The 57,671-nt window shown below is 40.6% G+C and carries 52 protein-coding genes and 1 pseudogene (2 of these 53 cut by a window edge); 11 read left to right on the forward strand and 42 right to left on the reverse strand.

The genetic code is table 11. The features are described from left to right. From B5Y67_RS16170 to B5Y67_RS16225, 10 genes are all read right to left on the reverse strand, one after another. Positions 1 to 530 carry the 5' end (the start) of a 4Fe-4S binding protein gene (locus B5Y67_RS16170; RefSeq protein ID WP_088227453.1) on the reverse strand. The gene continues 580 nt to the left of window position 1, outside the view, so the window shows 530 of its 1,110 coding nt (coding positions 1-530); its start codon is at positions 528 to 530; the stop codon falls past the left edge of the window. A 109-nt stretch (positions 531 to 639) separates the two neighbouring features. Beyond that, on the reverse strand, positions 640 to 1,062 hold the full coding sequence (locus B5Y67_RS16175) for a MarR family transcriptional regulator (RefSeq protein WP_088227454.1): 423 nt from the start codon (positions 1,060 to 1,062) through the stop codon (positions 640 to 642). A gap of 267 nt (positions 1,063 to 1,329) precedes the next feature. Further along, the gene (locus B5Y67_RS16180; RefSeq protein WP_088227455.1) at positions 1,330 to 2,565 is read right to left on the reverse strand and encodes an MFS transporter; all 1,236 of its coding nucleotides are present in this window, start codon (positions 2,563 to 2,565) and stop codon (positions 1,330 to 1,332) included. A gap of 157 nt (positions 2,566 to 2,722) precedes the next feature. Beyond that, positions 2,723 to 3,325, reverse strand: a complete 603-nt coding sequence (locus B5Y67_RS16185; RefSeq protein ID WP_242976012.1) for a hypothetical protein — start codon at positions 3,323 to 3,325, stop codon at positions 2,723 to 2,725. Between the two features lie 547 nt (positions 3,326 to 3,872). Then, a complete protein-coding gene (locus B5Y67_RS16195) occupies positions 3,873 to 4,175 on the reverse strand; it encodes a PH domain-containing protein (protein WP_088227458.1) in 303 nt (100 codons plus the stop codon). A gap of 576 nt (positions 4,176 to 4,751) precedes the next feature. Next, the gene (locus B5Y67_RS16205; protein ID WP_088227460.1) at positions 4,752 to 6,587 is read right to left on the reverse strand and encodes an acyl-CoA dehydrogenase; all 1,836 of its coding nucleotides are present in this window, start codon (positions 6,585 to 6,587) and stop codon (positions 4,752 to 4,754) included. 133 nt (positions 6,588 to 6,720) lie between these two features. Continuing rightward, complete coding sequence (locus B5Y67_RS16210) at positions 6,721 to 7,950, reverse strand: thiolase family protein (protein WP_088227461.1); 1,230 nt, start codon at positions 7,948 to 7,950, stop codon at positions 6,721 to 6,723. A 48-nt stretch (positions 7,951 to 7,998) separates the two neighbouring features. Continuing rightward, complete coding sequence (locus B5Y67_RS16215; RefSeq protein WP_088227462.1) at positions 7,999 to 9,342, reverse strand: acetyl-CoA hydrolase/transferase C-terminal domain-containing protein; 1,344 nt, start codon at positions 9,340 to 9,342, stop codon at positions 7,999 to 8,001. Between the two features lie 34 nt (positions 9,343 to 9,376). Continuing rightward, complete coding sequence (locus B5Y67_RS16220) at positions 9,377 to 10,237, reverse strand: 3-hydroxyacyl-CoA dehydrogenase NAD-binding domain-containing protein (RefSeq protein WP_088227463.1); 861 nt, start codon at positions 10,235 to 10,237, stop codon at positions 9,377 to 9,379. A gap of 397 nt (positions 10,238 to 10,634) precedes the next feature. Beyond that, the gene (locus B5Y67_RS16225) at positions 10,635 to 12,461 is read right to left on the reverse strand and encodes a sigma 54-interacting transcriptional regulator (RefSeq protein WP_088227464.1); all 1,827 of its coding nucleotides are present in this window, start codon (positions 12,459 to 12,461) and stop codon (positions 10,635 to 10,637) included. A gap of 333 nt (positions 12,462 to 12,794) precedes the next feature. Between B5Y67_RS16225 and B5Y67_RS16230 the strand changes: the two genes are divergently transcribed. Next, positions 12,795 to 13,295, forward strand: a complete 501-nt coding sequence (locus B5Y67_RS16230; protein ID WP_282432787.1) for a glycosyl hydrolase family 18 protein — start codon at positions 12,795 to 12,797, stop codon at positions 13,293 to 13,295. Positions 13,296 to 13,365: 70 nt separating this feature from the next. Here B5Y67_RS16230 and B5Y67_RS16235 read toward each other — a convergent pair whose 3' ends face one another. After that, positions 13,366 to 13,875, reverse strand: coding sequence for an Rrf2 family transcriptional regulator (locus B5Y67_RS16235; protein ID WP_088227465.1), 510 nt, complete (start codon positions 13,873 to 13,875; stop codon positions 13,366 to 13,368). 209 nt (positions 13,876 to 14,084) lie between these two features. Here B5Y67_RS16235 and B5Y67_RS16240 point away from each other — a divergent pair, with 209 nt between their 5' ends. The 5 genes from B5Y67_RS16240 (at position 14,085) to B5Y67_RS16260 (ending at position 17,758) form a co-directional block, all read left to right on the forward strand. Continuing rightward, the gene (locus B5Y67_RS16240; protein WP_088227466.1) at positions 14,085 to 14,456 is read left to right on the forward strand and encodes a pyridoxamine 5'-phosphate oxidase family protein; all 372 of its coding nucleotides are present in this window, start codon (positions 14,085 to 14,087) and stop codon (positions 14,454 to 14,456) included. Between the two features lie 18 nt (positions 14,457 to 14,474). Further along, positions 14,475 to 14,651 carry a 4Fe-4S binding protein gene (locus B5Y67_RS16245; RefSeq protein ID WP_088227467.1) on the forward strand — a complete coding sequence of 59 codons (177 nt, stop codon included), beginning with the start codon at positions 14,475 to 14,477 and terminating at the stop codon, positions 14,649 to 14,651. Between the two features lie 349 nt (positions 14,652 to 15,000). Next, on the forward strand, positions 15,001 to 15,918 hold the full coding sequence (locus B5Y67_RS16250) for an ABC transporter ATP-binding protein (protein WP_088227468.1): 918 nt from the start codon (positions 15,001 to 15,003) through the stop codon (positions 15,916 to 15,918). After that, positions 15,902 to 16,915, forward strand: a complete 1,014-nt coding sequence (locus tag B5Y67_RS16255) for an ABC transporter permease (RefSeq protein WP_242976003.1) — start codon at positions 15,902 to 15,904, stop codon at positions 16,913 to 16,915. Before B5Y67_RS16250 ends, B5Y67_RS16255 begins: the two co-directional genes overlap by 17 nt. A gap of 30 nt (positions 16,916 to 16,945) precedes the next feature. Continuing rightward, positions 16,946 to 17,758 carry a GDSL-type esterase/lipase family protein gene (locus B5Y67_RS16260; protein WP_088227470.1) on the forward strand — a complete coding sequence of 271 codons (813 nt, stop codon included), beginning with the start codon at positions 16,946 to 16,948 and terminating at the stop codon, positions 17,756 to 17,758. Between the two features lie 41 nt (positions 17,759 to 17,799). Here B5Y67_RS16260 and B5Y67_RS16265 read toward each other — a convergent pair whose 3' ends face one another. The 8 genes and pseudogenes from B5Y67_RS16265 to B5Y67_RS16295 all read right to left on the reverse strand — a co-directional run bounded on the left by B5Y67_RS16265 (position 17,800) and on the right by B5Y67_RS16295 (position 25,179). Beyond that, entirely contained in the window at positions 17,800 to 18,702 is a 903-nt protein-coding gene (locus tag B5Y67_RS16265) for a GGDEF domain-containing protein (protein WP_140419116.1), read from the reverse strand. Positions 18,703 to 19,195: 493 nt separating this feature from the next. Next, on the reverse strand, positions 19,196 to 19,555 hold the full coding sequence (locus B5Y67_RS16270) for a response regulator (RefSeq protein WP_088227472.1): 360 nt from the start codon (positions 19,553 to 19,555) through the stop codon (positions 19,196 to 19,198). A gap of 137 nt (positions 19,556 to 19,692) precedes the next feature. Then, positions 19,693 to 20,757, reverse strand: coding sequence for a response regulator (locus tag B5Y67_RS16275; protein ID WP_088227473.1), 1,065 nt, complete (start codon positions 20,755 to 20,757; stop codon positions 19,693 to 19,695). 12 nt (positions 20,758 to 20,769) lie between these two features. Continuing rightward, positions 20,770 to 21,390 (reverse strand): CheR family methyltransferase, encoded by a 621-nt coding sequence (locus B5Y67_RS16280; protein ID WP_348982308.1) that lies wholly within the window; start codon positions 21,388 to 21,390, stop codon positions 20,770 to 20,772. A 33-nt stretch (positions 21,391 to 21,423) separates the two neighbouring features. Next, positions 21,424 to 21,642: pseudogene (locus B5Y67_RS26375) on the reverse strand (protein-glutamate O-methyltransferase CheR); the annotation flags it as partial. After that, positions 21,624 to 24,389, reverse strand: a complete 2,766-nt coding sequence (locus B5Y67_RS16285) for a response regulator (RefSeq protein ID WP_088227475.1) — start codon at positions 24,387 to 24,389, stop codon at positions 21,624 to 21,626. The gene B5Y67_RS16285 and the pseudogene B5Y67_RS26375, both read right to left, overlap by 19 nt. A gap of 146 nt (positions 24,390 to 24,535) precedes the next feature. After that, positions 24,536 to 24,706 carry a hypothetical protein gene (locus B5Y67_RS25405; protein ID WP_170932716.1) on the reverse strand — a complete coding sequence of 57 codons (171 nt, stop codon included), beginning with the start codon at positions 24,704 to 24,706 and terminating at the stop codon, positions 24,536 to 24,538. Positions 24,707 to 24,855: 149 nt separating this feature from the next. Further along, the gene (locus B5Y67_RS16295; protein WP_088227477.1) at positions 24,856 to 25,179 is read right to left on the reverse strand and encodes a heavy metal-binding domain-containing protein; all 324 of its coding nucleotides are present in this window, start codon (positions 25,177 to 25,179) and stop codon (positions 24,856 to 24,858) included. 560 nt (positions 25,180 to 25,739) lie between these two features. Here B5Y67_RS16295 and B5Y67_RS16300 point away from each other — a divergent pair. The 3 genes from B5Y67_RS16300 to B5Y67_RS16310 all read left to right on the forward strand — a co-directional run bounded on the left by B5Y67_RS16300 (position 25,740) and on the right by B5Y67_RS16310 (position 28,514). Further along, positions 25,740 to 26,735 (forward strand): ABC transporter substrate-binding protein, encoded by a 996-nt coding sequence (locus B5Y67_RS16300; protein ID WP_170932717.1) that lies wholly within the window; start codon positions 25,740 to 25,742, stop codon positions 26,733 to 26,735. Between the two features lie 83 nt (positions 26,736 to 26,818). Beyond that, positions 26,819 to 27,727 (forward strand): ABC transporter permease, encoded by a 909-nt coding sequence (locus B5Y67_RS16305; RefSeq protein ID WP_088227479.1) that lies wholly within the window; start codon positions 26,819 to 26,821, stop codon positions 27,725 to 27,727. Next, positions 27,720 to 28,514, forward strand: a complete 795-nt coding sequence (locus tag B5Y67_RS16310) for an ABC transporter ATP-binding protein (protein ID WP_088227480.1) — start codon at positions 27,720 to 27,722, stop codon at positions 28,512 to 28,514. Before B5Y67_RS16305 ends, B5Y67_RS16310 begins: the two co-directional genes overlap by 8 nt. A 171-nt stretch (positions 28,515 to 28,685) precedes the next feature. Here B5Y67_RS16310 and B5Y67_RS16315 read toward each other — a convergent pair whose 3' ends face one another. The 9 genes from B5Y67_RS16315 to B5Y67_RS16355 all read right to left on the reverse strand — a co-directional run bounded on the left by B5Y67_RS16315 (position 28,686) and on the right by B5Y67_RS16355 (position 38,366). Further along, a complete protein-coding gene (locus B5Y67_RS16315; protein WP_088227481.1) occupies positions 28,686 to 29,210 on the reverse strand; it encodes a hypothetical protein in 525 nt (174 codons plus the stop codon). 277 nt (positions 29,211 to 29,487) lie between these two features. Then, positions 29,488 to 29,856, reverse strand: coding sequence for a NifB/NifX family molybdenum-iron cluster-binding protein (locus B5Y67_RS16320; protein ID WP_088227482.1), 369 nt, complete (start codon positions 29,854 to 29,856; stop codon positions 29,488 to 29,490). 293 nt (positions 29,857 to 30,149) lie between these two features. Continuing rightward, positions 30,150 to 30,554 (reverse strand): cobalamin-dependent protein, encoded by a 405-nt coding sequence (locus tag B5Y67_RS16325; protein WP_242976004.1) that lies wholly within the window; start codon positions 30,552 to 30,554, stop codon positions 30,150 to 30,152. A gap of 20 nt (positions 30,555 to 30,574) precedes the next feature. Continuing rightward, positions 30,575 to 32,335 carry an acyl-CoA mutase large subunit family protein gene (locus B5Y67_RS16330; RefSeq protein WP_088227483.1) on the reverse strand — a complete coding sequence of 587 codons (1,761 nt, stop codon included), beginning with the start codon at positions 32,333 to 32,335 and terminating at the stop codon, positions 30,575 to 30,577. 3 nt (positions 32,336 to 32,338) lie between these two features. Continuing rightward, on the reverse strand, positions 32,339 to 33,298 hold the full coding sequence (gene meaB, locus B5Y67_RS16335; protein WP_088227538.1) for a methylmalonyl Co-A mutase-associated GTPase MeaB: 960 nt from the start codon (positions 33,296 to 33,298) through the stop codon (positions 32,339 to 32,341). Positions 33,299 to 33,350: 52 nt separating this feature from the next. After that, positions 33,351 to 34,097: a 3-oxoacyl-ACP reductase FabG gene (gene fabG / locus B5Y67_RS16340; RefSeq protein ID WP_088227484.1), complete on the reverse strand. Its 747-nt coding sequence runs from the start codon at positions 34,095 to 34,097 to the stop codon at positions 33,351 to 33,353. A gap of 50 nt (positions 34,098 to 34,147) precedes the next feature. Further along, positions 34,148 to 35,458 carry an MFS transporter gene (locus B5Y67_RS16345; protein WP_088227485.1) on the reverse strand — a complete coding sequence of 437 codons (1,311 nt, stop codon included), beginning with the start codon at positions 35,456 to 35,458 and terminating at the stop codon, positions 34,148 to 34,150. 197 nt (positions 35,459 to 35,655) lie between these two features. After that, positions 35,656 to 37,419 (reverse strand): sigma 54-interacting transcriptional regulator, encoded by a 1,764-nt coding sequence (locus tag B5Y67_RS16350; RefSeq protein WP_088227486.1) that lies wholly within the window; start codon positions 37,417 to 37,419, stop codon positions 35,656 to 35,658. Between the two features lie 482 nt (positions 37,420 to 37,901). Further along, the gene (locus tag B5Y67_RS16355) at positions 37,902 to 38,366 is read right to left on the reverse strand and encodes a (2Fe-2S)-binding protein (RefSeq protein WP_242072674.1); all 465 of its coding nucleotides are present in this window, start codon (positions 38,364 to 38,366) and stop codon (positions 37,902 to 37,904) included. 289 nt (positions 38,367 to 38,655) lie between these two features. On the opposite strand from B5Y67_RS16355, the gene galU reads away from it, so the two are divergent. Continuing rightward, on the forward strand, positions 38,656 to 39,561 hold the full coding sequence (galU, locus tag B5Y67_RS16360) for a UTP--glucose-1-phosphate uridylyltransferase GalU (protein ID WP_088227488.1): 906 nt from the start codon (positions 38,656 to 38,658) through the stop codon (positions 39,559 to 39,561). Positions 39,562 to 39,662: 101 nt separating this feature from the next. Here the strand turns inward: galU and B5Y67_RS25410 are convergent, their stop codons facing one another. The 3 genes from B5Y67_RS25410 to B5Y67_RS16370 all read right to left on the reverse strand — a co-directional run bounded on the left by B5Y67_RS25410 (position 39,663) and on the right by B5Y67_RS16370 (position 42,320). After that, positions 39,663 to 39,989, reverse strand: a complete 327-nt coding sequence (locus tag B5Y67_RS25410; protein ID WP_170932718.1) for a hypothetical protein — start codon at positions 39,987 to 39,989, stop codon at positions 39,663 to 39,665. A gap of 112 nt (positions 39,990 to 40,101) precedes the next feature. Next, positions 40,102 to 41,040 (reverse strand): NAD-dependent epimerase/dehydratase family protein, encoded by a 939-nt coding sequence (locus tag B5Y67_RS16365; RefSeq protein ID WP_088227489.1) that lies wholly within the window; start codon positions 41,038 to 41,040, stop codon positions 40,102 to 40,104. Continuing rightward, positions 41,037 to 42,320, reverse strand: coding sequence for a UDP-glucose/GDP-mannose dehydrogenase family protein (locus tag B5Y67_RS16370; RefSeq protein WP_242976005.1), 1,284 nt, complete (start codon positions 42,318 to 42,320; stop codon positions 41,037 to 41,039). Before B5Y67_RS16370 ends, B5Y67_RS16365 begins: the two co-directional genes overlap by 4 nt. Positions 42,321 to 42,471: 151 nt before the next feature. On the opposite strand from B5Y67_RS16370, the gene B5Y67_RS16375 reads away from it, so the two are divergent. Then, complete coding sequence (locus B5Y67_RS16375) at positions 42,472 to 45,135, forward strand: CotS family spore coat protein (RefSeq protein ID WP_088227490.1); 2,664 nt, start codon at positions 42,472 to 42,474, stop codon at positions 45,133 to 45,135. Between the two features lie 244 nt (positions 45,136 to 45,379). Here B5Y67_RS16375 and B5Y67_RS16380 read toward each other — a convergent pair whose 3' ends face one another. From B5Y67_RS16380 to B5Y67_RS16430, 11 genes are all read right to left on the reverse strand, one after another. Then, positions 45,380 to 46,672, reverse strand: a complete 1,293-nt coding sequence (locus B5Y67_RS16380; RefSeq protein ID WP_088227491.1) for an iron-containing alcohol dehydrogenase — start codon at positions 46,670 to 46,672, stop codon at positions 45,380 to 45,382. A 284-nt stretch (positions 46,673 to 46,956) separates the two neighbouring features. Beyond that, a complete protein-coding gene (gene ppsA / locus B5Y67_RS16385) occupies positions 46,957 to 49,569 on the reverse strand; it encodes a phosphoenolpyruvate synthase (RefSeq protein WP_088227492.1) in 2,613 nt (870 codons plus the stop codon). Between the two features lie 416 nt (positions 49,570 to 49,985). Continuing rightward, complete coding sequence (locus B5Y67_RS16390; protein ID WP_088227493.1) at positions 49,986 to 50,441, reverse strand: threonine/serine exporter family protein; 456 nt, start codon at positions 50,439 to 50,441, stop codon at positions 49,986 to 49,988. Continuing rightward, on the reverse strand, positions 50,438 to 51,199 hold the full coding sequence (locus B5Y67_RS16395) for a threonine/serine exporter family protein (protein WP_088227494.1): 762 nt from the start codon (positions 51,197 to 51,199) through the stop codon (positions 50,438 to 50,440). The genes B5Y67_RS16390 and B5Y67_RS16395 overlap by 4 nt, the downstream gene beginning before the upstream one ends. Positions 51,200 to 51,204: 5 nt before the next feature. Beyond that, positions 51,205 to 52,185 (reverse strand): AraC family transcriptional regulator, encoded by a 981-nt coding sequence (locus tag B5Y67_RS16400; protein WP_088227495.1) that lies wholly within the window; start codon positions 52,183 to 52,185, stop codon positions 51,205 to 51,207. 231 nt (positions 52,186 to 52,416) lie between these two features. Beyond that, positions 52,417 to 53,403 (reverse strand): radical SAM protein, encoded by a 987-nt coding sequence (locus tag B5Y67_RS16405; RefSeq protein ID WP_088227496.1) that lies wholly within the window; start codon positions 53,401 to 53,403, stop codon positions 52,417 to 52,419. Beyond that, positions 53,397 to 54,440: a radical SAM protein gene (locus B5Y67_RS16410; RefSeq protein ID WP_088227497.1), complete on the reverse strand. Its 1,044-nt coding sequence runs from the start codon at positions 54,438 to 54,440 to the stop codon at positions 53,397 to 53,399. The genes B5Y67_RS16405 and B5Y67_RS16410 overlap by 7 nt, the downstream gene beginning before the upstream one ends. 65 nt (positions 54,441 to 54,505) lie before the next feature. Continuing rightward, the gene (locus B5Y67_RS16415; protein WP_088227498.1) at positions 54,506 to 55,561 is read right to left on the reverse strand and encodes a geranylgeranyl reductase family protein; all 1,056 of its coding nucleotides are present in this window, start codon (positions 55,559 to 55,561) and stop codon (positions 54,506 to 54,508) included. Then, a complete protein-coding gene (locus B5Y67_RS16420) occupies positions 55,542 to 56,648 on the reverse strand; it encodes a lipoate--protein ligase family protein (protein ID WP_088227499.1) in 1,107 nt (368 codons plus the stop codon). The genes B5Y67_RS16415 and B5Y67_RS16420 overlap by 20 nt, the downstream gene beginning before the upstream one ends. A gap of 4 nt (positions 56,649 to 56,652) precedes the next feature. Beyond that, positions 56,653 to 57,072, reverse strand: coding sequence for a glycine cleavage system protein GcvH (gene gcvH, locus B5Y67_RS16425; protein ID WP_088227500.1), 420 nt, complete (start codon positions 57,070 to 57,072; stop codon positions 56,653 to 56,655). Between the two features lie 41 nt (positions 57,073 to 57,113). Next, positions 57,114 to 57,671: the 3' portion of a biotin/lipoate A/B protein ligase family protein gene (locus B5Y67_RS16430; RefSeq protein ID WP_088227501.1), read on the reverse strand. It continues 384 nt past the right edge of the window; only the last 558 of its 942 coding nucleotides appear in the window; the start codon falls outside the window, past its right edge; the stop codon is at positions 57,114 to 57,116.

The following is a 57,671-nucleotide window of genomic DNA, read 5'->3' on the forward strand; positions in this document are numbered from 1 at the left end:
GACTGCCGGATAATTTCTCCGGCCCTTTCGTAGGTTAATACCTCGGTTTCCACAGCTAACGGTATAAGGCGCTCATATACTACTGTCCTCATCATCTTGGTGTCAGACCTAGAGATTTCATCCCTGACTTCCTTGTCATGAAAGTAAGATTGAAAAAGTTCCGCTAAATCCTTCATATTTACATTATTCCGCACCCGCATGAAGGTATATTCAAAGAATCCAATGACCACCGGAGCCAACATATAATACACGGTGTCCTTCCGTGGGATGTCCAGCACCAATCCTTTATCGGCCATACCGCCCAGTACAGTCTTCAATTGCTCTCCCTTAATCCCAGTAATGCCTGTAATTTGTTCCAGAGTCATGGGAAGCAAAGGAAATTTACTGCCAACCTGGGCTTCGCTCTCGGTAAAGAGACGATGCAGAATTTCCATCAGGGTTTCGTTTATCGACGCCCCTTCTGGACTCCTGCTAATACGCTCCGCCAGTAACCTGTAAACCTCGTCTTTGTCATGAGTTAAGTGTCCCATAAAATATCCTCCTTTAAAATATTTTAGCTCCCGTCATTAACTGTCATTGACGAAAAATTAAGACGACCACTCAATAATTGACACATAAACTATATAGCCAAACAAAAAACTACTTACAGTATTCCTGTATTTTCTTCACAAAGGACATGACTCCATTCCATTCCGCATCATTTAAGGTTAATTTCAAGCTATCATTGAGATCTTGAGAAATGGGAAGTATTTGTTCGGCAAGATTTCTGCCTTTTAGAGTAAGGTTTATCTGAAAAGCCCGCCGATCCTCGGGATCAGTTCTTCTTTCGAGAAGACCTTCCTTCTCCATTCTATCGATTAATCCAGTGATAGCTGAGCTATCCAGAAACAGGCGTTCGGCCAACCCTTTTACACCTAAACCATCTTGTTCATAAAGAGCCAAAAGAATAAATGATTGAGCCAAAGTAAGTCCATAATCGGAATATTTGGCGTTATAATATTTTTGCAATGTCCTAGCAGCAATTCCCATTTGAAAGCAAACATAATCCTCAAATATAGGCACGGCAATAATCTCCTTATAATAGTTTATATGTTAATAGTCTATTATTCATTTATTAACATGTCAATAATCCTAAGAAAATATATTGTCTATTTTCTGAATATACCAAAGCATACAAAGTGATACATGCATCTTCCGAAGTCCTCTGCCGTTCCAGGGTTCTTTTTCAAAAACTTGAAATCGCCCAGGCATTTGGGCATTGGAGATGTGTTATTTACTTTTTGTGCGTGAATCGTGCAAAAACTATCAAATAATCGATATGGGATGTCGCTATCGACAGGTATTAATAGATAAAGTAAACATAAGAATTGCCGCAAGACACGATATCACAAAAATAATTTGCCATACTGAATTTACTCCCTTTGTACCAATGTATACACCCATCAGTGATGTTCCAAGGGATCCACCTATTGCATTGCTTATGTTACTTAAAGCACTAAATCTGGCCCTATAATTTCTCGGACTATTATTGGCAATGTAGGTGCCAAAATTTGTTGCCATAAGAATTTCTCCAAATGTCCATAAAATAGTAGATATGATGAAGAGGAAAAACGTATGGATTTCTCCTATCATGCCAAAGCCTATGGCATATAGAACGCCAGCTAAACCAAGATTTTTTATAGGCTTAACCCTTTTTGTAATATTTGTAATCCACATCGTTGAGGTGATAACTGTTAAAGCATTGATACTCATAAGCCAGCCGAATTTTTCCGGGCCTTGAGCTAAGAATGTGTTATCTAACATTATTGGCAGAGAAAATCTATGCTGCGTATAAACGGCACTATAGATTATATAGATCATTAAGAGAATTATAATATGCGGCCTCTTATAAAGAGCCTTAAAAATATTCTCGGACTCATCCTTTTCTTCTTCAGTTACAGCTGCTTCGGCGGAAATTGAGTTGACTTCGCTGACATACCTTAAAACAAGGGTAACCGCAATAAATGACGTTAGAGCATCGCCTAAAAAAAGTAAGGGCAGAGAATGGTTAAATAGAAATCCTGCCACAATCGGACCTAAAGCCACTCCAACATTAATCCCTAAATAGTTTAAGGAATAACCTAACTGTCTCTTATGAGGCGGTAATATATCTGCAATGATCGAATTAATCGAAGGCCTTACCGCTCCGTTAAAAAAAGTAGCTAATAGAATACATATTATATTAATAGAAGAATTATTTTGAAGAGCACAAGGTACGAGTAAAACACCGGCAATTGTTTGAGCTAATACATAAACTTTTTTTCTGCCCAGAAGATCTGCAAATTTACCGCCAAAAAGAGAACCCGGAATTCTTACTAAAGATGCAACCATAACTATTACACCGGTAGCTTCAAATGACAAACCCAGCTTTTGGGTTAAGTACAAGGTTAAAAACGGAACTACAAAATCTCCAAATCTGTTTACTATTTGAACTATAAAAAAAATATATATACTTTTAGGTAACCCTCGATAATCGTTTATCAAATTCTTACTGACACCTCTTTTAAGTAACGCTTCTTTAAGCATGAAAAAGGCCCCGTCAGTTTTACAACTGTTACGGCGCCATTGCCTTATAATGCAATGTTAATTATGTATTTTCCATTTGTCAATTGATGTAGTGTTCGAAATTGTCACTCTATTAAATAAGACATGTTAAATATAAGGAGAACTTACTTTCTTCTCGTTATTTGAACGAAATAGTTGTTTTCGCGAAAGGTACCTCCGGAAATTCTGATCTTTCAATTGGTTTAATATTTAAACGAAATTCAAATCCTGTAAGATCATCAGGTAATGCTGGAGTGACAACGAAAGCACGCTGCATACCTTTTCCATGACCACATCCATTGCTTGGTCTACACTGATAATCCGGCGAAATAAATAATTCAAAATCAACATGTCCAAGTCTGACAATTGGTTCAGGAGTATTTACTTCTGCTTCTATATACACCACGCTGGCATTGCTGTATTGTTTCATATATGTTACAGCATAAGTTATTTTATCGATTTCCACGGATTTTAAGATTGGAATGAACTTCAAAAAATCAGTCGGCTCTACTGGCATTAACATATAAATTTCTTCATGCATCATTTTAGCAAAGAGTCCTTGCAGCCAATCTTGATTAAATCCGAATTTTTGACTCCATGATGAAATAAGTTCAAGATTCGGGAACCCAGGATTGTTATTAGAAAGCTCTTTACGTTTTGCAAGTAATGAACAAATTTGCTCATCTATCTGGGCTAACTCTTCACAATAATAATCAGTGGGTGGGCGAAATGGCATTCTCATCAAATTAATAACCTTCTCTCCGCTTAATTTTTTGAATATTCCCTGTCTCTACTATCTCCCGACGTGGCGGTTATACGAAAATTGGATCATCTTACATAATTCCACAATTACCCTCTGTTTCCTGCAATATGAATGAACTAAAAAGAGCGTCCTATTTTACAGTTGCGATTAACGGGACGCGGTGGGCAGCGGGTATTATAGTATAAATGGAGCGATTGGAATAAGAGTCAGAATACGAATTCAGGGATGTTATTATTGAAAATGGTTGTTTGACTGCCGATGTAACTTAATCAGTTCATCCATCTTCTGTATCATCAACTTATCATTTTCACCTTTGCGTTTTATATATCGTACAATATTTACTATTAAATAAGTAATAAGTGCAAAAAACAGAATTGGAAATATTACAATAAAGAGAGCAGTATAATCAAATTGAATCGGGTTACCACCCATATAACGGTTCCTCCCATCTAAATTTAATTTAATTTAATTTCACTTCACTTTATTTGTCTAAGAGCCACTTCCCTGCTTGCTTTATAATATCTCATTAATATCTTATTAAGATTTCATTCCGTTGATTTTTCCCGTTCTCATTAAACCCTAAAGCTTTATAAACTGACATAATACCAGTAAAGCCTTCAAATCCGACAAGCTTATCCTTTGGTTCGATTGGATAGCCTTCAATGATCTCACCATCTCCTTTTGTGTTATTACCGTTTATTATCACCGTTGGGTACTTGCTAACTATTAAGTTTATAAATCCTTCTTTATCTTGTGGCGAAATTATTACTATTTTGCCCGCCCCGTGTTTAATCTCCAACCTGTCTAGTGAAAGGGCTGGTGACGATATTGGATTTCTTGTACCTTTTCATTTAAAGCAATCGTCTGACGAATAGGACCGCATCTAATCTTTAACTCATCGTCCGTCACTCGATATCCTGTTCCAAACCAAAGCCATGCGATAAATGCTACAATTGGTATATAGATAAATTGAAAAGTACATCTTTGATCTCCCTCTACTATTTCTCCTTACTTTTCCAACCGGAGAGTCGTCAATATGAGGTGTCCGTGTGTATTCGGATTATTCTATCCCAAAGACCTTAAGTCTTCGGGTAATTGCCACTTCCGGTGACCTTTCACGCAAGACTTAGGACTAAATCGCCAGCTTGCCTTTGTTTGACGCCTTGATACATTTTTTCCTTATTCTACCTCCAAAAACATTCAAAAGGCAAGACCTTGATATTACCTATTGTCTTTTACTATTCCACAGTTCAAGACACTTTCCAGCCACATAGAATGCTTTAATTATACAGAAAAAAAGTACAATCTCTCATTTTTCTTGAGAAATTGTACCTTTATAAATCAAAGTTACTTTTTCAGTTGCCTCCGTCTTTGATGAAGGCTATTTTTCAGCTCCCATATTGATTTAATATTCAAAAACCTCAACCGCAGCATCGAGTACCGAGGTATCGCCGTCAATTACAATCTCTGAAACAGTCCAAACATTAGGAACCACATTATGCAAGTAGTATTTTGCTGACGCAACTTTACCCGTGTAGAAGTTATAATCAAAGTGACTTGGTCCCACTTCCTTAGCCTTCTTGTCTGCTAAGATTGCCTGATCAAGAATTTGACGACCACAAAATAGTTGCGCAGAGGCCGTAAGAATACGACGGGAATAAAGAGGAATCATGTTTATAGTTGTCTTTGAGTATTCGGCAACAGCCTTAAGCATAGCTTGATAAGAGTTTAGCGCCTTGCCAAGAATGGCAAATTCTTTACTTAAGGCTTCGTTATCTTTGTTGGCTGCATAGAAATCGAACATTTCCTTGAGCCAAGAGCCAAAGAGAGAACCGCCCTTCATGTTCATCTTGCGGCCAAGCAAATCCATAGACTGGATATAGTTGGTTCCTTCCCAAATGGAGTAGATCTTTACGTCACGAGCAATTTGGGATAAAGGATATTCTTCACAGTAACCATACCCGCCATAGGATTGAAGCGCCTCTCCAATAAGCCACCAGGCTTCATCCGAAGGATAAGCCTTGCAAAGCGGAGTGCATATTTCGATCAGGTCACTGGCAGCTTTTCTTACTTCCGGATCTGGATCGCGGTGTCTCTCGTCAAAAGCGAGATAAACCCTATACATCATGGCACGCATTGCTTCAATATGAGCTTTCCCCATCATTAGAGTACGTTTAATATCTTCATGATTAATAATCGCTACCCGTCCTGCCTTGGGATTTGTCATGAGGCGTCCTTGAACTCTCTCTTTAGCATTATCACGGGCGTTTGCAAATGCGTTACTAATGCAAGAAAGGGCCATATGTCCGGTTTCCATTCGAGCCATGTTCATCATTTGAAACATTTGAGCCATACCTTCGCCCTTGCCATCATTTTCACGCGGGTCAACACCCAGCAGCCAACCGCGGCAATTCCCATTTTCGCCAGCTGATAAAGCTGCCGTTACAGAACCGTGCAGACCCATCTTGTGTTCTACGCCAGTGTTAACAAAATCATTGTCTTCCAGGCTGCCATCTTCGTTGACCCAATACTTGGGCACTACAAATAGAGAGATGCCGCTTGTGCCCGGCTTAGCACCCTCAATGCGAGCTAAATAAAGGTGAATAATATTTTCAGTAAAATCATTGTTTCCGCCGGTGATAAATATCTTATTGCCCTGGATCTTAAAAATTCTTGGGTTTTCAGTCGGGTATGCCTTGGAAGTAATATCCCCTACATCAGAACCGGCACCAGGCTCGGTTAGACACATTGTTCCCGCCCAAGTTCCATCCATCATCTTAGGAAGGAACACTGCCTTTAATTTTTCATCACCAAACGTCTGGATTAAGTTAGCTGCTCCGCTTGTCAATAGAATATAAGGCATAAGGGAAGGATTGGCAGCACAAATCAATTCCCAGGCGGCGGCATGCAGCATTTCCGGCAAAACCATGGCATCAAATGATTCATCAATATTACTAGTCCCCCACCCCTCTTCCTGCAGCTTATGAAAAAGAGGTCCTAAGCCTGGTGGAGTCGTTACCTTACCGTCAGCAAAGGTAACGGGATGGGTCTCGCATTCGCCGTTGGTCGGCTCTATGACTGCTTTACACATTTTTAAAACTGGCTCAAGAACTGATTTAATATCATCTTTGGAATAGTAGTCGGCAAACTGAGGGTAATTAAATATTTTTTCTGTTGGAAGCCATTCTTGGATTATAAATTCAAAATCTCTAATACTATTCACTGCAAAATTTGAAGACATTATATTCCCTCCAACTCTAATTATTTTTTCTCTAACTTTAAACAATTCGATGTTTTACCGCTCCGACTAACTCGTCTACGCTGTAAAAACATCAAATTTTCTATCTAACCTATTGGTAAATGACGGGAAAATTCTATATATCTCTTGTCCACAGGGAAGCCATCGATGCTCCTCCACCTACACAAAGAGAAGCGCCGCCGCTTGTTTTCCCAAGTCTCTCTAATTCATAATAGAGGCTAACAATGATGCGCAATCCAGTAGCGCCAACCGGATGTCCCAAACCAATTCCAGAACCATTATTGTTAACGTTACCATCATGTTCAAACGTACCTATGTTCACAGTGATGCCGGTATCTTCTTTGAGCTTCTTTTTAACGCCGATGACTTGAGCCGCAAAGGCCTCGTTGATTTCCCAGTAATCGACATCTTCATATTTCATTCCGGCCTCTTTCAGGCATTTTGGTATTGCAACGGCTGGGCCTAACCCCATTACACGAGCTTCCACCCCTTCATCGCAGATATTAATCAACTTCATGAGAGGTTTAATCCCCAGTTCTTGAGCCTTTTTCTTGGTCATCAAAACCGCAGCGGCGGCAGCATCATTAAGCCCCGAAGAGTTACCTGCTGTGACAACTCCGTCTTTTACAAATGCTGGCTTTAGCTTTGCCAAGCTTTCCAGGCTTGCTCCCCGAATTGGATGCTCGTCCTGCGCAAACACATATTCTTTTTTTCCTTTTTTGACGGGTACCGGAACAATCTCTCTCTCAAAACGGCCTTCGTCAATAGCCCTTACTGCCCTCTTATGGCTGAGAAGTGCCAGCGTATCGCATTCCTCCCGTGTTATGCCATACAATTCAGCAACATTTTCGGCTGTTCCGCCCATGTGGGACCCAGCCAGTTGACATACCAACGCATCAGCAAGTAAGGCATCCTGTAATTTGACATCACCCATTCTGGCTCCCCATCTGGTTGTCGTTGAGATGTAGGGAATATTACTCATACTTTCTGTACCGGTTACCAGAGCAATATCGTATTTCCCCAGCTGCAGTTTCATGGCGGCAATTTCCACGGCCCGCATTCCTGACGCGCAGTTCTGGTTGACCATAGTGGCACTTGATTTTGGATCCATGCCTATTTGCATCGCCACAATTCGTGGTGGACATGAACCATTACCATGCCCTAAGCACATTCCTGCCACAATTTCATCAACTTGTTTAGGGCCAATTCCCGCACGTTTTATAGCCTCAGCAGCAGCAATCTTCGTCAACTCATTAGCCGCCACCGGTTGGAGAGAACCTCCATAATCACCAATAGGCGTTCGGCAGGCACTCACCATTACAACATCATTAAGTTCAATTGCCATCATAAATTCCCCCTCTATTATGTTAATGGTATTCGATAATCGTTTCTTTTAAGATATCTTGCTCGATCTAACCCATATTTTTTGGGCATCGGCTTCTTTGATGAGTTCTTCACGCAAATCAGGATGGGCAATATTAATTAAGGCTTCAGCCCTTTGCCATGTACTTTTACCCTTAAGCATTGCCATACCGTATTCAGTAATCACGTAATAATTAATACTTCTTGGTACAGTTACAGTTGATCCAGGCGTTAAAAAAGGTTTTATACGCGATTTCAGCTTGCCTTCTTTATCAACGTAGGTCGAGGTAAGACAGATCAGGCCCTTACCACCTTTAGACTTATAGGACCCATAAATAAAATCCAACTGTCCCCCCGTTCCAGAAATCTGTCTCATGCCTGATGATTCTGAGGCAACTTGTCCATAGAGATCTACTTCCAGCGCATTATTAACACCAATCACCTTATCATTTTGACAAATTATATCAGGATCGTTTGTATAATCGACCGGATAACTTGCACAAATTGGATTGTTATTCAAGAAATCATAGAGCTTATTAGTTCCCATTGCAAAAGTATAGACAATCTTACCTTTGTCGATCTGTTTTCGCACTCCCGTAATTCTTCCGGCATCGTACATATCCACAAAGGAGTCAACCATCATTTCAGTATGAACACCAAGGTTTTTTAAATCCGATTGAGCGATCATTTCCCCAACTGCATTAGGCATAGCACCGATCCCTAACTGCAAACAGGCACCATCTTCAATTTGTTCCAGAACAATTTTGGCAATTGTTCTGTCAATATCGGATATAGGGGCTTTGGGCAGTTGAAGAAGGGGTCGATTATCGCCCTTAACAAAATAATCAATTTCGGATACATGTAAGGCTTCTCTAGAGCCACCAAGACATCTCGGTACAGAATCATTTACTTCAGCGATAACTATTCTAGCTGCATCACACATGGCATGAGTTATGGAATTTGATGTTCCTAAATTTACATAGCCATGCTTATCGGGAGGAGTGACCTTGATCATAGCTACGTCAACAGGTACGTAACCGCGGTCAAAAAAACTTGGTGCCTCGTGATACGTTAGAGAAATATAATTACACAAGTTTTTGTCATGAAGCTTTCTGCTAGCCCCACTGAAGTGCCAATCATTATAGATAAAATGTTTTCTTTCAGGATCATTGATAACGGTTTGGGGTGTAAAAGGGCAGCAAACAGTATTAATAACAACTCCGTTTAATTCATCTTTCCTCTTAGCTAAAGCTTCATCCAAAACATGCGACGCCATCATAAATTCACCGTAATGAACGACATCATCGGACCTAACAACCTTAACTGCTTCATCTACAGAGACAAATTTGCTCTCGTACTCGCTCCTAAAATCCAAGTCAATCCCTCCTTGTTATTTTCGAAGGTTTTGGCTATATCATATTTGTGTAATCATAAAAGCCTTTGCCCGTCTTCTTGCCAAGGTGACCGGCACGTACTTTTTGTCTGAATGACAGTGAAGGACGGTATTTGGAATCAGCAAATTCTTTAAAGAAAAATTCACAGACTGCCAAGACGATATCGATTCCTACCATATCAGCCAGTGCTAAAGGACCCATAGGCATTCCCGCGCCCAGTTTCATAGCCTTATCGATTTCCTCTGCTGAAGCAATGCCTTCATAGAAAACGTTAGCAGCTTCATTCATATATGGAACTAAGATGCGGTTAACGATGAAACCGGGACTTTCTTTAGCCAGTACAGGCTCCTTGCCCATTTTTTCAGCCAATTCTATGACTGTCTGAGCAGTATCATCGCTTGTAACAACTCCAGGAATTACTTCAACTAATTTCATAACGGGTACAGGGTTAAAGAAATGCATTCCCAACACTTTGTCGGAGCGATTAGTAGCCGCAGCGATCTCAGTAATACTCAACGCTGAGGTATTGGTTGCTAAAATCGTATCCGCTTTACATAGTTCTCCGAGTTGTTTATGAACTTTTTTCTTAAAATCAATGTTTTCAACAATTGCTTCGATTACAATATCAACATCTCGAAACTCATTAATATCAGTGCCGAAGATTAGTCTGGCATTATAATCAGCCACATTTTCTGCTGACACTTTTCCTTTTTCCAGTGCTTTAGCCCAGGCCTTGTTTAAAGTCTTGCTTGCCTTATTCGCTATTTCTGGAACGACATCTATCAAAACTACGCTATATCCCGCTTCAACACTGACTTGAGCAATCCCAGCACCCATGATGCCAGCTCCTAATACTCCAACTTTCTTTATTTCCACGATTATTCTCCTTTTTATCAAACTTATAGCAAGTTACTAAATTAGAGCGACCTTTGCCATAGTTCTGTCGGTAATAAATTTTATCGATCTCCATCTTCCTTAAACCAAACATAATTCATCGAAACTCCTTAAAATTTCCTCCTTTCAATAGACTTAACATGCAAAAACAAATCCAACTTTTTCGACTTTTACAGTAAAATATTAGCAATAAAAAAATGACCAGGAAAATCCTAGTCAGAACAACACTTTAAGGTCGCAAAAAGTACCATAATATTATCAATTTTGAAAATATTAAGAAGTGAATTTCTCTTATTTTAAAGATATTATGTCTCAAATTGAAGACATCATCTTCCAATTAATAGACACAATGTCTCAGTTACAGGACATAGTATCTTTGTTATAATTCCCGTGACAAAGTCTCACTATCAAGCCCGTGCTTAATTAGTTTCTTATACAGAACTGATCTATGAATCCCAAGGATTTTGGCTGCTTTTACTTTATTCCCCTTTGCCCGCCGCAGAGCGTCAAGCACCAAATCTTTTTCAGCCGAATTTAAGAACACATCCATCCTTTTTTGCCTTCTAACTTGATTTTCAACCGAACCCACAATAGACTGCCTTAACTGGACAGGTAAATGTTCCGAATAAATGAACGGCTCGTCAACCACGTTCATCGTTCGTTCCAAGACACTTTCCAATTCTCGAACATTACCCGGCCAAGAATAGCTTTGAAGTATCTGTATAGCTTCACGAGAAATGCCTTCAACATTTGTCTCCAGTTTTTGGTTTAATTTGGTTACCATGAAATTAGCCAGTAATTCTATGTCATCCGGTCTTTCCCGTAAGCTCGGCAACTCAATGGCCATAACATTTAACCGATAGAAAAGGTCGTCACGAAACGTTCTTTCTTGTACCATATCATATAATTTGCGGTTAGTTGCTGTGATAATACGCACATCAATTTTGCGAGGCTGTGTTCCGCCGACCCTTTCAATTTCAAGTTCTTGGATAACTCGCAGAAGCTTAGCCTGCATGGGCAGACTCATGTCACCGATTTCGTCCAAAAAAATAGTACCATGATTGGCCAGTTCGAATTTACCAGGTTTGCCGCCTTTGCGAGCACCGGTGAAAGCTCCTTCGGCATAGCCAAATAATTCTGATTCTAATAGTTGTTCGGGAATTGCAGCACAATTAACCTTTATAAATGGGCCATGACATCGCGAACTACCGTTATGAATGGCATGGGCAAACAACTCTTTTCCGGTGCCGCTTTCCCCTGTTAACAGTACATTTGAGGTAGTACGAGCAGCTCGTTGGGCTAAATTAACGGTTGCAATAATTTTAGGACCTTCACCTATAATATCTTCAAAATCATAGGAAGCCCTGTGAATTTTACGTAACTCTTCCTTATAAAACTTCAGGTCATCTTCTAATTGGGTTAATTTTCTCGCAAAGACATGCGCCAAACCCATATCCTTGAATAGGGTTTTGCCAAGCGCACCGATGATTTTGCCATCTTTTTTAATAGGTGCCCGGATAATCATGAATTCGCGGTCCCGTACTTTCCAGTGCTCTGCGAATTGGGCCTTTCCTGTGCGAACGATCTCCGGAAGTTCAGAATGTGGGGTGAGTTCATGAATATGCCGTCCTAAAGCTTCTTCTCTGGTGATCCCTAAAGCCTCCAAATAGAAATTATTAATCATAACAACATGGCTGTTTTCGTCAACGGCTACAAGGCCTTCATATGGATTTTCCACGACCGTCTCTAAAGCAGCAATAAGCTTCTTAGCTTCGTTAAGTTCTTGATGAGACTCCCCCAGCATTCTTATCAGATAATCAAGCAGAGGCCACAGCTTTAGTACCCCAAGCATTCGTCCTTCCTCATCTTTGACTGGAACTTCATATGCTCCCTGTTTTAGAAAGAGGGAAAGCGCTTCTGCGATAGAACTATGTAAGGCTAGGCACATAGGTACTTCGCCTATTAGTTCACCTGCGTGTTTTTGTAATGAATTGTGAACTTCTACTTGCATCATTGTTGCTTGATCTAAAATACCTAATAATTTACCATCGGAGCTTAAAACATATATATAGTTATGCGCTTGACCGAATTCCAAATAAACCTCAGAGATTTTTTGATCCTTATAAACCTTTGGAAAATTGAGTGCAACGATACTTTCTACTGTGTCTATCTCAGACCTGCTGATAATATTTGAGAAACTACCCAACCCACATCCTCCTTTTTGTCTTCAAGTTGGTAAGAAGTCATACTGATCATTGATTTTGTCTATGATTTTCTACTTTTTATAATTATAATCCTCTTTAGCACAAAAGGTCAGTATTAAAGATAATCAGATTCTAACTAAAAATTAAGCAAATGTACGTTTCTCCCAGATCGTTCGATCTGAAGCACAGTTAACTTTTTAACCAGTTTGTTGTCTTCACCTTTCACCATATTCCAGAAAAAGAATCCCCCCTATGATTAATCAGAGCATAATCACAGGAGGGGATTTATACTTTATTGTATTGACCAGGTTTTCTTGGATAGTCTAATCTAATCTATTTTAGTCTCCACAGCTTTAGCCCCCAAAACTAGTGCAGCGCAATCAGGACTGTTGTATGAAGCACATGATTATGCTGCCCATGGCCGAATAGCAGATTTTGTCGTGCTTATGACTTATGAATGGGGTTATAGGTTAGGGCCACCACAGGCTATTTCTCCCCTGAATCAAATTAAACATGTTCTTGACTATGCTGTTAGCGTTAATCCCCGTAATAAAATCTTTATGGGCTTCGAAACTTATGCCCGTGATTGGACACTTCCTCATGCTCAGGGCCAGGATGCAGAAACGTTTAGCCCGCAGGCCGCTGCCCTCCGGACCATTCAATATGGAGCAACGATTCAATACGATCAAACCGCAGAATCTCCTTTTTATAATTATACCGATGCCCAGGGAGTCAGCCATCGAGTTTGGTTTGAAGATACCCGCAGTGCCCAGACCAAATTCAATACCGTTAAAGCCTACAATTTAAGAGGAATAAGCTACTGGGTATATAGTTAAACTATCCCGCTGACTTCCATTTCCTGGTTCAAATCTTAAAGCAACTGCAGATTTGCCATACCATTTGGGCTCATGAAAGTTTTCTTATATTACTAAACCATTCAATGGTTGCATTTTTCATTTCCTTCGAAAGTTTTTTATTATAGACCTCATCATATAGCCACGCCAATGACTTATTACTTAAATATTTTCTCATTTCATCTTCTGCTTCTGACATTACAACTTTTATTAAACAAGGACACTTGGTATACGTATCTGGTAAATTATCTTTGTCCAATAATATAGTATTTTGTCTTATTTCTGCACATTGAAAAAATGGTTCACTACCTTCCACTGCTTCAACAACATCCCAAAAAGTTATTTTCTCCGCACTACGAGCCAGCATATAACCACCTTTTACACCTGGTATTGAATTTATAATCCCTGACTTACTTAATTTTGCAAATACTTTTGATAAATAAGTTTCCGAGATGCCTTGAAATGTCGCTAAATCCCTAATTCCCATAGATTTACCTTCTTCTGAGTTTACCATGTATAATAAGCAATGTATTGCATATTCCACTCCCACTGAAAATTTCATTTTTCGGCACTCCTTTGATATTGTCATTCATTTATTAAAAATAACCGATTATTTATACTTATTCAAGTTTTTCATAAAGCATAAAACTATATTTCTTTAAGGTAAAACATTTCTATTGACAAAAAGGGCAAAAAATCGTACCATCAATGCGGATAGTATTTATCGACGATAATATTTATCCATTATCTTATGAAAGAAGGAATATAAAAATGTTTACAGAAAAATTCTTTGAAGTACTAAATCATGAAGGAGTAGTTTCTATTGTAACCTGTTCAAATAATGAAGCGCATGTCTGTAACACATGGAACAGTTATCTAATTGTTACAGAAGGAAATAAAATCTTAATTCCCGCTGCTGCCATGATTAAAACAGAGGAAAATATTAACGCTAACCCTAAAGTTAAATTAACTCTTGGCAGTAAGGAAGTAATGGGCTACAACTATATGGGAACAGGATTTTTAATCGAAGGAACTGCCAAATTTATCAAAGATGGAGACAACTTTGAGATGATGAAAAAAAAGTGTCCATTCCTTACAAGAACATTAGAAGTTGCAGTTACCTCATGTAAGCAAACACTATAAATGATGTGAGAGAATATTATGCCTAGAAAAATTACTAAATCAGATTGTTCAGGGTGCGGATCTTGCCAACGAGTCTGTATCATTGGGTGTATCACAGAAGAGAATGATAGAAAAAGAGTAATCAATGAATTGGGCTGTGTTGACTGCGGTGCATGTCAACTTGCATGTCCTAAAAAATGCATTACAAGAAATTAACTATAAAGAAGGTACTAAATTATAACTTCCTGATTAGTTTTTAGAAGGTCTAGGATTATTCTAGACCTTATTTTTTTAAACATGAACCACGCAAACACTTCCTCAATCAACCACCAGCTAGCTTTTATACCGACGACTATTTCTTCTTGAGATTAGAAAGGCGCTAGGGACATCGATAATCGGATATTGCATGGCCTTCTGCATAAAGATTTCTTCTTTATTATTTCCATAATTAGTTGCTTATTGATACCATAAGAATTAGTATATAAGAGTATTCTCCGCCCCAGTTGCACGAATTAGTCCAAAAATGCATATTTACTTTAAGTAAAAACGTAAAAAGGTGAAAAGAATGCAACAAACTCCAGTGCTGCAATTGAAAAACATAAAAAAAACTATCAAGGGAAAGGAGATCATAAAACATATTGATCTCACCCTTTACCCATCTCAGATCTTTGGTTTTCTCGGTCCGAACGGTGCCGGGAAGACGACGACAATCCGCATGATTGTCGGCTTGATCCGGCCAACGGAGGGTTCTGTGACGATCTGCGGCCATTCTGTCTCCCGGGATTTTGTTAAGGCAATGTCCAACGTCGGATGTATCATTGAAAGTCCTGATATGTACAAATACTTGACCGGGATGGAAAACCTGCTTCAATATGCCGCCATGAATAAAACAATAGGCAGGCAGCGTGTCCACGATGTGGTGGAGATGGTTGGACTCCAACATCGGATCAATGACAAAATCAGCACCTATTCTCTAGGGATGCGCCAACGTTTGGGCATTGCCCAGGCCCTTCTTTCCCGACCCAAACTCTTAATTCTTGACGAACCAACAAACGGGTTGGATCCGGCCGGCATCACGGAGTTCAGAAATCTGATCCGCAGACTCGCCTATGAAGAAGGCATGACGGTCTTTGTCTCCAGCCATCTGCTCTTGGAAATAGAGGAAATATGCGATACTGTCTCGATTATCAAGCAAGGAACAGTCATCAAAACTGGCGCAGTCCAAGAACTTCTTCACGAGGACAAGATAGAGTGGCAGTTGAATGATCCCCAAAAAGCGATCGCACTCCTTGATGAGCATTGGAACATCAAGGCAGTTCAACTGAAAAAGAACACCGTCAGCGCCCGTCTCGGCGAACCGTCCCTTGCCGAGATTAATGAACTCTTAATAAAAGAAGGCCTGGAACTTACATACTGCTCGTCAAAACAGAACACCCTCGAAGATCTGTTCCTCGGCCTTACAGAAGGTGATCAAATTGTATAGTCTGATTGAAAACGAAGTCACAAAAATGATTGCTAAGAAGCGGCTTATGTTTGTCTTGGCCATTTTGGTTATCTTGATCTCCGTCTTCGCTTATGGGCAAAACCGAACTTTAGCAAGGACCAAGGCGCAGCTCACACAGCGCATGGGGATTACGGCAACGACTGACTGGCACAAACTGGCAGAACAGCAGTTGATTGACATGAAAGGCAGGCTGGACAGCCCCTACATGGATGCTAAAAGCCAATCTTCTCTGACTGTCAAAATGCAGCAGCTGCAATATGATCTTGACAACAATATCAACCCATTGGATCAGTCAGCAGCAAAATTTACAGCCACTTTCATGGAACAGTCTATCTTCTTGTTTCTACCCTTGCTTATTGTCATATTGGCCGCAGATATGGTGTCTGGAGAATCCTCCAGCGGGACGATCAAACTTCTCCTTGTCCGAAACATCCCCAGGTGGAAAATCCTCCTAAGCAAATATCTGGCTTTAATTATTCTGGAAGTGGTAGTGATCTTCTGTGCCTTTCTGCTCTCCGCCCTCATCTCCGGCTTCTTCTTCGGCTTTGGAGGCTGGATGGCGCCGGTCGCGACCGGGTTTAGGGTCCTGGCAGGGAAATTGGACGCTTCCGGCGTTTTCAATGTTCCGGAGTGGCAGTTCTCGCTCATGGTCTACTCTCTGGCTTTCTTTGTAGCAGTCGTTGTGGGCAGTATCTCCTTTATGATTTCCGTCCTTGTCAAGAGCACGGCTGCTTCAATAGGGATTATCTTAGCCACCCTTATCGCTGGGAATTTCATTAGTTTTTTCCTGTCCGACTGGACGCTCACACATTACCTGTTCATGGTCAATCTGCGCCTCACCGATTATTTGTCAGGAGCAGTCCAGCCAGTTGACGGCATGAACATGCTCTTCTCGGTTACGGTACTCATCGTCTGGGCGCTGGTTTCTACTATCGTGAGTTTTGTTTACTTTACCAAAAAAGACATCCTTGTCTAGTCTAAATCGCAGATGCTGGGAGAAATTAGCATGCTTAAGAAGACTATCTGGTACTCCGTTTTCACAGTAGCCATCGCCGGAATTGTCGTATTGGCTGGAGGCTTCTATCAAGCACTCAAGGTCACGACGGAAAGTAGCCCCTACCAGCCAGCAAAAGTCATCATGGCCCAAACTTCTGGAAGCTCAACCGAAGCGGAGCTTAAGAACACCAATTCACTCCAGCTCCTCATTCTTGGTGACTCTATTGCCAAAGGAACCGGTGATGAAAAAGGCAAGGGCTTCTCCACCGACCTGCCACAAGCAATTAAGACTGACACTCCCAAAGATATCTTAGTTACTGATGCAGGAATAAACGGGTTGGAAAGCCAGGGTCTGCTGGCACAGCTTCAGAACGGGAGCCTGAACAAACCCTTGGCAGGAGCGAATTTCATCTTGATCTCCATCGGCGGCAATGATCTAAGAACGATTCTCTCCTTAAATCCCCAGGCCCAAGAAGATGAATTCAAAATCAAACAGGACAGTTACCTAAGCAATTTAAAACAAGTGCTCACGATTCTCCGAAGTTCAAATCCTAACGCCTATATCGTTTTTCTCGGTCTTTACAATCCGTATGAAAAAACGACCACCGAGGAAGAGGTCAGCCTATGGCAGGAGTGGAATTACAACACAGAGCAACTCATCGAAAGCAACCCCAAAGCCATTTGCATTCCAAGCGACGACTTGATGAAATTCAACCTCGGTAAATATCTCGCTCCGGACGGCCTCCATCCCAATTCCGCCGGATATCTGGCCCTTTCCGACAGAATCCGCAAGTCACTCGGAGGCGTCATCGCGGGAATGTAAACAAGGCGTAATTTTTTGCTAACGATTGAGGTATCCTGCTTTTAGGCTACAACTACACAGTTTCTTCCACGGCCTTTTCCTTCATATAGCGCATTGTCGGCTTTCTTTATGATATCATCAATTATTTGATAATCTTGACTATCAGTAATCCCAAATGTCATAGTAATAGAAACTTCACTCCCATTATATTCGATAATTTGTTCTCCAATTATTTTCTTGATTCGATTCATCAATGTATATGCGCCATCGACGTCGGTTTCTGGAAGTAAGAGTAAAAATTCCTCTCCACCCCACCGGGATACAAAATCTTGTTCTCGCACACTATCCATAAGGCTTTTTGATATCATTTGAAGAACATAATCTCCGCAGTCATGTCCATAGGTGTCATTAATCTTCTTAAAATAATCGACGTCCGCAATAACAAGTGAAAATTTCTTTTTTTTAGGTCTTTTGAACTCGCTTTCTATTTTCTCCATAATGTATCTTCTGTTATATAGCCCAGTTAAGGGATCTGAACTGGATGTCCACTCCAATCTCTCCATCTTATATTGCATTGATATTATTCGAGATGCTGATGATATCCCGCTAAATACAAACACATATCCCAAGATAATAAATACTAAAAGCAAAAGCATGTTCAATGTATAGTCTAGGCTTTTTAAACCTTTAATCGATGTCGTATAATTGTTAATTAACAATAAAAACGCAAAGAGTGGGTAAAGAGACATAAAACCTATAGTTTTATTAGATACTTTATCAAAAATCTCTTTGTATGGACTGCTTATAAAATAATAAGTGGTTAATAACAGCATTACTTGCAAACATTCTCGAAGGAAATATATAAGAGCAAGATTATATTTAATTTCGTTAATACCCGTAAACATTTCTGCGATTTTAACAGAGACAACCAAGCAAATTGTCGAGAACATCCAAATACTAAACATCGCAAATATCTTTTTTGATATTGATTCATTAAATACGATACAAATATATACTAAATACAAACAGGAAATTAAATATAATACATATTCTAGTAGCACTGAATTGTGAATATATTTTTCCGCAAGAATATTAGTTATGTACGCACAAATAGTAGTTATGATAAAAGCATTTATGCAGAATATTATTGACTTTTTCCTAGAAAGCAAGATATGTGTTGTTAAAGTGTTAAATACCGCAATAAAAAACAAGTATAATGCTGAAGAGAATATCAACTCAATCCCCCTCTAGTATTCTTAGTATTGCAAACAATACTGCATTCTACATATTTCTTCCATATCCTCTTTCAATGAAAAAATAATCTGTTTTAAAAAAAGCTAGCCCGCTTAAATAACGATCTAGCCGCGATTATATTCCTCAACCACTCTGTGTAATTTGTCAAATACTATGTGTTGAACCAGTATATCTTTGAACGTGTGGAATTGATCTACATATCAATTAAGAAATACAGCATTTAACGGTTGACTTTAACTGTTCTAATTCAAACGGCTTAGATATCAACCCCTGATACAATGATTCCTCAGGAAAAATTCTATTATCCGGTAAGGAAGCCGTCATAATTATTGCCGGAACCTTTATTAAGTGATTTTCGGATCGCATCTTTTCGATGATTTCTTTTCCACTCTTACCGGGTAGCTGTATATCAGTCATAACAAGATCAGGTGTCTGTTTACTTAATAAGTCAATTGCTTCATTTCCGGATTTGCACAATTGTACAAAATGCCCGTTTTCTTCTAATGCCAATTGTATTACCCGGCCTATAGCGGCATTGTCTTCAACGACCAGTATATTCGCCAAGATTTCACTCCCCAACCTAAAATTAACGGCAAATATACTATACATTAAATACGCCAAAAATTTTGTTAAAGCATGTCCATAATATATAGAATACTTTGTTAAATAATGTTGAAAAAGAATTATTATTATTGTGTTATTTATAACTTAAACCTAACCATAATCGTAGTACCATGAGAACCCGTATCAATCTCTATCGCAGCTTTATGACGAGCAGCAATAGTGTAACAAATGCTTAGTCCTAATCCATTCCCATTCTCTTTGTCTGATAGAAAAGGCGTCCCTAACCTTGTTAGAATTTCTGGATTAATTCCCTTACCATGATCCCTAATGGACAACACAACCTCATCGTTTTCGACATAGGTTTTTATAATTAGGGAACCTTCTGGTTTCATGGACTCTAATCCATTTCGGCACAAGTTTAAGAGCAGTTGTCGTATCTCTTTACTCATTAAGCTGAAATCGGGAAGAGTTTCGGTTTCAATATCTACAAACTTGCCCTGTTGCAGGGCATCAGCTCGAATTAATGGTAAAACCCCATCAACAATTGCATTGAGGTTCTGTATTTGAAATTCTGACGTATCATTGCGTCCCATCACCAGGAATTCAGAAGTTAATGAATTGGCCCTGTCAAGTTCTTCGATCATTATATCAATATCTTCCTTGAATTTTAGGAGTTCATTTTTTCCTTGCAATAATTGCAAATAGGCTTTGACACCTGTGATAGGATTTCTAATCTCATGGCTGACCCCAACAGCCATCTCACCAATAAGTCTTAGTTGATCCAATCGAAGTACTTCTTTTTCCATTAATGCTTCTTGATGTTTGACTAAATCAACAAAACGCGCTACTTTGTATCTCAAATTTGCCGGGTTAACAGGTTTTAAAATATAATCGATTGCACCAAGTTCATAACCTTTATTTATTTGTTCTTGAGCTTGATAATTAGCAGTAATGAAAATAATCGGAATATCTTTTGTTCTATCCCTCGATCGGATTAGCCTAGCAGTCTCAAACCCATCCAGTTCAGGCATTTGAACATCTAATAATATTAGGGCAAAGTCATATTTTAACAATTGCCTAAGGGCCTCATGGCCAGATTCTGCCCTTACCAATTCATAAGAGCTAGAATCTAAAATAGCCTCTAAAGCAATAAGATTCTCAATCCGGTCATCAACCATCAAAATTTTGATATTGTCTGTCATAGTAAGACTCCCTTATGTAATCTTTATGTATATTTTTTCCTCTTTATCTAACTCAGTATATTTTTGTTTATATGGGCCAAAATCAATACTCTCTTTTTTTCCGATTATTAAATAACCTGATGAACTGAGACTATCAAAAAATAAACTATGCGCTTTATTCTGCAAGTCCTTATTAAAATATATTAATACATTTCGACAAACGATTACGTTAAATTCATTGAATGAACTATCTGTGACTAAATTGTGTTGAGCAAAAACCATGTTTTTCCGGAGGGATTTATCAAAAATAACCTCTTCTCCAACCACTGAATAATATTGGGAGAAAGATTGCTTTCCTCCAGCACGAAGGTAATTGCATGTATAGTCTTTCATCTTTTCCAGAGAGACAATGCCCTTTTTGGCCTTTACAATAGCCTCTTCATTTAAATCGGTGGCATAAAGACGAGTTTTATCATATAATCCCTCTTCGCGGAGAAGGATCGCCATTGAATAAACCTCTTCGCCAGTAGAGCAGCCAGCGTGCCAGATTCTAACAAAAGAGAGTTCCCTAAGACAGGGAACAACCTTGGTGCGAAAAGATTTAAAGAATTCCGGATCTCTGAACATTTCCGTAACTTGGATGGAAAAATCCATGATTAACCTGCGCATGCAAGCAGGATCGTGAAAAACCTTTTCTTGTAATCCCGAAATAGTAGTGAGTCTCTCTGCTTGAACACGATGCCAGACACGCCTGCGGATGGAGGGAAAGGTATACTCTCTAAAATCATAACCACAAGCCCTATAAATTCCTTCCAATAAAAACTCAATTTCCATTTTCTCTAACTTACTTATTACCTTGTCATCACTTTCTGTTTGATTTATCGTCCTCACCTCCTGTACAGCCATATTCTGATCAGAGAAATTAACTTATCAATAACTATTGGTTTACTTATATAATCCGATGCGCCCGCTTCTAAACACTTCTCACGGTCACCCATCATTGCCTTCGCGGTTAACGCGATGATGGGGATGCCTGAATATTCCGGAATTTCCCGGATTAATTTCATTGTCTGATAACCGTCTAGTTCCGGCATCATAATATCCATAAGAATAAGCTCAATGTCTTTATTCTCATTCAATATTATCAAGGCTTCCTGCCCATTTTCAGCAAATAATACCTTGATATTTTGCGTTTCAAGAGCAGCGGAGACCGCATATATGTTACGCATATCATCATCCACAACTAGTACAACCCGATCTGTTAGATCCCCGGAAACCTGAGGATTTTGGGTAATTTTTTCTACGTCTGCTATTTTAGCAGCTGAAACTTGATTGGTAATCTTATCAAGAACAGCGGCAACTTCACTTAATTCTCGTTTACTGCCAGAGGATGCCAAAGCTTTTTCCGTACTGTTAGTTGGCAGAATAAGGGTAAATGTGCTCCCTTTTCCCTCAATACTCTCAAGTTCGATAAAACCGCCTAAGAGAGTTACAAGTTCCCGGCAAATAGATAAGCCCAAGCCGGTGCCACCGTATTTACGGCTGGTAGTTCCATCCGCCTGCTGAAACGCTTCGAAAATTAATTCCTGTTTATCCTTGGCAATACCAATGCCACTATCCATTACAGAAAATGCAATCAAGTTATTATCGTTCGACAGGATGAAATTGCCGGGAGCATAATCTCCAGATACTCTTTTGATGTTCATTTTTACAAATCCTTGGTGGGTAAACTTGAGCGCATTACTCAAAAGGTTTATCAAAATCTGTTTCAAATAATGTTTATCAGAAATTAGCTTGTCGGACATTCCACTTTCTACTTCAATGCTGAAATCAAGTTCCTTCTCAAGGGCAATCGGATTAAATTGTTTTTCCAAGTCTTCTTTAATCTCCACGAAAGAGATTTCTTCGGGATTAAAAAGTACTTTTCCAGCCTCAATCTTTGACAAATCCAGAATACCATTAATTAAATTTAATAACTCATTTCCTGAGGACCAAATCGTTTTAGCATAGTCAACTTGTTTGACACTTAAGTTCCCATCATTATTTTCCCATAGCATCCTGGCTAAGATTAACAGACTATTCAAGGGGGTCCGCAGTTCATGGGACATATTGGAGAGAAACTCCGACTTATACCGGGAACTGGTTTCCAGTTGGCTGGCTTGTTCTTCAAGGCTAACTTTAGACTGCAGCAATTGAAGATTCTTTTGCTCTACTTCTTTATATTGTTCCTCAAGCTTTTCATGGAAAGTTTTTAATTCTTCTTGTTGGGTTTGCAACTCTTCAGATTGAGTTTGCAATTCTTCCGTAAGAGTTTGTGATTCTATTAGGAGCTTTTGGACTTGGGCATGAGCTTCGATACGGTTTAGGATTATACCAATATTTTTGCGAACATGTTCTAGAAATTCTTTTTCCAGAGCAGTAAACTCTTGAAGCGAAGCTAATTCAATTATCGCAATGACTTTTTTCTCAAATCCAACAGGAAGCAGCTTTATGTGCTTGGGAGTTATTTTTCCAAATCCCGTGTTAATCTCAATGTATTGATCCGGCGCTTCGGTTAAGTTAATGATTCTATCTGTTAAAAAACACTGACCTACTAAGCCCTCCCCAGGACTGTATTCTAATTTGCTAAACTCCTCATTGCCAGCGGCGTAGGAAGCCATATTAATTAATTTAACCGCCCCTTTTTCAGTAGTACAGACATAAAAAATACCATACCCGGCCCCGACAATTTCACATAACCAGCTGATTAATATGTTGGAAAAACCTTCTACATTCACAACCCCTTCAAATAACGTGACCATCTCCGCCGCTTTTGATTGCAGCCAGTGCTTCGCCTGGAGGGCCTGGGTCGATTCCCTTTCTTGCCGGGCATGTTGTTCGAGGGACACGGCCATTTCATTAAATGCTATCGATAACTCTCCTAACTCGCTTTTATTTATGACTTCTAGACGAGGTAAGGAGGTTTTATCCTCGAAAGAAGAAATTCTTTTCATAGCATTTGCCAACTGAACAATACTACCCCAAATAGACCTTATTAGCCACAATGAGGCAATAATTCCGATAAGCAGACCAAAAATACAAATAATTACGAATAGAATAATACCCCTGAAGAAAGTATTCTGTGACTGAAGTAAAGCGGAATTCATATTTTGCTTTTCCAGGCTGACTAAATTATTTACTGTTTGTAAAAGATTATCCGTTGTTGGTTTGGGTTTTAAATCATTAAGAATTAGATTTGTCGCCTCCGCTATTCGGTCAGCTTGCACAAGATTGATTACTTGGTTCTCATAAGTAAGGTAGTTTTCAAAGGCTCCATTTAACTGTGCAACTTTATCTATTTCTTCTTTTTGCGATACCCCTTCCAGATTCGAAATGACTCGGATGATATCCGCATTCGAGTTCTGAATATTGTTGACATATGTGCTTGGATCTGCATTTTTATCAATTAAGACAAGTTCTCTAAGGTTCCGGCGTATATTATTAAAATCCTCCGGAATATTATTGACTAATTCAACCTTTTTATAGTTATCATTGACAACTAGAACAATATTGTCATTAAGTCTTTTCATTTGAAAAAAACCAATTCCGGCGACTATAATTAACAAAGTTAATAGACTTCCCATGCCAATTATCATAAGACTTTTAATCTTCATTAAGGCCACCCTCTCAACTTTTCGTCTAATATAAATTTCTGTAAAATTTTCAAAAAACCTTCTATTTTTTGTCTTTAGGAAAATTTCGTTATATCCATTGTTATTTGGAAAATTGCGACGTCATTGTCCGCGGCGGAGTCAGCTTCTCATAGATCTCGTGTTTCTGTAACTCCAGAGTTTAGCGAAAAACAGACAGAATCCCAGACCGGAAGGGCCTGGGATTCTGTTATATTATTCATCGTTAACATTGTGATAAAACCTGTTGCCAGTCCGAGGATCATAATAGACTCTAAATTTATGACCGTTAACAGGGTCAATAAACACCTCCTCAGTGGCTTCATAACCTTTGGGAATGTTAGTTTCATGATTCCTTCGGTAGCGTTTGTCCCAAATAAACCAGGAAAGGAAAGCAATGATAAGTAATACACCATAGATTAATAAATTGAGTGTTATAGCTATTCTCATCTTAGGCTTCTTTCTCTACCACTACCGCAGTACCATAGGCCACAATCTCACTCATAGTCTGTCCAATTTCGCTGGAATCGAATCTCATCATCACAACTGCGTTGGCTCCCATAGCTTGAGCATTCTTAACCAGACGGTCAACAGCCTGTTTGCGAGTGTCTTCCAACAGGGCAGTGTATTCATGGATTTCCCCACCGACAAGACTGCGCAGCCCAGCCACTATATTCCCGCCTAAACCCCGGCTGCGAACAACAACACCAAACACTTGACCTTTAACATCTGTAACTTTATAACCTTTGATATTTTCAGTGGTAACTACCAACATAGCTAGCCCCCCTTTTTTGTATCCAGATAAATGAGTTATGTTTATTATTCATCATGACAATCACAGCATTTGACAACAGTAAATATCTATGTCTTGTTATCAATTGTTAACGTATCAATCCAGCAGACTCTTAGCAATTTTTACTAATTCCCCTGGCAGATGCAAACACGTCAATAACGACAGTGTATCCTTTAGTTGCTCGACTAATCTGGGAACTAATGGTTATGTTAAAAAACCCTTCCAGCTGATCTAAACAGTTTATACCTTACATCATCAATAACGATAACATTAACCAATGATCAAAACAATGAACTTTCCACCGATATAAATATCACAATTCATAGTCATTTTTGAGATTTACTCGTGCCGATGATTTGGTGATCCTCTGGTCAAGACAGAGATTATTTCGAAGATTAAGATTATCTCTATTGACAAGAACACACTCCAACTTTAATATAAGTATAAATAAATATAGGTAGTGTGGTAGGACAGTAGGGAATGGGCAAAGGCACTTCCTGCGGAAGTGTTTTTTATTGTCCAAAATAGGGAGGATGAAATTTATGAAAAGGTTTATGGCATTACTCAGTATTATTTCCCTCTTAACAGTGGTGCTGGCAGGCTGTGGAAGTACTGCGGCCACAACGGCCTCCAACAGTAATGAAAAGACGGTCAAAGTTGGAATTATACAAATTGTCGAGCACCCTGCTCTTGACGCCGCGCGCAAAGGATTCCTGGAAACGTTGGCGGCAAACGGTTACACAGAAGGTAAAAATCTGACTGTCGATTACAAGAATGCCCAAGGCGATCAGTCATCTCTCAATACCATTGCCCAACAATTTGCCTCAGAGAAGCCTAATTTAGTTTTGGCGATTGCTACCCCTTCGGCACAAGCTATTGCAGCTGCCAGCAGCACCATCCCGATTTTAATTACTGCAGTAACTGATCCTGTTGCTGCTAAATTAGTGAATAGCAACGAGAAACCAGGGACCAATATCACGGGTACTACGGACATGAACCCACTCAAACAACAGTTCGAACTTCTCAAGAAACTGGTGCCACAGGCGAAAAAAATTGGCGTCATTTACAACGCCGGCGAAGTTAATTCGCAGGTACAGGTTAAAATGGCCAAGGATGTTGCTGCTGCGATGGGACTCCAGATAGTTGAGGCAACCATTGCTAGCACCGCTGACGTACAACAGGCCACAGAATCATTAGTCGGTAAGGTAGACGTTGTGTACGTTCCAACAGACAACATGGTTGTTTCTGCTGCTCCAACTGTTCTTCAAGTTACTAATAAGGCTAAGATACCGGTAATTTCCGGTGAAAGCAGTGTAGTTGACAAGGGGGCACTTGGCACTATCGGAATAAACTATGAGAACTTAGGCAAACAAACTGGTGAGATGGCTCTTAAAGTTCTTAAGGGGGCAAAACCTCAAGATATGGCTATAGAGAGCCAGAAGGATTTTGATACAGTAATTAATAAAACCAGTGCCGCTCTCCTCGGTATAACTATTCCAGATGACTTAAAGAATGCTAAGTTTGTCGAGACTAAATAACATTCAAGCCTAACAAACGACATAAGAGTCGTCAGGAAAAGCCATGCAGAACAGCAGAAATACAGACCGATGAGGTGTTATTTATGTCCTGGCAAGTATTTTCAGGAACATTCGAACAAGGTTTAATGTACGCGATCATGGTTCTTGGGGTTTACCTGACCTTTCGTGTGCTTGATTATGCGGATTTGACGGTTGATGGCAGCTTCACTCTTGGAGCTGCCATTGCCGCCCGTTTAATTTTCGCTGGCCAAAATCCTTGGCTGGCCTCAGGACTAGCCTTCGTTGGAGGATTGGTGGCTGGGGCTTTTACAGGTCTGTTACACACGAAATTTAAGATTACGCCTTTGCTCTCCGGTATCTTGACCATGACTGCCCTTTACTCTGTTAACTTAAGGATTATGGGCAGACCTAATATTCCTCTTTTGCGCATGCGAACTATTTTCACGGACTTTGGTAAACTCCCCTTTATGGATCAATATGGAGTGTTGGTCCTGAGTTTGATCAGCGTATTGATCCTAGGACATCTCCTGTATCTTTTTATGGAAACAGAGATTGGTGTTGCCTTACGTGCTACTGGTGATAATGAAATGATGATTCGGAGCCAAGGCGTTAATACGGATCTGATGAAGATTCTTGGTCTCTCAATATCCAACGGGCTGGTCGCCTTTTCCGGCAGCTATGTCGCTCAAAACAATCAGTTTGCCGATGCCAGCATGGGTATTGGAATGATCATCGCCGGCCTTGCCTCAGTTATCATTGGGGAGGTATTGGTGGGAACATCCTCGGTAAGGCGAACGATTCTGGCCGTGATTGTCGGGGCCATAGTTTATCGAGTTATAATTGCTTTGGTTTTACAGTTAGGACTGGCTGCGACCGACTTAAAGTTAGTAACCGCTATCATTGTCATTATCGCCCTAACAACACCCGACATCAAAAAGAAGATTGATCCGCGTTCTGGCACTCGTGACAAAAAGGGGGTAACTCATGCTTAGAGTCCAAAATATCCTCAAGACATTTAATAAAGGGACTGTCAACGAAAAGCTGGCAATTAAAGGCATCACTTTAAACCTTGCTGCCGGGGATTTTGTCACAGTTATCGGCAGCAATGGCGCAGGCAAGTCGACTTTACTCAACTCTGTAGCAGGAGACTTTCCTGTAGATAATGGTGAAATCTACATTGGAGATCGTAAAATCACAGGATGGCCGCAGTATAGACGAGCGAGTCTTGTCAGCCGCGTCTTCCAAGACCCGATGCGGGGTACAGCTTCATCCATGACGATCGAAGAAAATATGGTTATGGCTTTGCGCCGCGGACAATCTTGTCGCTTACGTCGGGCTATATCAGCCAAGGAGCGGGTATATTTTAGAGAAGAGCTTGCTAAGCTCAGTTTGGGTTTGGAGAATCGCCTCACCAATAAGGTTAGCCTTTTGTCAGGCGGTCAGCGCCAGGCATTAACTTTGCTTATGGCTACTATACAAAAGCCCCAGCTCCTTCTGCTTGATGAGCACACTGCAGCTTTAGACCCAAAAACAGCTGAAAAGGTCCTGGATTTAACCTGCCGGGTCGCAGCAGAAAATAACCTTACAACTCTTATGATCACACATAATCTCGATCATGCGTTAAGTGTCGGCAACCGCACTATCATGATGCATGAGGGCCAGATCATCCTCGATCTCCGTGAAGGGGAACGGGAAAATATGACAATAAATCATTTACTGGAAATGTTTGAAAAGGCAAGCGGCTCCCATATTCACAATGACCGCATGATCTTAGCTTAAGACTAAAGAGAGGCCTTACACTGATGTGTTGACCTCTCTTGCACTATAATTTAACATCGTTATTGCTCGCCCCGTTCGATCCTTTACTATGCAGGGTATGCTATCAACTACACATTAATATTTGGGCTAGAAAGCGCCAGCTAAAAGTTATCAAAGTACGTTTCAATGAACTTATGCAGCTTCTTTATAACTCAAGGATAACCTTTTAGGCTCAGAGTGAAGTTTCTTTTGCTTTATATCAGATCGACCCTTAAATAAGACAATTTTACTATCGGTAACCTTAGGTTGGTCTGCTAATAATATGTACTTTTTAGTTATGAAAATAATTCTTTCATCAGAGTTTTTTATCAAATACAGCTTCCCATATTCTTCATCTTCAATAAAATAGTTTTTACCCGAGCTAATATTACTCATGATCCACATTGTAGTTGAGTACATTGCTACAGTAAGCAATAAGCTCATCAAAAAGGTAAAACAATAAGCATACAAGTTTTCCAATCTCGAGTCTTTCCCAAGATAAAGGACCAAAGAAATACCAAACACAAGAATCATAGCTCTTACAAAATCAATAAAACGCCCTTTTTCTCCATTCAGAATTCTACAATCAACTGTTTCAAACCGGGACATTAGATTAATTACTTCTATGACTAGAGTGCAAAGGCTAGTTATTATTGAATAGCAAATTAATTGTCCCATTACCAACCCTCCTCTGTTCTTAAAAAAGAGTTTGCTTTATCACAGAATATTGATTTACAACTTAAGTCTCATCCAAATAGGACTTAAGTACCATTGAAAACATTATACAATTATACAAAATAATATTCAGTATTTTGACAACATCTTAACATTTTTATCTATATAACTACAAATTACCACAAATGACAATGGCACTAGCATTCTATTCAAAGAATACTTAGTGCCATACCTTTATCCAGTCGACTATTTCTTCTTGAGCTTAGCAAGTGCCTATCCATTAATGATGATGTCCGCCGCAATTCTCTGTCCCATCGAAATTTTTGATGATTTTTAATGAATTCTTTTCCATTAAATTGAGTGCATTTTGAACTGAACTACCGGCACTACAAAATCTTGTTACATTAGCATCCGCTAATATATTAAATGCTAAAGATTCTATTTTGCCTGTTATTAGAGCCTCACAATCATGCTTTAACACTTCACTCGCCAGGCTTTCTGCAGAAGAGTATTCCAAGGATTTATTATTTTTAATAACTGTAATACTTAAATCGTTCATGTTGACAATTAGAAGATATGAGCATCGTTCAAATTGTTCAGATACCCTACTGTCCAAACTTTTACCGTCTGCGGCTACCGCAATATTCATTATTATCCCTCACTTTATCTATATGTGATAGGAATTCGTGTTAAATACAACCCCTATTTCATCAATACCCTTCTGAAATTGATCCGGTGATCATTAACATATATCATATTTCGGCTTTTATCGTTCAACAATCAACCGTAAACTGCTATTTATTATGTTCGTCATTTAATTGCTAAATTCCTTTGACATACCGACATTTTCTTATTATTGCGGAGCTATATCGTTTCCATTATCTTGATCTGGGAGGATTTCGCTCAGAGAAAACACTTCCCCTTACTCTTTAATTATGGGCCTTACTTAACAGTATTAGCGGCATTTTTCATCACGGTTACTAATTCATCTCTTTTTGTACCGCTAACGCAGACATCATAAAAACCCATGCTCTTAAGGATTTTAACATCATTCGGAGGGATAACTCCGCCAATGACAAAGGCTATATTTTGATCAATGCCTTTTTGTCTTGCTAATTCCAAAAGATGTTTTCCAGTACGCAAATGGGCTCCCGAAAGTGAGCTGACACCAATAATTTGTACATCTTCTTCCGTCGCTGCTTTCAGTGCATTTTCTGCAGTGGTGTTGCCCATATAGACAACTTCCATACCTTCTTCTTTCAAAATTGTACTCACGACGATGATCCCGCGATTATGTGTCTCGGGTCCGAGGCAGCACATTAAAACTTTAATCTTTTTATCTTCCAACGTTGTACACCCCCATTCAATTAAAATACACTGGGCCGTTTCCAAAGGCCAAAAACTTCTTTAAAGATCTTCCATTGTTCACCAACCGTACAACCTGCCCTAGCACAATTCACTGTATATTCCATAACGTTCTTGCCATCTCTGCAGGCTATTCTTAATTCATTAAGGGCTTTTTCCACCTCAGCACTATCTCTATTCTTTTTGTGCTCCTCAAGCCGTTGTAATTGTCTAGTCTCACATTCCTCAGGATAATGGAAGGCTTCAAAATCTTCTCCTTCACTACTTTTCTGGTAATTATGGCCAACAATTTTAATTTCACCTTTTTCAATTCGCATTTGTTCTTTATACATGTAATTGTATATTTTTCTGCTGAGATAACCGTTAGAAATGGCTTCTACATAGCCGCCTTGGTTCTCAATCTCTGTGATTTCGGCTAAGATTTTCTCTTCCATCTGATTGGTCAAAGCTTCTACGTAATAGGAACCTCCCAATGGATCAACAACAGCGGTAACTCCTGTTTCATGTTCAATAATTTGTTGTGTCCGTAAAGAAAGAAGTGATGCTTCCTCAGAAGGAACCGATATTGCCTCATCATACGAATCGACATGCAAAGACTGAACCCCGCCGAGAACAGCAGCCAGCGCTTCGAAAGCGGATCGGATAGCATTGTTGTAGGGTTCTTCTCTGACCAGACTTATACCTGAAGTCTGTAGATGACATCTCATCCAGGTTGACCGATCGCTCTTAGCATTGTACTTATATTTAAGAATTCTGTACCAAAGTCTCCTCATGGCCCGTAGTCTGGCTACCTCCTCAAAGATATCCATCCCTCCGGACCAAAAGAAAGCTAATCGCTCAGCTACCCAGTCCACTTCGTAGCCGCGTTGAATCATTTCATCCAAGATCGCCATCCCGTGAGTCGCTGCTACAGCCATCTCTGTGACTCCGGATGTCCCAAATTCTCGGAAATTGTAACCATTAAGCGTAATGAAATTCCATTTTGGCACATTCTTACGGATGAATTCAATATTGTCACACTCAATCCGGAAACAGTCTTTGGGCGGAATATATTCAGAAGAATTACGAACAAGTTCTTCAAGGGTCATATCATTTTGTGAACTGCCTTTAAGTTGCTCCCAAGGTACGCCTCTTTTTTCGGCCATGACCAAATACATTGGAAAGAGGCAGGCAGTATTGGAAGGGTAGTGAGTAACAATGGAGGAGGTTTCGTTAGCAATATCAATCCCTTCATAAAGCAACTCCCAGTCACTAATATGGTTGACGCTGACTCCGCAGGATCCGACGGAACCTTGTGCCATTGGGTCGTCACAATCATACATTTGAATCGTAGGCATATCAAAAAGCAGATTAATTCCTGTAGCTCCGTGATTCAGTAAATACTTTATGCGGGCGTTCGTGTCCTCCGGGCCGCCAAAACCGACCAGTTGACGTTGGGTAAAGGTGCGGCCGCGATACATATTACTATGAATTCCCCTGGTAAACGGAGCTTCTCCTGGATTTCCCAGCTGTCCACAATAATCTGTATTAGCAATATTTAATGGAGTATAGATCATTTCCCGTGGAATTTCCGACCCCAGAACTGTTAAGGGAACATTTTCCCAATTATTGAGATCCTTGGGATTAACCCTTTCTTTTTTCCATTGATTAAGCACTTCTTGAACCTTTGCAAGATAAGTTGGATCGTAGACATGGTAATTTTCAGTTCTCTTCATAGTCTCTTTGAGCATTTCTGACGTTGTTTTCTGTTGCTCACTTGCCATAATTCATTCACCTTCCTCAATGTGTATTGGTAAAAGCAGCTGCAGAATTTCATCCGCGGCATGATAAGGATTTAGGCCCTCCTCTTGAACTGTTTTTAAAATTGTTTTAACTTCCTCAACTCCTAGAAAGCTTTCACGCAAGTATTTCTTCAATCCCTCTTCTACGGCACCGCAGCATGTTTGTTCACGCTGCAGCTTGGTCTGTCGTTCTTTTAATCCCGATTGACTTAAAAAAGTTCTGTGTCTTTGAATAGCTTCATAAAGGTCTGAGATCCCTCGGCTATTAAGTGCTTCCGTTAATAAAATTTCCGGAGTCCAGTCACTTTCTTTCCTTAAATAGAGCATCATTTGTAGGTCCTCAGCAACATCTTGAGCACCTGAAAGATCTGCTTTATTGACTACTAACACATCAGCAATTTCTAAGATCCCAGCTTTTAAGGCCTGCAACTGATCGCCCAGTCCCGGGACAGAAACAACGATCTTTGTGTCAGCATAACGAATAATATCGGCTTCCATTTGACCCACACCTACGGTTTCTACGATGATAACCTCTTTCCCAAAGGCATCCATCAATTTAATAATTTCACCTAACCTGGGAGCCAAACCGCCCAGTGCACCCCGTGTGGCTAAACTACGCAAGTATACACCGTCATCTCTATAGGCCCATTCCATTCGCACTCGATCACCAAGAAAAGCTCCCCCACTAAAAATACTGCTGGGGTCTACACAGAGTACACCGACACTTTGACCTTTACTTCTAAAATTACGGATCAACTTATCAACTAAGGTGCTTTTTCCAGCGCCGGGGGAGCCAGTGACTCCGAGAACATATGCTTTGCCTGTCAGAGGATAGATTGCCTTCATAATATTGAGCAATTGAGGGCTATCATTCTCGACCATCGTGATTAGCTTACTAAGAGCTATTCGATCCTTTTGGATTAAGCGTTCAATCAGTTTTTCCATCTCCGCATCTCCATTATCATACGTGTTGAATATGCCCACCTTTGAATGAATGTCAAATAAAATATCCTCCATTGATATCGATAACAGCACCTGTCATGTAGGACGCAGCATCAGCCGCGACAAAAACAACAACATCTGCGACTTCAGTCGGTTCTGCTAAACGTCCTGCAGGAATCTTGTCAATGAGCGCCTGAAGGTGTTCTTCAGGATATTTCAGCATCATATCCGTTTTAATATAACCTGGAGCCAGTGCATTACAGGTGATTCCTTTTGGCATATTCTCAACAGCAGTAACTTTAGTTAAGCCAATTAAACCCGATTTTGTTGAGGCATAATACCCTGTCCCGAAGATACCCAGCCTAGCCGTGAGAGATGAAATGTTGACAATTCGGCCATAATTATTTTGTCTCATACTAGGCAATACAGCTTTGGTACAGATGAAAGGACCGGTAAGATTAACATTCATTACGGCATTCCAATTCTTCAAATTGCCTTTATGGATTAAACCATCACGATTAATACCGGCATTGTTAACAAGGATATCGATACGTCCGAAACGTGTTATGATTTGCTCGACCATCTTATTGACTTCACTTTCTTGAGTTACGTCCGCGAGGAAAGCCTCAGCGTCTGTCCCCATTTTACGAAGTTCTGAGACGGTCTCATGGGCTTTAACCTCATTTAGGGAGATATCGTTAATCGCGAGTTTGGCTCCCTCCTTTGCCAAAGCGAAAGCAATTGCTTTCCCCAATCCTTGACCGCTGCCTGTTACTAAAGCAACCCTATTTTTAGTTTTCATGGATTACCTTCCTTTCCACTATTTAAAATTACCTCGAACAATTCATGACCTTAATCCACAACTTGTTTTCCGGAAACAAACAACGCACACACGAAGATTCCAATAATTGATAAGATGATCGCAACACTCAATGCATAGACCCAAGATCCTGTTTCATTGACGATAAATCCTGTAATGATCGGCGCAATAATACCAGCGATGGTCCCAAAGGTATTCATAAGGCCGGATATTAAGCCCGCATTTTTGGGTCCAAGATCAATGGGGAGCGCCCAGAAAGAGGAGAAATTCATAGACAAGAAGGACACCGCGAGAGTAATCCACAAAACAGCCATTCCACCAGTTGCCGCCATTGCTCCAAGGTAAAGGAATAAGGCGCTCCCTCCAAAGGCTGCGTACATAATGTACTTGCGGGCACGGGTTACACCAATTTTAGGTATCATGCGATCTGAAATATACCCAGCCAGATTTGTTATTACAAAGGCTCCAAGATAAGGAAGCATTCCGTAAATACCCATTTTTAAGATGCTAAAATGACGGGCCATAACGAGGTATCCTGGAAGCCAAGTCAAGTAAAGATACCAAGAGTAATTCTGAAAAAAATAATTGATAGCTAAAGCCCAAACAGGACCAGATTTTAGGACGGCACTCATGTCATTTGAATGCTCTTTCTTAGCCCCATGCCCCTTACCAATTAGCACTAATTCCTCCTGATTAACTTTGGGGTGATCTGACGGACGATCTTTGGCATACCATAACCAGAAAAGAGTCCAGATCAATCCTAACAGACCGGCAAAATAAAAGGCTGCTGGCCACCCATAGGTACTAATTATCCAGGCACTGATTGGAACCGAAACAGCTAAGCTTAAAGCCATTCCTGATAAATTCAAAGCTTGTGAACGTGCCCTTTCTTTGGAAGGCACCCAATTGGAAGCTATAGCGGTTTCCGCAGGAAATGTTACAGCTTCGCCAAGCCCCATCAATGCTCTGACTATCCATAAACTGTTTAGACTTTTTGCAAAGGGTGTAACTGCAGTAAATATTGACCACCAGGCGACACCCACTGCTAATACCCGTTTGCCGCCAATTTTATCCGCTATCCATCCCGCAGGAATTTGCAAAATAAGATAACCTACAAAAAAGGCTGAAAGAATTGAGCCCCATTGGGCAGTATTCCAGCCATGTTCCTTCATAATCGTCACAGAAGCTACGGAAAGGTTGGCTCTATCCATATAAGCAATGACAATACTTAAAAAGGTCAGGATAACAATATTAGTACGAACTCTAGTGGGTTTTGTTCCGTTAGCTTTGGACTCAGTACTCTTTGAATTACGGTTAATTGGTTTTAGTGGAATCTCATTCAAGTCACTTCACCCCCCAAATTTTTAGAGCGCACTCATTAAGATTTATTTGCAAAAACCGTGCCAATATATTTTAAATATTCTGATAACTATAAGGGTTTATATCCTCATTTTTTGGGGTATTTAGAATTAGACAAAAAATTAGCGATGCTCTATTGCATCGCTTTAGCTCTTTTTACAGGAAACTCCTGATGCTCTGGTTAATCAGTGATGCTTCTTGGCATCGCCGAACTTTCTTTTTCATAAAATTTCAGCTTTCGTACAACGGTAGATTGATTAATACCTAACATCGAAGCTGCTTTTCTTGTACTTTTAGTCAAATGATAGGCCTGTAAGATCATTTTCTTCTCTGTTTCGGCTAAGGCATCCTTTAAACGATAAAGCGGAGGCGTATCTGAAACAGTTCTTTCTTTGCTGCCATTAAATAAAGAAGAATCGATCCATTCGTCAGGGCTTAAAATTACCATTCGTTCAATGGTGTTTTCGAGTTCTCGAATGTTTCCTGGCCAATCGTGTTCGGTAAAAGCTTGCATAAGTACAGGAGGAATTTTGCGATTAAGGTTATATTTCTTAGAGTATTTTCCAATGAAGTACTCCACTAACATTGGAATATCTGTTACACGTTCACGGAGAGGCGGAACATAAATATTTACAACATTTAAACGATAAAAGAGATCGTGGCGAAACGTCCCCTCTTTGACCATTTGTTCTAAGTTTCGGTTTGTTGCTGTAATCAGTCGCACATCAACAGGAATACTCTGCGTCCCACCCAGGCGAGTAATCTCCTTTTCTTGAATCACTCTTAATAACTTAACTTGAAGATCAAGAGGAAGTTCTCCCACTTCATCGAGGAATAAGGTTCCGTTTAAAGCAAGTTCAAAGATTCCAGGTTTCCCCTTCTTTGAGGCCCCTGTAAAGGCTCCTTCCTCATAGCCAAATAGTTCAGACTCTATCAGACTTGGTGATAGAGCTCCACAATTAATTTTAATAAAAGGCCCGGTGGATCGTTTACTTGATTCGCGAATCATCCGAGTTATAATTTCCTTGCCTACGCCAGATTCCCCGGTTATTAGTACATTTGTATCCACTCGCGCCACACGAATGGATAATTCCACTACTTTACGGATTTCAGGGCTATTAAAGATAAAGCCGTCCTCAAGTGCTTTTATTTTTAAACGTGATAGTTCAGAACGATAGCTATCCATCTCTTGAGAGAATTTGTGAAGATTTCGTCTTAGGGAATTTAGTTCAGTGAGGTCTCTTATATTAGCAATGACACGTACTATCTTTCCATTAATATTAAAAACGGGGGTTCCTGTAAACAGAATTTCTCTGCCATTAATTTCTTGAATCATAGTAGCGGAGTCAAGAGTTTGGAGTACTTTTGATGTGACAAGTTCTGATAAGTAACCTTTTGTGACGAGTTCTGTTACAGGTTGTTCTGTAAAATTCTCTTCAAGGGGAATGCCAAGCATTAATCGGTATGCCTTGTTCATGCGGATAATGAAGCCTTTACCATCTGTAATCACTAAACCATCAGCCGAAGAATCGATCAAGGCGCTTAGTTCGCTATACAGCTCTTGAACAGAATGTAATTGGTGAGAGACCAATTCCAGATCAGTAATATCTGTAAAAGAACCTACTGCTCCGGTTATTTGCCGATTAATTATAATGGGAGTGCGATTGGTTAATACTGTTTTGTCTCCGATCTGCATCTTAACCCCATATTGGGGCTTAGCACTATGTAAAACATCTTTGATCTTAGACAAAGGAATAAGTTCATTAACATCACACCCAATAACTTCTTCCCCGCATCCCATAAACTTCTTGCCATTTTCGTTGATAAACGTTATTTTTCCATTTATGTCAACAGCGATAATTCCAGTATGGATTGAGTCAAGCACAGCTCGAAGTTCATTGATCAGAGCTCTTAGATTCTTGCACTCTGTACTTTCACTGCTCATTAAAGGTTCCCCCAATCGCTAAATATCGCATCTTTGTTCGATTCAAAAATACCTAAAATAGTCCAATTTTAGAACTGAAGTTTAAAGGTTCTTAATTCTCCTTCTTCAAAGAAGTTCTTAAACCCTGCAATTTATCAGAATATTTCTACTCAACGAAAAGAGCACGTATTGAGGCATAGCGTCAAATAATTGGGTACATACTTTTTCCCAACATGTTTTCGAGTATTTACTCTCTTATTACCCAAAACTAGGCGCTCATTAAGGCGCCTAGTTTGTCTTTATATATTAATTTTCACTTATGACTATAATAAAACAAAGACCTCAAGATTTATTCTCCTGATGCCTTTGTTATTTATCAGCCCGATTATCTCTCTACAAAAAAATGGCCTGACTTGTGTATAGAGTGTATCCGTCCTTGGAGGCAACAATATAGTAATCCATGGCAGGGAAAGACCATAAGGCCATAGGCTCCACCCTTCACATCACTGGTCTGCGGGTTCTGTTCGTAAAGCGAGACTTTTGGCAATCACCGATTGCACAACAGAAGAACATCAGCTGCCTGCAGGATTTTTAGTTAGACATTCACGTCCAGTATTAGCTCCTGTATGGTTTTTAATATCTTCCAATGAAGAACAACATTTAGCTACAGCCACATGATATAAGATTTCATCCTCCGTAACATTTGCACAATAACAAATTGGAACGGGGGGAGGAACTTCCTTAAACCAGATCTTGTTAATCAATTGTTCTTGAAGGATTGTTTTCCCGTCTTGAGTATAATAGGCAACATCGCATTCGGGAGTTCTACACAAGAAAAACTGTTCGCCTTCAACTTTAAAACCCCGTTTTACCTGATGCTTGACCGTTACTTTGCGAACCTTCTGCCCTATCCCACGACAAATAGGGCAAACAGGAACTATTTTTATATTCGTTGTAAATTCAATCATAGTGTATCATTTCCTTCTTTAGGTCTAAGTATAGTCTCCGTCTAACCGCTGTTGGAGTCAAACATAACTTGACATAGTTTCGTTTTATTCAAATTTATATTGACTGTATACTATTGTCAAGATTTATTCCAAAAGGAGAAGAATTATCTTTTAGTCTAATAATAATTCAATGCGAATTCTGATCTGGATTATTAAAAAGTAAATAGATCTTTCTTCCCGTCGGGGATTAGACAGTTTCAATATTTTTACATTAAGCATATTCTATAGAAAAAAGAATAACGGAGTTAAAATGGAAAAGAACTTAAAAATACGAAAAGCCGTTATCCCCGCTGCAGGGTTAGGTACTCGTTTTCTACCTTTTACTAAATCCCAACCTAAAGAAATGTTGCCTATAGTCGATAAACCAACTATTCAGTTCATTGTTGAAGAAGCTGTAAGTTCAGGAATTGATAACATTATTATTATTACTGGACGAAATAAACGAGCCATAGAGGATCATTTTGATTATTCTATTGAGCTAGAAACTTTTTTGAAAAACAGCGGAAAACAGGATCTTCTAGGTATTGTCCAAGATATTTCAAAGTTAGCTGAGATTCACTACATTCGGCAAAAGGAAGCGCTAGGTTTGGGTCATGCTATATACACCGCACGAAAATTCATCGGAAATGAGCCTTTTGCCGTGCTCCTGGGAGATGACATTATTCACTCAAAAATCCCCTGTATACAACAAATGATTAAGGTCTATGAAAAGTACGGTGCCCCAGTTCTCGGAGTCCAAAAGGTTCCGCGAGAAGATGTCTCCAAATATGGTATTGTTGATGGAGAATTGAAATGCGATCGAATTTATAAGGCACGAAGCCTCATTGAAAAACCCAACCCAGAGGATTCTCCTGCTACACGTTTAGCGATTATGGGCCGGTATATCATTAGTCCAGAAATCTTTGACATTTTAGAAACCCTTGCTCCTGGAAAGAGCGGCGAAATACAACTGACTGACGGTTTACGAAAGCTTAGTAAAAAGCGTGAAGTTCTTGCCTATGATTTTGTAGGTCGTCGATATGATGTAGGCGATAAATTTGGTTTTCTCCAGGCTAATATCGAGTATGGATTACGAAGTGAGGAATTCTCAGACAAACTTCTGCAATATTTGCGAGGATTAGTATTTAATCCTAATATAAACTACTTGGAGTCATAATAAAATAAAACTTAAGGGATGGTCCAAGAGATTTGGGCCATCCCCTTCGATTATTTTTTTAACTATTTTAATGATATATCCTAACGTAAAAGTTTAAATAGTTAATTGTTGTTAATAACATTAACTCGACGTCCGGATGCACTTGTTACTAGAGTGTTTTCGTAGTTATTTTTTTCTGCCACTACCTCGTCCTTGTCATCGTCCTGGTTCTGGTCATCGTCGTCATCGTCATCGTCGTCATCATCGTCATCATCGTCATCATCGTCATCATCGTCTTGGTCTATCTCTTCGACTTCCTCTTCAATCGTTTCATTAACAAAATCGAATTTATAGACTTGACCATCCGTAAACTTTACCTTTACTTTATCTAGCTCTTTTCCATTAGACATTGTACTTTGAACCTGTTTCATTAATTCATCCTTGTTCATGTTTTTTCCACCTTCCCATAAAATAACATTTTGCGTTTCCATGAAATCGATAGAAGGACTTGCTAGCTTATTATATGATCAATGTTTGTCAGTGGTGATTTAAACCATTTCCTCAGTTTTTATAAAAATTATTGATCTGTCTGGTAAGGCCGTTTTTTAAGGAAGTTACGGGATCGTAATTAAGAAGCCGTTGTGCTTTTGATATATCCGCCCACGTATTTCTCGGTTCACCCTTAAGCCCTTCATTAAATTCTAGGTTTGCCTTTTTGCCAATTATCTTTTCCAACTGCTTAATAACTTGTAAAACTGACGCACGTTCTCTGCCACCGAGATTAATTGTTTCACCGATCACGTTCTCTGCCTGTAGAACTGCAACAGTCCCATCTACGCAATCGCTGACAAAGGTAAAATCTCGCGTTTGATTTCCATCTCCATATATTTGTAGGGTTTCATCATTAAGGATCCCTTTGATAAAGCGGTGAAAGGCCATATCTGAGCGTTGTCTTGGTCCATAGACGGTAAAATATCTTAATATTACAATTGGGATGTTATAACTTGTTTGGTATACCCTACAAAGATGTTCTGCAGTAAGCTTACTCACGCCATAGGGCGATAGCGGATTTGGAATGGATTCCTCTGTAACTTTCCCCACCTTTTCCCCATAAACCGATGAAGTTGAAATATAGATAAATTTTTGAACGGGGAATTCGCGTACAGCTTCTAATAAGGTCTGAGTGGCTGAGATATTATGATTAACATAGTCCTTAAAGTCGGTTCCCCAACTTGTGCGCACCCCTGGCATGCCTGCTAGATGGTAGACGGCATCGACTCCGTCTAAAATTTTCATTAAATCCGCTTCACGAAGATCTACCTGATAAAATTTAAAACGTGAATTTAAAAGTAATTCCTTGAGATTCCTCTGTTTAGTTTGGTTCAGGGAAGAATTAATAAAACCGTCAATTCCAACGACCTCAGTATTGTTCAATTGAAGTAACCGCTCGCACAGATGCGAACCAATAAAACCCGCTGCTCCTGTAACGAGAATCCTCATCGTCTACCCACCCCCAGATAAATAAGGCCATTTTTTCGAATCGTTTCAGCATCTAAGCAGTTTCTAGCATCGAGAATAATTGACCCGCTCATTCTCGACTTGACTTCTGCCCAATTTGAATTGAGAAATTGTTCCCATTCTGTGGCAATAATCAAAGCATCTGAATTGGTGATCGATTCGTTCTGGTTAGCATGAGAACATATGGCAGGTAATTGAAGCTGAACTATTGGATCATAAGTGTGAACGTTCGCTCCTTTGTTGACTAATTCACTTATTAAGGCTATGGCTGGAGAGAAACGCAAATCATCAGTATTTGGCTTAAATGTTACTCCCCAAACCGTTATTCTCTTACCTTTAAAATCTGGCAAGTGTGTGTTAAGTTTCTTCAAGTATAACTCAACCTGAGTATTGTTAATTTCCAATACAGCGTCAAGCAGCCTTGTGTCCACGTTCTTTCTCTGAGCGGAATACATAAGGGATCTAAGATCTTTAGGTAGACATGAACCTCCAAAACCCAAGCCGGCTTTTAAGAAATCCCTGCCAATTCTTGGATCTGTCCCTAACCCAAGAGCAACATCCGAATACTCTACGTTATAAGCATCACATATTCTTGCTGTTTCATTGGCAAATGAAATTTTTGTGGCTAAAAAGGCATTGCTTGCATATTTGATCATTTCTGCACCTGTTAAACTAGTAAAAATCACTGGAGCTCTTCCACTTTGATATAATTTTTTTAAAACTTTAATTGGCCTTTTGGTTCTTGTTCCAAATACTATTTTGTTGGGGTGGAAAATGTCCCATAAGGCTATACCTTCTCTTAGAAACTCCGGATTTGAAACAATATCAAATAGTTTTTCATCAATACCCTCATCTAGGAATCGTTGGTGAATCCATTCATTCGTTCCGGGAGGAACAGTACTTTTGGTAATGACAATCTTGTAATCTTGAATTGTCGAATGAACAACCTCAATAACATTATGAATATAACCAAGATCACTGCTGCCATCCTTTTTAGGTGGTGTACCTACGGCGATTTGAATAATTTGATTGTTTTTAATACCTTCTTTTACATCAAAGGAAAAATGAAGATTACCATTTTGGACATTTTTCCGAATTAATTCTTCTAATCCGGGTTCATAGATTGGGATCAACCCCTGATTAAGCATATCAATTTTGGATTGTTCGATATCGACACATAATACGTCATGTCCAAATTCTGCTAAAGCAGCAGCAGTTGTCAATCCCACATAACCAGCACCTACGATACATATATTCATCATCCTGCAAACCCACTCTCATTTCTGTCGATTACTCCAGTTTATTTTCGACAAGGTGGTCGTGTTCCATATTTTGGCATAATTATCTAGACCCATTTTTTAAATTGAAGAATATTTTATAACAGTGGTTTTTTAGAATAATGGGGGTGGAGTTGTGGGTGAATATATGATTCAGCCGTGGGATTGTGATAATTGCCCCACGCTAGTTAAGAGTGATATATATGTACCTCCGGAGATTGATGATCTTGCTCAACAGGTTATGAGTAATTACAATATGGCAGTTTTTAGTAAAGAAGTCATAACAACAAAATCGGATAAAGGCGGAGCAATATGGAAAATTGAAACTGATAAAGGTCCGCGCAGTCTAAAACTTTTACACCGAAAACCAATACGAAGTCTCTTTTCAATCGGTGCACAGGACTACTTTGTAAAGCAGGGCGCACGTGTTCCAGAATTAAAAACAACGAAAGAAGATACCCTTTATATAAATAAGGGGGGTAAGCTATGGATCGTAACTGATTGGATTGAACCTCTTGGCCCTGCAACCAAAGATCTGGAAGGTGCCTGTGCCCTATGTTACGGTCTTGGCGAATTTCATAAGTATAGCCGGGGGTATATCCCTCCCGTGGGTTCACAAAAAGCTTCAAGATTATACAGATGGCCTGCATATTATAACAAAATAATCCAAAAGTTTGATTGGTTTCGTCACATTGCCAGCGCATATAAAGAGATTGAGGCTAGTCAATTCCTGCTTGAAGCAATTGAGTGTTTTGAACGCCAAGCTAAAAATTCCTTAACTTACCTTGAGCAACAATCCTCTTATACGCAAATGATCTCGATGGGAGAAACGTATTGGGGTCTAGTTCATCAAGACTACGGATGGTCAAACGGCCAGCTTGGACCTGGGGGACTCTGGGTTATCGATTTAGATGGTGTGGCCTACGATTTACCCATTCGTGATCTTCGGAAGCTTATTTCTGGTACGATGGACGATATGGGAAGATGGGATGTCCAGTGGATTCAGGCCATGATTGAGTCTTATCATCAGGCAAATCCAATTGATAGAGAAATCTACGACGTCTTAATGAATGACTTAGCCTTCCCCAATGAGTTCTATAAGCAAATAAACGAGATTCTCTATAATCCGGCTTCATATTTAAGTCTTGATTTTGAAGGAATTTATCAACACCTTTTGCTCCTGGAAGAAACAAAAGAAATTGCCTTAGAAGAACTTAGATCTTCAAACACAAATTACACCCAAGGCAGTTATACTTCCAATCCAGTGATTGCCCCGGAAACCCTTGAATTAATTCAATTAGATAATAGTGTTGAAGAACCTAATAGAGTTATAAATCGCCCAAAATTTTTACCAAACAGTGACGGCAAATTAAACGTTCTAATGATCTGTACTGAAAAACTCCCAGTTCCACCTGTACGCGGAGGGGCTATCCAAACTTATATCGAGGGAATATCGGGAACGTTAGGGACACATCACAATCTAACCATTCTGGGTACTTCTGACCCCTTATTACCGCAGGAGGAAGATCGAAATAATATTTATTATGTGAGAATTAATGGCGAACAAGTTTTTGAAATTTATGCTAAAGAAGTTATTGAATTTCTTAAAGATAGAAATTATGATCTTATTCATGTGTTTAATAGGCCACGACTTATTCCACTAATTCGCAAGGTTGCCCCGTATTCGCGACTCATTTTAAGCATGCACAATGATATGTTTGGTCCAGAAAAAATTAAAATACAAGATGCGCGAATTGCTATACAAGAAAGTAACAAAATTATTACAATCAGTAACTATATCGGAAAGACTATTTCTGAACGTTATCCTGAAGCCGCATCAAAAGTTCATACGATCTATTCGGGAGTATATCACGATAAATTAATCCCCTGGAAACAATCTGAGTTTTCGACTCTAACTCGTCAAAAATTACGGTCTGAGTATGAACTTGAAACAAAAACCGTTATTCTATTTGTTGGACGCTTAACAGCAAAAAAGGGTATAGACCTATTGCTTCACGCTATGAATTATCTGTATCCTTCCGATCCCAATATAGCCCTTGTTATCGTTGGTGGAACCTGGTACAGCGAGGATACTCTAACTGATTACGTGGCCTATGTTCGTACCTTGGCTGAAAAAGCCCCCTTCCCAGTTATTACAACAGGTTATGTTCCGGCGGAACAAATTCATCAATGGTTCTGGGCCGCAGATATCTTTGTATGTCCTTCTCAGTGGCAGGAACCTCTTGCTCGTGTTCATTATGAAGCTATGTCTGCCGGTTTGCCTTTTGTAACCACGGCGCGAGGCGGAAATCAGGAAATTGTAATGCAGCAAAATGGCTTAGTCGTCAAATGTCCTGAAGATCTCGTGGAATTTGCAGAAACTTTGAAAATCCTTATTGAAGATGCAAAACTTCGGGAAAAGATGGGTCAAGCGGGTAGACGATTGGCAGAGGAACTATTTACTTGGCAACGAGTAGCTACTGATGTACTGGGAGTATGGAAAGAAGTTACCGAAACTGCAATTAATGAAATGGTTAAGGAGGAAAATGTTAAGATAGTATCAATAAGGGATTCCGATAAGGTTGTTGAGCCAAGATCGGATAAATATTCGTCTGAGCAAAAATCTAAAACATCTAAAAGAAAAGTTTTAAATGAGTCTAAAACTCAGAAATCAACTATGACAAAAAATCATTTAAAAGATAATTTGTCCGCTACATCGAAAGGTTCTTCGGTGATAAAAATTACTAGAGATATGATAAGAATTCCAGAACAGGAAGTAGTAACCTGGTTTAGATATTAAACATGAGAGAAAGGTTGACAAAATTTCAGTCAACCTTTCTTCGTTCGCCCATGGGTTAAAAGTTATGTAAATGGAATTAGAAAAGGCTTCAAAATATCGCAAACCAAATTATCTTTGTAAAATTGCATCAATATGAATACCATCAGGATTAGAAGTTAAACCTGAGGCTGTAAACTAATATTTATAAAGACATGTTTCCAATTCTCAATGAATATTAAGTAGTACAGGATCATGTTTCCGATTACTAAGTTCTATTATTATATGAATTAGTGTCAGTCAGCCTTTCCGCATTATTAGCCAACATGACATTTATTGGATTTGATAATTGTTCACCTGGTTTCCATTCCGATTCTTGGCCAGCTTTCATACCCATAGTTGTTCTAATCAATTGAATCATATCCTCCAGAGAAGCCAGCCTTGGGTTAGTCAGACAGGCGACATCCTTTAAAGCATTTTCAGCCATGATACCGATATTTTCTTCTTTAGCACCCAATTCACTTAGATCTGAGGGAATTCCCAATTCGGCATTAAGTTCATTAATAGCGGTATGGACTGTTTCAACTGCGTCATCTTCTTTTATATCTTCTTTTCCCATCGCTTTGGCTATATCCATAAATCGTTCAATGGGTACTGCCAGAGCATTAAATTTCAGGACATAAGGGATCAATGCTCCTGTTATTAAGCCATGATGCCTGTTGGAGAACCCGCCAATTTGATGGGCAATAGCATGAATATATCCTACCCCAGCGTTATTAAAGGACATTCCTGCCATGAATTCAGCGTACATCATATTCTCTCTAGCTTCTGTGTCGTTGCCGTTGGCAGCGGCCTTTTTCAGATAGTTAAAAACCAGTTTAATGGCTCCTAGAGCTAGGGCGTCAGTAACGGGCGTAGCATTAATAGAAACATAAGATTCTATAGCATGGGCCAACACGTCAATACCTGAAGAAATCGTTACTTCCTTGGGTATGGTCGTCATTAAGGAAGGGTCGTTCACTGTTAAGGTAGCTAGCATCTGCGGATCCACGATGTCCATTTTTACCTTCCGTGACTCATCAACGATAATATCAAAATTTGTCACTTCTGCACCGGAGCCAGAAGTAGTATTTACGGCAACCCAGGGAAGGATATTCTTGGGAACCTTGTTTAATCCCTCATAATCAGAGATTTTGCCTCCGTTTGCCGCCAGCAGGGCGATACTTCGTGCGCAATCATGATTGGTACCCCCGCCTACCGAGATAATAAAGTTGAAATCTTTTTGGAGAAGGTTTCCTTTTTTAAGGTGGTGTAAACCGTTCTCGACAAATGAAGTAGTCGGGTTGGGATGTTCTACTCCGTCAAAAATACTGTAGGTAATGCCGGTATCCTTCAATATTTGTTCTACTTTTCTTACATGGCCTAAATTGACCAAGTTTTTATCGGTAACGATAAGCGCTTTTTTGAATCCTTTGGCTTGTAATTCTTGACCAAAATTACTCAGGCATCCTGTTCCCATGAGGTTAATGCTGGGCACATAAAAATTGGTTGGTTTTTGCATAATAACTAACTCTCCTTTATTTTCAACTACGGTGAAGCACTATGAATAAATGCCATGGTATGAACCGCTAAAAAGGCATTCCTCTTTATCTATAATTCCCCGATTCTTACCTGTTATGTTAAGGTCCAGGTTAAATTATTGTACCTGGATAAAAAAATGAGGCTGATTTAAATCTCATCAGCCCCATCTATTTATATTACTAAATCGCTAACGTTTAAGACCCGCTCCGCACTCCTGATTTGCGATAATAGGATAGCCCCGTGGCCATTTTCCTTGTCCCCGCATTATAAGATTTCTACATACCCTTCTGATCCATGTACGCGAATTCGTTGCCCATCTTTTATCAGTTTTGTAGCATTCTCCACTCCGACAACTGCCGGTAAGCCATATTCACGAGCGATAACTGCTCCGTGGGTCATCAGACCGCCAACTTCGGTGACTAGGCCTTTTAAAGATACAAATAATGGTGTCCAGCTGGGGTCAGTAAAGGTAGTGACTAGAATATCTCCATCTTCTAAATTTGCGTCTTCCATGCTTAAGATGACGCGTGCTCTTCCCTCTATAACTCCTGAAGAAACAGACAGACCTGCCATAGCGCCCGCTGGCAGATTTTCCTGTTTGTACTCGCCTGCAATAATTTCGCCTTCAGAGGTGATAACACGTGGAGGAGTTAGTTTTTCGAATAATTTGTACTCTTCTATTCGCTTGCAGATGATTTCATAATCCAGTTTATTTGTGACTAAGACTTCGCGAAGTTCTTCAAAAGTGAGGTAATATATATCTTCTTTTTCATGAATAACATTTGTCTGTATGAGTCGATCGGCTTCTTTTAGTAAAGCCTGCTTATAAACAAAATAGCGGCTAACCATGCCGTATTTTGGATATTCACGATAGCCAATGAAATTTCGGATTAGGTCAATCATTCGCTTTGTTTCTTTGACTTTTTCTTCACCATCCGGCAACGTTTTCAATCTCTCTAATAACTCTTTTTCTTTTTCCGACGCAACACGCCGCCCTAGCTCAAATTTCCGACTGCTGGCATTAGGCTCAAAATTTCTGATGTTACTGAGAATCAGGGGGACAAGTGCAGTAGGCTTTTCGCTAAAGCGCGGTTTCGTAATATCAATTTCTCCGCTGCATCGCATTCCGTATTTGTCAAGATAAGACAGAATTGCATCTCGGACTTCCTGCCCACCATCGAGCTCAACTAATTTTTCCAAAAAATTATCATCTTTTACATTCAGTAAATAATCAATTATTTCAGGATAAGGGCGAATCACATCTGCCACATCCATTAACTCCAGACCCATTTCCGAAGTAATATTGTTTGGTACAGATTGAGAAAGTATGTCTGCTGCGTTCTTTTCACCCAACCACTCGCTCATTTTTTCATTGATCCAAAGTGAAGCATTTATAGCGGCCATAAATACAGCCGAACTTTGTGGGTCAAATAAGATTCTCTTTAACTCCTGGATATCATCTAGTATAAAATCAATTAAATTCGTTCCTGATTTCCCTTGAATGTTTTGTTTCAACTCTTCTATGGAGGTTTGACTTTTTCTAATCAAATCAGAAACAATTGACGGATTGTTTTCGATTTGTGCTTGAGGTTCTGCAGGCGGCTTAACTTTATCGCTATTACCAGTACTCTGCTCTTTCTTATCATTCGATGAACATTTTATAAAATCTCGCTCTATGATGGTCATAATTGCGTCTTGTGTGAGCGGCTCGAGTTGTCTCATATTATTCAACAACATTTTCCTGCCGTCTGGTGTAGCCAGCATTTGTGCCACATCAACAAACAACCTTCCACCAGCTTTAAACCAGCGACCATGAGATATTAACTGCATTAAAGACATTCCCAATGGTTTCAAGGGGTTGGTCATCATTTGTTGATGGCCAACTGATAAATAGACGTGGTTTTCTTTATCATCCGCCTCAGGGATGGGATATAACGTTGTAATTGGCCGGCTTTGGACAATATAAAATGTATCTTCAGTTAAACACCATTCGATGTCCTGGGGGCAGCCAAAATGTTCTTCGATCTTTCTGCCCAAGTGCGAGAGGCTCAAAATCCGCTCATCCGTCAGCACTTGCCTATTCTGCTGCTCAGGCTCAATCTCCTTCTCTTTCGTACCGCCATCTTTCAAGGCGTAAATAGCCAGCTGCTTGGTGGATATCTTCTTATCGACAACCTTGCCGTTACGGACTTTATAGATATCGGCGTTCACCAGTCCGGAGACCAAGGCCTCACCAAGCCCGAAGCCAGCATCAATAGATAATACTTTCCTATTGGAAGTGACAGGATCAGCAGTAAATAAAATTCCTGCCGCCTGAGGGAAGACCATCTTCTGGACAACCACTGACAGGTAGACTTTTCGGTGGTCGAAGCCGTTTTGTATCCGGTAAGTGACTGCCCTCTCGGTAAACAGCGATGCCCAGCACTTGCTGATATGTTTCATTATGGCTTCCTTTCCAAAAATGTTCAAATACGTATCCTGCTGGCCTGCAAAGGAAGCCGTCGGTAAATCCTCCGCAGTTGCACTGGATCTTACTGCATAGGCATATTCCTCACCAAGCCTGGATAGGAGGTAGGTGATCTCTTCAACAATGTCCTGCGGGATGGCTATCCCTTCGATGACCCTGCGAATTTCGCCGCTTAGTTCTGCGATCTTATCCCGATCCTCCACCTTAAGGAGCGACAACTGCTCGAGTAATTTGCTAATCGACGACGTTTCTCCAATTATTCTTTTAAAGGCCTCTGTAGAAATACAAAAGCCATCCGGTACACGTATTGCTTCAATCTTGGAAAGTTCCCCTAGGTTCGCGCCTTTACCCCCAACAACCCTGAGTTTTGTTTTGTCAATGTCCTGAAAGCCAAGCACAAATGAATTCATACGTTGTCCTCCTTTGGCGATTCCTTCTTCGATCATCATATCCATCGTGCTATTGCATTATAGCAGTAGAAAATGCGAACAAATAGCCTGCATTTACAATTTTTTATATGTTATAATTAAAATGGAAGAACGCTAGCAAATAATCATGAAGGGATGGTAGAAAACCATCCCTTTTGTCATATCATTATCTGCACTTAGTATTACCTTTACCTTCTAATTTTAGGTAAATAATAATAAACCCCGTTACACGGATTTCATAACGAAGTTTCTTAAACTTACCTGTTAATTTCTCATTTGCTTAATTTTCCTTATTAAAAATACGTATTTCCCCATAACCGCCAAATCACAGTAGATAGTTGCAATTGTCTAGCCGCGCTGTCCCAGGCTCAAATAACAAGGGCTGCAGTTCCTCTATTTTACATTGAATCATGACGGTATTCATGAGAGCGTAATGCGAAAAAAACTCTTGACAGCGAAGATGCGACCATAATGCCGGCTGCTATAGCAACTGCAATACGCACCGTATAAGAGCCATAATCGGCAAACTCTACAAACCTATTATTGATCGCATAACTCATTGAGTAGTATAAGGCTCGGCCAGGAACTAGTGGAATGATAGCTGCTGTTAAAAAAGTAGTAGCTGGCGTTTTCTCGATGCGGGCGCATATCTCAGAGTAAAAGGTTACTATAATAGCCGAAATGAAGTACTGCGTCATTTCGCCTCTTAGCCAGAGACCACCCAGTAAGTATATCACCCATGCTAACATACCACCTAAAGCAGCATACCATATTTTCCTTCCTCTTATATTAAACAGAATCGAAAAACCAAGTGAACCCATAAAAGCCAAAATGATCTGAAATGTATGGATCATTTGAACATTCCTCCAACAAAAACTGATACCAGACCGAATCCAAAAGAGATGGACAAAGCTACAAGAATAGCTTCACAAAGGCGCAATAGTCCTGCTATCGTATCTCCGCTTATGATATCCCTTATTGAGTTTGTGAGAGCCAATCCTGGTATCAGCAGCATGATATTTCCGATTGCAATTTTATCGAAGCTATGACCTATCCCCGTTCTAACTAGCAGAACCCCCAGCATTCCTATAACGAACGAGCACAGTATATTTACAATAAAAACGTTTTTATCCAGTCTTTGGACAAAAGTGATCGCTGATTTCAATATCATGCCGATAGCTGCAGAAACAGCTGCATCATTCAAGTCACCTCCATAGAACATCGTGAATGTTCCAGCAATCATACCATATACCAAATATTGGACATTCGGACCATATATGCGTCTAATACCGATCATTTCTATTCCATTTCTAATATATTCTGCCTCAGGTTTGTGAGCACAAATATAGTGGGAAAGATTATTAAGTCTGTCCAACTTATCCAAATCCGTTGAGTATTTTAAGATCCTCCTGGTTTGAGTGAGCGTATTTCCGCTTTTCGATTGAAGAGATACGACGATACTAGACGTGATAGTAAAAACATCCACCCGCTTTGCATCATATGCTTTGCAGATACGACTGATGGAGTCCTCCACGCGATTTACTTCAGCACCGCTGACAAGCATTTGTTCTCCAATATCCAATATGTAACTTAGTAATTCTTTTGTAAGCATATTACTTAATGCCCTTTCAGTTTTTCTTGAACTTGGTATGGAGTTTCTTGAATTTCCTTAATATCCCTGAGAGGTGATAAACCAAAGAGTCTCTTGTATTCTCGATTAAATTGAGAGGGGCTTTCATAACCAACTTCCAGTGCGGCGGCGGTGACATCCATGGAGCTGGTCAGCATAAGGCGCCTGGCCTCCTGCAGACGTAGTTGTTTCTGGTACTGTAAAGGTCCCATTGTTGTAATCGTTTTAAACTTATGCTGAAGGCTTGATACACTCATATTACTGAACTTAGCAAGCTCGGGAGCGGTGAATGGGCGTGAGAAATTTTCTTTAATCCACCCGATTGCTTTTCCTATACCATCAGACTGCTGATCATAGAGGGCTTGCTGAAGAAAAAGGTGTCCATATTTGCCTGAAACTAAACGATAGATCATTTCATGCATCATGAGAGCGGACAGAAATGGAGCAGGCTCTGACTTAAGGGCGAGATTAAGTAAGCGTTCAAACAGTTCAAGGAGATCTTGATCAGATTTTCCAATGAACGCTGCAGTGCTGGGTTTCTTAATTCTGGAAGGAAGATCAATTTTAGCCTCAGCCACAACGGATGCAACTTCCTCTGCGGTAAAATCTATACGCAGGCCAATATATGGGAACCCTTTTGTTGCTCCAACGACTCGGCCGGATGCAGGGATGTCGATGATGGAAGCCACGTAATCGCCCTCATAATAGTGAAGTATATCCTGCCCAAGGTGAAGTTCTTTTGATCCTTGCAGAATAAGGCAAAACGATGGCGACAGCACACTTGGAATCAGCGGCGACTGGTGGGTATGGCGACAGATTGAGAGATAAGGGATGGCTGTTGTAGTGGTCCCTTCTGATGTGGTAATCTGGTCTGCCATAGAAACCAGCTGTGACAAAATTTCCTTATGATCTGAAAAGCTTTGACTGAGCCTCTGGATATTTGCCGTTTTTTCCATTTGCTTTGACATTTTAATCACTTAACCTTTTTGTTTTTTCATAAACGATGAAATCCTATGGCTAAGTATAGTTCAAGAAAAAGTAAACTGCAATAAAGCAAAATGCTCCATTTGCAGTTTTAGGCAATTTTTATGCAGAAACATACTATTCGTCATCTAGCTCATAGGATTGGCACCATGGCCACAAGGAAAATAAGCATAATCATGAAGAACAATAACGACTTGATATTGGAAAAATCCTTCTTATCCCGGTAGTTGCATTTGATTTCTCATATAGTTTTGTCCAATTAAACTACAGCATTCTTCCGTAAAAACGGTTTGCAGCCCTCTATTCTGTGCATAATCAATAGTTGCTTCATGGGGATAGGCAATGCCATTGACCCCACAATTAACCGCCTGGATCTCAATTATCCGTTTATATTGCCCTGATGGCCTCGCACAGCCAAGTGTAATGGGGATATCCGGGTTCATAATTCTGGCCTGCGTAATTACTTCACTTGCTTCGTCCAACGCCGGTGGTTCTAGCCCTGCCATAACAGTTCCATTGGAAGGGGTTAAGATAACCAAAACTATTGTCTTTGGCTGAGCTTGCTGAATCATCTCTAATGCTTGAATCTCCCCCCGGATTTGGCCATAGTGCAATCCGACGACCACATGAGGGGCTATGTTTAAGTTTGCTTCACGACAGAAGAGCATGGCCCGCAGGTAATCTTCAGGTCTTCGGTCAAGATGATAAACTTGGTGAATCGTCTCTTGGTCACCAATCACATCCATTAAGACCTGATCGACATACGCCGCTTTTAAAGCCATAGCCGTTTCACGAGTAATGATTCCGCTATGAACTAATACTTTCATACCCTTCTGGCTGGCATAAGCAAGGGAATCCAGAAATGGCAGCAACGGTACTTCTCCCTGTGAATTTGCTCCCCCGCTTACGAGGATGCCCCGACAGCCTATGTCCTGGAGCTGATCAATCACTTGACGCATTTTCAGAGGGGTAGGCGCTGCTATCATACTCTGGAGAAGTTTGCCGCTGCAATGATCGCACCGACAGGCACAAGCCTCACCTGTGACGCTTATATTGACAAAATAGTGTTTGTGGTTTGCATAGTAGCGGTTTTCGTAATGCTTGGCACCAGGAGCAGAAAACCATATCTCCGGCTTGAATCGCTGCCGCACTTCCCAGGCTTCTTGGGTAAGACTTAATTCTTCGCTGTCTTTAGTTAACATTCCTGTTTAACCCCGTTCCAGAGCTGCGGGATTATTATATCAATATCTTCTGCCTCAGGAAGAAACGGATAATTGCGCATCGGATCGCTGGCGCGTTCATTGCCAAAGGGGCGGTTACAAGCAACTTGTCCGTCCTCTCCCGGACAGCCCGAAGTCATGAAGGCTTCACCATTCCGAATAATAGGCATTATATCCTTCCCAAAGTCCATTATTTGTGCTTGTGCTGAAAACTGAAAGTCCCTCACCTCCGCAAGGCCTTCATCGATCAAATACCGTGCCATTTGCACCCGGCGATATTGACCTAAATCAGGCGGCGGGCAATCCTGCAGCAAGCTGCCGCTCTCCGGGTAAAAGGAAAACAAATGAGTCAAAGCTCCCATCTGGTGAACCTTGGCTATGGTCCTGACCATCTCAGCTTCCGTCTCGCCCAAGCCGACAATCAGGTGTACCCCAACCTGATACTGTCCAAAGATTTCTACCGCATCACCTAAGGTATGCCAAAAATGATCCCAGTGGTGAGGCCCACTCACTCCTGCTCCTCGATGCTGAACAAATAATTCTTCCGTCGCAGCATCTATAGCTACGCCCACCCGGTCCGCCCCGGCTGCTTTAAATCTGGTCAAGTCCTCTTTCCTTTTCATCACTGTCGGCGCAATCAAAACGCTAACCGGTAATTGAGTGTACTCACGAACCTGGCTTATAATCCCACAGGTATCTTTCACAGCACGTCCATGAGTGATCATAGAAATGCAGACTCTTTTAAAGGGATGGTTTCCGCTCCTAATCCGATCAAGAATATTTTGCAGGGAGTAAACCGGCCATTTAACCCGAATAAAGGTTTTGGAGGATTCTTCCTGACGATTCTTAGCCAGACCGCAATAACTGCAGGATGCCCTGCAGCCGCTGTTATAAGTCAGCAGAAGGTTAAGACATTTGCATTCGGATTTTGGCATAAAACGCCCTTTTTCCATCCCCAAACATAGGGCGCCGGCCAAACTCGTTTGTACAAATAGAGGACTCTCTTGAACTAACTGCATAATTGCCCTTCCCCTTTCAACAATCATTGCCCTGCAGAAACTCAATAAACTATTCTAGAGTCTGCCTAACTTGCTCCAATCCATGTTCTTTTTATCAAGCCCTCGAACTGGTCTCTGTCCTCAGTCCAATAGGTAGTCATATCATTTCTCTTGCGCCTGGCTCGCTCAAGAAATCCACCCAGTATTGACTGCCATTGCTGGGGATACCGGGACAACAATCTTAGATCGTGATTTATTACCGCCTGAGCAGCACACCTTCCGGCAATCTCTCCGGTAACAATAGCTGTTAATATCCCCCCGCCGGTAACGGGATGAGTAAATCCGCCGGCATCACCGCAGAGAAGCACATTTTCTGCCTGAGTTATCCCTAAAGGGCCACCGACAGGGATTAGACCGCCTGTTTTAGCTGAAGGCAGTGTATCTTTGATTTTCCCTTGGGCAGTCAAATCGTTCACAAATTGCTGCAGGAGATGCGGCAATTTTTCTTTATGTAAGAGGCTAACCCCAACTCCCACATTGGCTCTGTCGCCTTTAGGAAAAAGCCAGGCGTAACCTCCCGTGTATTCCGGTTTGAAATAAAGATCGATGGATTTCTGTTCATCTCTCAAGGACAACGTGTATTGAAATCCTGCCAAATACTCTCGGTTTTCACTCTTGATCCAATGACCGACTGCAGACCGCGGCCCATCGGCACCAATAATAATCGAAGTCTGAATAAACTCTTCTTTGCCGTTTCTGGATATCATTAACCCCGAATCCGTTTTGGCTGTTGCCCTCGTTCCGGTCCGGAACTCAGCTCCTGCGGCAACAGCACGATTTACTAAACTTTTGTCAAACACTTCCCGGTTTAATAGATATCCGGAACCGGCCAGAGAAGCAACCGGTTTACCATAGAGATAAATATCCATACTCCGGATAGTTTGCACAACTGCGCCCGGTGCAAGCTGAACATACTGGTTAATTTCGCGGGGGACAAACTCCGCACATTGCACCGGACGTTCCGGGTGACTGCCGGCATCAATCAGCAGGACATTAATTCCGGACTTGGCGGCAGCTTGGGCAGCGCTGGCCCCAGCCGGTCCGGCTCCTACGATGACGACATCATAATGCTTTGACGTCATTCCTGTCACCTTCCCTGCTGCAGGCAAGACAAAGAGCCAGGTAAATGTCCTCAGCCTCAACTCCAGGTATGCGTACGTTATGGCTTTTGAAAAACTGATTAACCCTTTTCGCAATCTCAAGGGGATTTGAGGATGAATTTTTCAGGTCTGCTTCCAGGTCCAGGATACTTCTTGCCGGATAGGCAAAAAAGTCACCGGTAATAAAGGCACTCTTAATAAGCTGACGCTTTTCGTCCAAGCGGATTGAAACCCGAATCAAGCCTCCCCGGGATTTATAGTCCGCCATTCTCAAGTCATTGGCTTGGGATACAATTCTCGTTCCTCTGATCCACTTCTCTGACTGGAAGTGAACTAATTCCTTTTCTAACCTTTGCTGTTCAATCTCCGTCAAACCGCCCGGTTCCAGAGTAATGCCCAGAACTTCGGAAATTCCTGCAGCAAGCGCAGCTTTAATATCTGCCAGAGGAGGCAGATAACCAAGAACTTCCCTTAAGCAGGTAACTCTATGTTTGAAAGACTTAACATCTTTATCTGCCAGTTTTTTTATGGGCAGTTTCAAAGCCTTGAGCATGGTGTCGACATCAAAATCAGTCAGCAGGGACCCTTGATACAAAAAAATATCCCCCATTTCAGTCCCGCCGGTGCCTGAAATCTTACGGCCCTCTACTTCAATATCATTGGTTGGACGAAAATGGGCTTTTACACCCAAGCGCTCTAATCCCACAACGACCCCTTCACACATCAGCCGGTACATGTCTTCCAACCGTTTAGGAATACCCGGAGTATTTTTAGGGGCAAAAATCTCCCAGCCGAGTTGAGACTCATCCCAATACAGATTCCCCCCTCCTGTAAGGCGCCGGTTTATCTCAATGCCCTGTTCACGGCAATAATTCTCGTCTACTTCAAGTTCCACAGCTTGGTGGAAACCGACCAGAGCGCAAGAGGGTGAAAATTGGAGAAAACGAACCGTGTTAGGAACCTGATTGGAACTGCGGGCATCCAGAATAACCTGATCCAAAGCCATATTATGAGCCGCTGAGATTGCACCCATATCTAATAACCGCCAAGGGGTTCCCATCCTCTCCATCTTCTTATCCTATCTCCTCTTCCTTAGTTTCTTGTTCAATAATCCACTTGCGATAAGCTTGAGCCGTGAGCAAGCCTTTAACTTCGACGGAATCCCTTAATTTTATCCTGCACATCCAGCCATCACCATAAGCATCGGTATTAACCTTGCGCGGATGGACAAGGACATCTTTATTCGATTCCAGGATCGTTCCCGAGAGCGGCGCAAGCAGACTGCCGACCCATTTCCCGGACTCAACCGATCCTAGCTTATCCCCTCTGCCAACGGTCTCTCCTGCCTGAAGAAGCTCCAAATAAAGGATGTCTCCTGTATTGCTTTGCCCATAATCCGATAGTCCGATAACAGCTTCTTCGCCATTGACTTTAATCCAGAAATCGTGGGTGTCGTAATATAGGTTCTCAGGTATGGCATACTCCAAATCCATTGTCTTACCTCCCCGTCTCAGTAACCTCGCGTGTTAGGCCCCTAAGGCCTGCCAAGTAAATCTTCATGCCATTCACAACCTATTAAAGAATCAGCCCTGGAGAAAAAACAGGCCGCCTTACCGAAAAACCGCATCTGCTCGACCTTTCCGTTATGCAGCAGAATAGCTGTGCTGCTGTCGGGGCCTGTTCTTCTTTCCAACAGCAAAATATCTTCTGCTATTTTAATGGTTCGTTCCGTATGTTTCCTGCCAGGCAATGCTATCCATTCCGGATTGCTAGTCTTAACATAAATTTCCTTCGCTTTCCTTATGAGTTCATCATCCAGAGTCCTGGCCTCGAGGTTACCCCATTGCCGTTTAAAACCTTCGACAAGCAGAGCTGCCAGATCATCATACCCTACAGAATGATTGACCCAATCCTTCAGCGTTGTCATATTGGCTTGCATAGTCTGACGCAAGTACTGGCGGAATTGGCTGCCAGGCACTTTGAGAATCTTGCTCATGACAGTATAGTCAAAATCCACAAGAAGATTGCCCACATAGGCAGTACATTTCCCGATATCACCGCAGGCATTTCCGGAACATTTACGTCCTGCAGC

The organism is Desulfosporosinus sp. FKB (assembly GCF_002196705.1).
Classification (GTDB): Bacteria; Bacillota; Desulfitobacteriia; order Desulfitobacteriales; family Desulfitobacteriaceae; genus Desulfosporosinus.

Bases quoted from the DNA above. Each gene is read 5' to 3' on its own strand.
- B5Y67_RS16395 (WP_088227494.1), bottom strand. From the start codon at position 51,199: ATGCTTACAAAAGAATTACTAAGTTACATATTGGATATTGGAGAACAA.
- B5Y67_RS16330 (WP_088227483.1), bottom strand. From the start codon at position 32,335: ATGGCAAGTGAGCAACAGAAAACAACGTCAGAAATGCTCAAAGAGACT.
- B5Y67_RS16180 (WP_088227455.1), bottom strand. From the start codon at position 2,565: ATGCTTAAAGAAGCGTTACTTAAAAGAGGTGTCAGTAAGAATTTGATA.
- B5Y67_RS16265 (WP_140419116.1), bottom strand. From the start codon at position 18,702: ATGTTTAGTATTTGGATGTTCTCGACAATTTGCTTGGTTGTCTCTGTT.
- meaB (WP_088227538.1), bottom strand. From the start codon at position 33,298: ATGGAAAAACTGATTGAACGCTTAATCCAAAAGGATCGAATAGCTCTT.
- B5Y67_RS16390 (WP_088227493.1), bottom strand. From the start codon at position 50,441: ATGATCCATACATTTCAGATCATTTTGGCTTTTATGGGTTCACTTGGT.
- B5Y67_RS16275 (WP_088227473.1), bottom strand. From the start codon at position 20,757: ATGACAGACAATATCAAAATTTTGATGGTTGATGACCGGATTGAGAAT.
- gcvH (WP_088227500.1), bottom strand. From the start codon at position 57,072: ATGGATTTGGAGTATGCCATACCTGAGAACCTATATTACGACACCCAC.
- B5Y67_RS16240 (WP_088227466.1), top strand. From the start codon at position 14,085: ATGTTTACAGAAAAATTCTTTGAAGTACTAAATCATGAAGGAGTAGTT.
- B5Y67_RS16280 (WP_348982308.1), bottom strand. From the start codon at position 21,390: ATGGATTTTTCCATCCAAGTTACGGAAATGTTCAGAGATCCGGAATTC.
- B5Y67_RS16320 (WP_088227482.1), bottom strand. From the start codon at position 29,856: ATGAATATTGCGGTAGCCGCAGACGGTAAAAGTTTGGACAGTAGGGTA.
- B5Y67_RS16415 (WP_088227498.1), bottom strand. From the start codon at position 55,561: ATGACGTCAAAGCATTATGATGTCGTCATCGTAGGAGCCGGACCGGCT.
- B5Y67_RS16205 (WP_088227460.1), bottom strand. From the start codon at position 6,587: ATGTCTTCAAATTTTGCAGTGAATAGTATTAGAGATTTTGAATTTATA.
- B5Y67_RS25410 (WP_170932718.1), bottom strand. From the start codon at position 39,989: ATGAACAAGGATGAATTAATGAAACAGGTTCAAAGTACAATGTCTAAT.
- B5Y67_RS16260 (WP_088227470.1), top strand. From the start codon at position 16,946: ATGCTTAAGAAGACTATCTGGTACTCCGTTTTCACAGTAGCCATCGCC.
- B5Y67_RS16295 (WP_088227477.1), bottom strand. From the start codon at position 25,179: ATGTTGGTAGTTACCACTGAAAATATCAAAGGTTATAAAGTTACAGAT.
- B5Y67_RS16400 (WP_088227495.1), bottom strand. From the start codon at position 52,185: ATGTCAAAGCAAATGGAAAAAACGGCAAATATCCAGAGGCTCAGTCAA.
- B5Y67_RS16370 (WP_242976005.1), bottom strand. From the start codon at position 42,320: ATGATGAATATATGTATCGTAGGTGCTGGTTATGTGGGATTGACAACT.
- fabG (WP_088227484.1), bottom strand. From the start codon at position 34,097: ATGAAAACTAAAAATAGGGTTGCTTTAGTAACAGGCAGCGGTCAAGGA.
- B5Y67_RS16235 (WP_088227465.1), bottom strand. From the start codon at position 13,875: ATGAAATTTTCAGTGGGAGTGGAATATGCAATACATTGCTTATTATAC.
- B5Y67_RS16285 (WP_088227475.1), bottom strand. From the start codon at position 24,389: ATGAAGATTAAAAGTCTTATGATAATTGGCATGGGAAGTCTATTAACT.
- B5Y67_RS16310 (WP_088227480.1), top strand. From the start codon at position 27,720: ATGCTTAGAGTCCAAAATATCCTCAAGACATTTAATAAAGGGACTGTC.
- B5Y67_RS16250 (WP_088227468.1), top strand. From the start codon at position 15,001: ATGCAACAAACTCCAGTGCTGCAATTGAAAAACATAAAAAAAACTATC.
- B5Y67_RS16410 (WP_088227497.1), bottom strand. From the start codon at position 54,440: ATGCAGTTAGTTCAAGAGAGTCCTCTATTTGTACAAACGAGTTTGGCC.
- B5Y67_RS16185 (WP_242976012.1), bottom strand. From the start codon at position 3,325: ATGAGAATGCCATTTCGCCCACCCACTGATTATTATTGTGAAGAGTTA.
- B5Y67_RS16350 (WP_088227486.1), bottom strand. From the start codon at position 37,419: ATGAGCAGTGAAAGTACAGAGTGCAAGAATCTAAGAGCTCTGATCAAT.
- B5Y67_RS16420 (WP_088227499.1), bottom strand. From the start codon at position 56,648: ATGGAGAGGATGGGAACCCCTTGGCGGTTATTAGATATGGGTGCAATC.
- B5Y67_RS16365 (WP_088227489.1), bottom strand. From the start codon at position 41,040: ATGAGGATTCTCGTTACAGGAGCAGCGGGTTTTATTGGTTCGCATCTG.
- B5Y67_RS16300 (WP_170932717.1), top strand. From the start codon at position 25,740: ATGAAAAGGTTTATGGCATTACTCAGTATTATTTCCCTCTTAACAGTG.
- B5Y67_RS16305 (WP_088227479.1), top strand. From the start codon at position 26,819: ATGTCCTGGCAAGTATTTTCAGGAACATTCGAACAAGGTTTAATGTAC.
- ppsA (WP_088227492.1), bottom strand. From the start codon at position 49,569: ATGAATTCATTTGTGCTTGGCTTTCAGGACATTGACAAAACAAAACTC.
- B5Y67_RS16405 (WP_088227496.1), bottom strand. From the start codon at position 53,403: ATGTTAACTAAAGACAGCGAAGAATTAAGTCTTACCCAAGAAGCCTGG.
- galU (WP_088227488.1), top strand. From the start codon at position 38,656: ATGGAAAAGAACTTAAAAATACGAAAAGCCGTTATCCCCGCTGCAGGG.
- B5Y67_RS16245 (WP_088227467.1), top strand. From the start codon at position 14,475: ATGCCTAGAAAAATTACTAAATCAGATTGTTCAGGGTGCGGATCTTGC.
- B5Y67_RS16315 (WP_088227481.1), bottom strand. From the start codon at position 29,210: ATGGGACAATTAATTTGCTATTCAATAATAACTAGCCTTTGCACTCTA.
- B5Y67_RS16210 (WP_088227461.1), bottom strand. From the start codon at position 7,950: ATGGCAATTGAACTTAATGATGTTGTAATGGTGAGTGCCTGCCGAACG.
- B5Y67_RS16380 (WP_088227491.1), bottom strand. From the start codon at position 46,672: ATGCAAAAACCAACCAATTTTTATGTGCCCAGCATTAACCTCATGGGA.